The sequence below is a fragment of the Salinibacter grassmerensis genome (assembly GCF_947077765.1).
Taxonomy (GTDB): Bacteria; Bacteroidota; Rhodothermia; order Rhodothermales; family Salinibacteraceae; genus Salinibacter; species Salinibacter grassmerensis.
The window spans coordinates 230,687-288,166 of record NZ_CAMTTF010000004.1; the positions used below are offsets into that span (position 1 = coordinate 230,687).

Consider the following 57,480-nt stretch of genomic DNA (forward strand, 5'->3'; position numbering starts at 1 on the left):
GCCTCGGTTGCGTTCGGGTCCGGTCCTGTGGGGGAGCGGACGGTCTGCCCTGTTTCCGGCTCTGGGTCGTTGCCACGGTGGGTACCAACGTCGCTCAGGTCATCGTGAAGGTCGGCCATGGGCGCAGTGGAGGAGGCTTCATTTGTGGTTCACGAAAAGAAACACTATGGTTATACCGTTCCTGTCCCAAAACAAGGCCCTAAGAACCGTTAAGGGTCCCACTCGGTGGGACCATCGAGAGTCGGGACAATTCCCGAAACACAGTGAATGGTTATGGCCCGCGTCGTCTGTCTTTTTTGGCTCGTCGGGGCGATCGGGGTGGGGCCGCCGTCTGTGAGCGCGCAGGCGGAGCGCATGCCTGCACCCGGGGCGGCGGAAAGAACGGTGGTCAACCTATTCGAGACCCTCGACCCGAGTTCCCCGGTCGACGGTGCTCGCCTGGAGCTTCCGGACGGCTGGACAGTTCAGGAGGTCTACCTCCTCCGGTACGGAACGTCGTCCGTCCCGGTTCGCCTCCAGTCCGGCCGCGAGCAGGGCGTCGTGTTTCTGACACCAAGTTCGTCCATTCAGGGGCCGCACGAGTTGGTCGTGCGGGTGGACGTTGGCGACCGTACGGGCACGCACCGGTGGCACCTCACCCCATTTACCCTCCCGGTCACCTCACCGGCCCAGCCCCGAGACTCGCTGGACCGACGGATGCGCCTCTCCGACCGTCTCACCCGGACTGTCGAGATTGCCTCCTCATCCCGTCCGAGCGGGTCAAACCTCGCCCTCGCCCTGACCGACGCAACGGCATCCCCCAGTCTTCAGGTGCCGGCCGACCGCGCCCCGAGCCGGAGCCGCCCGTTCACCGTCGAGTTCTGGGTGCGGACCCACGGCCTCGACCAGGTGATCCTGTCCTCGTGGACGGGCGACGAAGAAACGCCCTACCCCCTTGAATTCGTGACCGACCAGGGCGGACGCCTCCGGTTCTACTGCGGGCGCGCCGGGCGCCACCAGGCCCTCCGGAGCACAGCCCCCGTGGCCGATGGGCAGTGGCACCATGCCGCCGTCGTCCACGACGCGACTGAGTCCCGGCTCCACCTCCTGCTCGATGGAACGGTGGTCGACTCGGTTCAGACCAAGGTCTTGCCCACGCATTCAGGGGCTCTTTCCCTGGCCCTCGGGGGACGCCGGCGGGCCGGCCCCGAGCGTGGCGCCCCCTCCTCCGCCCAGCGCTTCGTCGGGCGGCTCGACGAGCTCCGGATCTGGCCGAGCGCCCGCGAAGCGTCCACGATTCGCCAGACGCGGACCCGTCCCTTTCCTCCTCCCGCCGCCGAAGACACGGATCCATTTCGCCTCAGCTTCAACGACGATGCGCCGCGATCAGACCTCGATGCAGCAGGGGATGCCCGGCGGGTGCCTACCCACCTGTCGTTCCAGCCCCCCCTCCGACGACTGCGGGCCCGCACCGACGGGGAGTCCGTTACGCTTCGGTGGGATGCGCAGGGGGTCGCCGACAAGACGGCGGACGCCGGAGAGTTCATCATCGAGCGCTCTCTCGATGGCACATCTTTTACGCCGGTCGACCGCCTCCCCCCATCCGAGGCCGATGCCTCTCCCCCCGGCGCGGCACAGACCAGCGGGGCGCAGGAGTTCACGTATACGGACGATGGGGTCCCGGGACAGGTCGTCTTTTACCGGGTCCGATACGCTTCGTCCACCTCGGATGTTGAACGCAACACGAGCACGATCAAGATCGGACTGGGGGGCAAGCCCACCCCCGAACGTGCAGTCAACCTCGTCGGCAACTTCCCCAACCCCTTCAAAAAGTCCACCACGATTGCGTACCAGGTCGAAGCGTCTCAGCCCATCACCCTCACGATCTGGAATCTGTCCGGGAAGCGCATCACCACCCTCACAAGTGGGGTGCACGAGCCCGGCTACTACGAGCAGACGCTGACCGCGGACGGGCTGCCCAGCGGAACGTACTTTGCCCGCCTCGAAACACCCGAGGGCATCCAGTCGGCCCGGATGGTGCTCCTGAAGTAGCGGGGCACGCTGGCGCCTCTCCTTCCCGCTCTGGGAAACAGGTCGGGTGGCGTCCCCCGTTCCACCGCGCAGATTCGTTCCGTCATCCTGATCACACGAGACGATACCGACTCTCATGGACCTCACGTACTTCGGGCACTCCACCTTCCAAATCGAAACGGCGGACGTCACGCTTCTCTTCGATCCGTTTTTCGCAGAAAACCCGCACACCGAGACCGACCCGGGCACGCTCGACCCCGATGTGCTCCTGATTACGCACGCCCACTTCGACCACTTCTCCGACGTCGAGGCAGTACTGGAGGCCAGCGATCCGCTCGTCATCAGCAACTTCGAAATTACGCAGTATGTCCAGGAGGAGTACGGCCACGACGCGATTCAGCCGCTGAATGAGGGCGGCAGTGTGGAATTCGACTGGGGCCATGTCGAGTCGACCCATGCGCGGCACAGTTCGTCCTTTCCCGACGGCTCCTACGGCGGGGTGCCCAATGGATTCATCCTGGAGCTGGGCGACGATGTGATCTACAACACCGGCGACACGGCCCCCTTCGCGGAGATGAAATGGGTGGGCGACCTGTGGGACGTGGACGTGATGCTGGCCCCGGTCGGCAATGTCTTCACGATGGGCATCTACGGCGCGCTCCACGCTACGGAAATGGTGGAGCCGGAGCTGGTCGTTCCCCTGCACTACGACACCTTCCCGCCCCTCGAAACCGACCTCGACGCATTTGAGGATGCCTTCGGCGAGGCCGGGTACGACACGCGCGTCTTCGGGGCCGGCGAGACGGCTGCGCTGTAGCGACCGCTCCACCCGTTCTCCGGCCTTCGGCTGAACGGTGGACTGCGGACCGCCCCGCCATTGCGGTCCGCGGTCGGCCGTCCGGTCGACGCTCCGTCTCATTCAGTTCTGTACGACCGCGTGACCACCCTCGGCATTGTCTCGGACACCCATGGACACTTCAATCCCAATCTGGCGGGCGACCTGGCGGGCGTGGACCGAATTCTGCACGCCGGGGACGTAGGCGACCCCGCCATTCTGGACGGGCTGGAGGCGGTGGCCCCGGTCACGGCCGTCTGGGGCAACATCGACGACGCCTCCATTCGCCGCCGACTCGCCGAGCACGAACGGTTCACGGTGGCGGGGCTCGACGTGTGGATGACCCACATTGCCGGCCGGCCCGGGCGCTGGCAGGACGGAATGGGGACGAAACTGGAAGCCACCCCGCCCGACGTGCTGGTATGCGGGCACAGCCACATCCTCCGGGTGGAGCGAGTGGCGGCCCTCGACGACATGCTCTACGTCAATCCCGGCGCCGCGGGGAAACAGGGCTTCCATCAGAAGAAGACGTGCCTCCGGCTCACCGTGGAGGAGGGCCGGGCCACGGAGGCGGCCGTGGTGCACCTTGATCCCGACTCGTCGCCGGCCCAGGCCCCCGACACATGACGACGCGCGACCCGCGCCATCGAGGCCGTCGCTACGACGGGGCCGTCGGGCGCCGCGAGTTGACCCGGTGGGTCATCCGGGGCATTCGTCTGCTCGCCCTGCCCACGGCGGCGCTAAGCCTGCTGTTGGTCATCGACATCGTCCTGCCCGGGGCAGCAGAGACTGGCATTTCGTATCGACGGGCCCTCACCACTAATTGGCTTGCCCCGGACGGAATGAACATTTCGGTGGGCTGGCCCAATCGCCCCGGCTGCGTGGACGAGCGCCCCGACACGGGCCGCCGCCTTCTGTTCACCACCCGCCCCGGCTGCGCAGGATCTGTGGCGGTGAGCCTCAACTTTGGGCGCCGGGTGGCGGGCAGCGACACCCTGCGGGTCGTTCGGACTCCGGTCTTTGGCCGGGTCCGCGCAGTCCAGCGGCCGTCCGATGGCCGGCAGGACCAGCGCCCGCTTTGGGGCCTAGGGGCGTACGTGGTGGTCGGTCTCGTGCCCCTCCTGAGCTTCGGGCGCAGGTTTGGGATGCTTGGCGGCCCCGACGAGACCCCGCGCTACCATGTTGCCTACCTCCTCCCGGCCCTCGCCGCCGAGGCGCTCTACGCATGGCTTCTCGCGCAGGCGGTCGCCGGCTACGCTGTGCCGTGACGCCCTCAGCCGTGATGCTCGGCACGCTCGGCCTGCGTCCGCTCGAAGAGTTCGGTCAGGAGCGAGCGGTCGGCCGCCGTGAAGGTCGTGTCGCGGCGCCCCATCACATGCTCGGCGACCTCGCAGGCCTTGTCGAGCCGGTACGTCGTGAGGCCGGAGGCGCCGCCCCACGAGAACGGCGGCACGTAGCGCGGCGGGAAATCGCCCCCGAACAGGTTGCAGTTCGTGCCGACGACCGTTCCGGTGTTGAACATGGTGTTGATGCCGCACTTGGAATGGTCGCCCATAAAGAGCCCCGCGAACTGGCGGCCGGTGTCGACGAAGCGCTCCGCGTCCGGCGCGTAGGCGGACACCGCCCCGTAGTCGTTCTTGAGGTTCGAGGTGTTGGTATCGGCCCCCAGGTTGCACCAGCCCCCCAAGACCGAATGGCCCAGGAAGCCCGGATGGCTCTTGTTTGAGAAACCCTGCAGGAGCGCATCGTGCACCTCTCCCCCAATCTTGCACCAGGTTCCGGTGGCGGTACCCTCCAGGTCCGCCCCCGTTTTGACGCGTGTCTTTGGTCCGATGTAGCACGGCCCGCGCAGCACCGCCCGCTCGTGAATGGTCGCGCCCGGGCCGAGGACGATGGGTCCATCCTCCGCGTTGAGGAGGGCCCCGGGCTTGACCGTAGTGCCTTCTCCCAGATGAATCCGTTCGTTCTCAACGGCGACAGCACTCTCGTATACCGTGGCGTGGGGGCGCTCCACGAGCGGTCCCGATGGCGAGTCGGCGAGTGCTCTCGCATCGCGCGCAAGGGCGGGCCGCAGGGCGTCGAGCAGGTCCCAGGGCCGCCGCAGGAGCGTAGCGTCGTCGAGGGTCGTGAGCGGCAGTCCGTCGAATGCATCCGCCGTCAGGGCGGGGCGGGCGAGCACATCGTCGGGCAGGCGGGCCGCCGCGTCGGGCACCCACGCCGCCACCAGCCTGTCCTCCTGCACAAACGCACGGGGCGCATCCTGAGCCAGCGCCGCGCCCAGTTGGCTGAGCGCCGCGCCCTCTTCCGCCACGTACCGCCCGTTGACGAAGAGCACATCGCCCCCGTCCGGCAGCGTGTTGACGACGGCCTCGGGGTGGGCGTGGCGCGTCCGCTCGGCGATCAGTGGGCGGGCATGGAGCACCAGCCCAGCGGGATTGAATGCGTGCTCAGCGGTTTCCAGCACGGTGCGCCCTGCCAGTCGCAGGTCGTACGCGGCCCGCGTTTCCACAAACGGACGGAGGCCGGAGACAGGACCGTCTTCAAAGAGACAAAGGTGCATTGCAGTGAGGACCTGTGGGGAGCGTATGACGTGGGAAAGAGGCCGTATGCGCCGCACGTAACCTAGAAAACAAATGCGGCGATGTCATGACGGACCGCTCGTGTCCCATTGACGCAATCCCTAAACTCCGTCGTCGATCACTCGTTAGGAGCTCTTCCCTCGAAATTGGGGATCTGTTCCATCCTGTTACGCCCACTGATCAACGCCGCCTTCCCCATGCACTTTTTCGTCGATACGGCCGACCTGGACGAGATCCGCGAAGCGAGCGACATGGGTGTCCTCGATGGCGTGACCACAAACCCCTCGCTCGTCAAGGAACAGGGCAACGTCGACTTCCACGAGCACGTCTTCACCATCTGTGAGATTGTGGACGGGGACGTGTCCGCCGAGGTGACGGCAACCGACTTCGACGGCATGATGGAGGAGGCCCATCAGCTGCATCAGCTCCACGAGAACATCGTCGTAAAAATTCCCCTGACGAAAAACGGCATCAAAGCCCTGCGGGCCCTCGACGAGGAGAACATCGAGACGAACTGCACCCTCTGTTTCTCGCCCACCCAGGCCACCCTCGCCGCGAAAGCCGGGGCCGACTACATTAGCCCCTTCATCGGGCGCATCGACGACATCTCGTCCGACGGCATCGGCCTGATCGAGGAGATTGTTCAGATTTACGACAACTACGACTTCGACACCAAGGTGCTGGCGGCCTCCATCCGCCATCCGACTCACGTGAAGCGCGCCGCCCTGGCCGGAGCCGACGTGGCGACGATGCCATTCGAAACGCTTCTCAATCTGCTGGAACACCCCCTCACCGACCGAGGGCTGGAGCGCTTTCTGGCGGACTGGGAGGAATACAAGGACGCCCGGAAAGCCGAGGCTGGCCTGGCCTAACGGCGCAGGCCTGCGGCGGCCCCTTCGCCACCACGGTCTTCCCCCCCGCCCTCCTTCAGGGAATCCGCTTTCGCTGCCACGCCCGCGCTCCTGTCTTCACGAACGGCCTCCCCCTTCCCCGCTCACGACCTTCCACCCGTACGCCCTACATGAAATTTCTCGCTCTCGGAGACACGGACGGCATCGGTGCAAGCTGCCACTTCCTCGACCTCAACGGCAGCGGCATCGCCCTGGACGCAGGCACCGACCCGCAACGCGACGGCCCCGACTCGCTCCCTCGGTTCGACTGGGTGCAGGACCGGGCCGACAGCTACGTCGACCACACGCTCGTCACGCACGCCCACCACGACCATATGGGCAGCCTGCCGGTCCTCGTGCGCCGGTTTCCCCACGCCATGGCGCACATGACCGACGCGACCAAAAAGCTGCTCGACATTCTGCTGCCGGCCTCGGCCCGCCTCCAAGAAAAGCGACGCGACCGCGGCGAGACCACGCACGAGCCGCTTTTCACCGAGGACGAGCTGGACGCCCTGCAGCACCTCTACCTCACACACGATCTCGGGCAGGGGTTCGACCTGACGGGCCCGAAGGGAAAATCGTCCGTCACGGGGCGCTTCTTCTCGGCCGGACACATCCTCGGCTCAGCAGGGGTCGAGTTTCAGTTTGAGGAGTGGGGCCGCGATCGGCGGCTCTTCTATACCAGCGACACGAACATGCAGGCCCAGACCATCATTCCTGGGGGCGAGTACCCGGACACCACGGACGTGCTGATCCTGGAGTCCACCCAGGGGGCCGAGCCCGAGGCCGCGGCCACCAACCGCCCCGAAGAGCGCGATCGGTTCCGGGAGACCCTCTCTCAGGTGCTCGCCCGTGGCGGCACGGCGCTGATTCCCGTGTTCGTGATGGGACGGGCACAGGAGATCTTGGTGCTGCTCGGCCAGCTCAAGCGACAGGGCGCCATCCCCGCCGACGTACCCATCTATACGGCCGGCTCCATGCGGGCCATTGCGGGGGTGTACGACGACACACGCAAGACCACCCCCCGCGTTGACCCCAGTGACGAGGTGTATGACGTCGACCAGGAACGGGTGCCCTACGAGTCGGAGGCGAAGCGCGAGATTCTGGAGGGCCCCGGCATCATGGTCGTCAGCAGCGGCATGATGATCGAGCCGACCCTGTCGAACGTCCTGGCCCGGCGCATTGTCGAAAATGAGGACGACGCCGTGCTGCTGGTGGGACACCCGGCAGAGGGGACACCCGCGCGTCGCTTGCAGGACGCCGCCGCCGAAGGGGATGGAGCCCCGGTGATGCTGGCGGATGGACACGGCCCACAGCCCGTGTACTGCACGGTCGAGCGCTTTCGCTTCTCCGGCCACAGCGACCGGCGCGACCTTCTTTCCCTCGTCGACCGGATGGACCCGGAGACGGTACTCCTCATCCACGGCGACCCCGAGGCCAAGAATTGGATGGCCGAGCACATCAAGAACGGCCACCCGGAGACGGAGGTGCACCGCCCTGACTGGGGCAGCGTGATTGAGGTTTAGCCGCCCGGGGAGGGCCCCGTTGCCCCCCGTGTCCGGCACCCTGAGCCGGAGGGACACGGGCGGCGCGCCGCCGTCAGGAATGCGCTTCCCGCACGGGCACGACTCCCCTCCCCCCTGCACGGACTGGGACACACTGTACAATCACATGATCTTGAAATAACAGGTTGGAGAGCGAATCAGCCGATCGCGCCGCGTGTCAAAAAGGTGCGTCTCCGCGGTGAATGCGCAAGGAGACAAACGACGACGCCCAGAGATGGGTGATCGGGGAAGGGCCGAGACAGAAAGACCGACAGGTGAGACCCTGCTCAGGCCCTCTCCCGCCTTCAGAGACGAAAGCCCGCCCTCCCAAACCAGGTCGCACTCCCGCATGCCTGACTCTTCTGCCTTGCCCGCCCAGACGGCCACGCTCGCGGAGACCCTCCGCCCGCGCATCTCAGGCACGATCCACACCGACGAGATGACGCGAGCACTGTACGCGACGGACGCGAGCATGTACGCAATGTCGCCTGTCGCCGTCCTCGTTCCCGAGACGAGAGCGGACGTCCAGACGGCCCTGACGGTTGCTCACGAGCAGGGCGTGCCTGTTCTGCCTCGCGGGGGCGGATCCTCGCTCGCTGGACAGGGCGTCAACGAGGCCCTGGTGGTGGACTTCACGAACCACCTCAACCGCATCCTCGAGATTGACCCGGAGGCCCGGACGGCCCGGGTGGAGCCCGGCGTGACGCTCGACGCGCTCAATCGCGCCGCCGCCGAGCACGGCCTCATGGTGGGCCCGGACCCCGCAAGCGCCAACCGTGCCACCCTGGGCGGCATGCTTGCCAACAACTCGACCGGCACCCACTCCATCGCGTACGGCAACTTTATCCACCACGTCCGCGAGGCCGAGGTCCTGCTGGCCGACGGCACCGCCACGACCGTCGGCCCCACCGACCCTGCCACTTGGCAGGAGAAGATGCGGGACGGTGGGCTGGAGGGCGCCATCTACCGCGGCCTGAAGGCGCTTCTCGCCGACGGCGGACGCGAAACGATCCGAACGGACACCCCCAGCCACTGGCGCCGCAACAACGGCTACCGCCTGGAGGCGCTGCTAGACGAGGCGCCCAACCTTGCCAAGCTGCTCTGCGGCAGCGAAGGCACCCTGGCCATCACCACCGAGCTGACCTGTGACCTCGTGGAGAAGCCCGCCACCACCGGCCTCGGCGTGGTCCACTTCGAATCGCGCGACGACGCGCTGCGGGCCGTGACGACCGTCCTCGACACCGACCCGTCGGCCGTGGAGCTGTTCGACGGCGTCGCCATTGAGCGCACCCAGCAGACGCCCGGCTACGCCGAGCGCCTCACCTTTCTGGAAGGGACGCCCGGCTCCGTCCTCATCACCGAGTACTCCGGCGACACGGACGCCGAGATCGACGCGGCCCTCGACGCCCTCGAACAGACGATGGCGGAAAGGAGCCGCGGCTACGCCACCGTGCGCGTGACCGAGCCGGACGCGATCAAGAACGTCTGGTCCATCCGCAAGGAAGGACTGGGCCTCCTCATGGGCGTGGAGGGGGACTACAAGCCATGGGCCTTCATCGAGGACGCCTCCGTGCCCGTCGAAAACCTGGCCGACTACATCGACGAGCTCTCTACGTTCGTCGACGCCACCGACACGCGCGCCGCCTACTACGCCCACGCCTCCGCCGGCTGTCTCCACATACGCCCCTTCGTCAACACCAAGGACGAGACGGAGGTGGAGAAGATGACAGACATCGCGAAGGAGTCGCTCGATCTCGTCATGAAGTACGGGGGCGTCGTCTCCTCGGAGCACGGCGATGGCATCGCCCGGGGTTGGGCCAACCCCCACATCCTCGGCGAGGACCTGTACGATCTCTGCCGGGAGACCAAGGCGCTCTTCGATCCGGACGGCATTCTCAATCCCGGCAAGGTCGTCGACGCGCCGCCGATGGACGAGAATCTGCGGATGGGCCCGAAGTACGAGACCGACCCGTTCCGCACGGAGCTCGACTTCTCCGAGGACGGCGGCTTTACCGGGGCCATCGAGAAGTGCAACGGCAATGGCGCGTGTCGCAAGCTGCGGGCCGGCACCATGTGCCCCAGCTTCATGGCCACCCGGGAAGAGCCGGATTCCACCCGGGGGCGGGCCAACGCGCTCCGGAGCGCCCTGGCCGGCGACCTCTCGCAGGACGCCATGACGGGCGACGACATGCACGAGGTGATGGACCTCTGCATCCAGTGCAAGGCCTGCAAGACGGAGTGCCCGTCGAACGTCGACATGGCCAAGATCAAAACCGAGTGGCTCCACCACTACTGGGACGACAACGGGATGCCGCTCCGCACCCGTTTGTTCGCCCGCCAGCCCGACGCGGCCCAGTGGATCAGCGGCACCCCCCTGGCGTCGCTCGTCAACTGGGCGAGCGACCAGTCTGTCCTCCGCCGGGCGGGCGAGGCCCTCTTGGGCGTCAGTGCGGAGCGGCCCTTGCCGCCGTTCGCCCGCCAAACGTTCCGCCAGTGGTTCCAGAACCAACAAGGCCACGTTGGCGGGGACGGAGCGAGGAGGCCGCGCGTCGTTCTCTTTCCGGACGCGTTCAACGCCTACCACACGCCGGCCCCGCTTCAGGCAGCCACCCGCGTTATGCAGGCCACCGGGCACCGTGTCGAACTTCCCCCGCCGGCCGTTGGGAGCGGGCGCACACTTCTATCGAAGGGCCTCGTTCCGCAGGCAAAGCGCCGGGCCCGCCAGACCGTCGACGCGCTGCACTCGTACGCTGAAGCGGATGTGCCCGTCGTAGGGCTGGAGCCCAGCTCCATTCTCACTCTGCGGGACGAGTTCTTGGACCTTCTTCCCAACGATTCACGCGCCGAGGCCGTCGCGGACACCGCCTACACCTTTGAGGAGTACCTGGCCGAGCGGGCCGAGGACGGCATGTTCGACACAGAATCGTGGCAGGGTAGCGGCGACGTGCTGCTACATGGGCACTGCCATCAGAAGGCCCTGATCGGCACGGCAGCGACAGAACAAGCCCTATCTCTGGCCGGGTACGACGTGACGGCCGTCGACGCCGGGTGCTGCGGCATGGCGGGGGCCTTCGGCTACGAGGCCGAGCACGTAGACGTCTCGAAGCAGATGGCTGAACTTCGCCTCGCCCCTGCCGTGCGTCAGACCAATGCGGACACGCGAGTGGCTGCCCCCGGCTTCTCGTGCCGTTCTCAAATCAAGGACGTCACGCCCCGCACGGCCCAGCATCCCGCCGAGTTGCTCTGGGACGCCCTCGAGCACACCCGTTCTTCAGAAGCAGCCCTTCCGTCCCAGCCCGCCCGCTAGTGCGTTGCCGCGGGCGGGCAGCCGGTCGACGGCACTAGTTCTGCCGGATCCCCGGCGCGGCCGTCTTCGAGTGGTAGGCCGCCAGGTCCTGAGAGGACGGCCACAGCGACATGGCTTCTTGGAAGATCGGGTCGGCCCGGTTCAGGATGGGCCGTGCCACCCCACGTCCGTATATCAGACGCGCCAGGTAGCCCTTCACCCGGGTGGCGACAAACTCCCGCTCTTCTTGGGCCGTCTGTGCTGCGTAAACGCGCTCCGCAGTGTCGACCGAGTCCGGATTCTCCGTGATCTCGACGCCATTTTCCTCCGCGAACGACCAGAAGGAGTCGACCATCTCCTCGGACGGCTCGAAGGAGGACTGGAATTCTTCGGGGCGGTCCTGCCACGTCCCCCGAAGGTCAGTCTCGTTCTGCGTGAACCACTTGCGCGCAAAGGCATAGTCGAGCCCACTCTGCACGAGGTGGGTCAGCGCCGTGGTGTCCGGCTGTACCACGTAGTCCGGGAGAATGCCACCGCCGCCAAACACCGTCCGGCCGTGGTCAGTCTGATACGCTAGCGAGTCCGGAATGCTCTCGCGGTACTCGTTGAGATGATAGGTCGCTTGGTTGATCGTGGAGAACTTTTCCTGATAGTAGTTCTCCCGATTGCCCCGCTCGTAAGGCGACTGGATGAGACGGCCCACCGGCGTGTAGTACCGGCCCACCGTCATCTGCAGCACGCTCTTGTCGCCGAGGTCAAACTGCTTCTGGATCAGCCCCTTGCCGAACGTGCGCCGGCCCACGATAAAGGCCCGGTCGTGGTCCTGCAGGGCCCCACTCAGGATCTCACTTGCCGACGCCGACCCGCGGTTCACGAGAACGATAACGGGCTGATCCGCGATCATGCCCCCGGGCCGGGCCGAAATGGTCCGGTTCATCTGCTCACTCCGGCCCTTCGTCTCCACGATTGTCATCTCCTCCCCCAGCATCTCGTTCGCAATCTGCCAGGAGGAGCGCATGACACCGCCCGGGTTGCCCCGAAGGTCGAGGACGAGCCGCTCCATGCCCTGGTTGAGCAACGTCGACGCTGCCTTTCGGAATTCGTCGTGGGTTTTCATGGTGAACCGGGTGATGTTGATGTACCCGGTCTGGTCATCGACCATGTACGGCGACCGCACGGACTGCGTCTCGATCTCTTCCCGCGTGAGGGTGAAGTCGAGACGATCGTCCATCGTGGGCCGGTACACGGTAATCCGTACCTCCGTCCCAATCTCCCCCTTGAGACTATTCTGAATTTCGTTGGAGGAGAGCCCAACGGCAGACGAGTCTTCGATGCCGACGATGCGGTCGCCGGCCATCACACCCATTTCCTCGCTGGGCCCCCCCGCTACCGGCGAGATGACGCGCGCCGTGTCATTCGGCACCTCGAAGACGATCCCGATGCCCCCAAACGAGCCCTGATATTGGTCCTTCACGTCTTCGGCCCGGTCGGCGGGAATGTATGTGGAGTGTGGGTCCAGGCTACCGATCATTCCCTCAATGCCTTCCTCCGCCACGTCGCCCGCATCCAGCGGGTCCACGTACTCCTTGTTCATGACGACGAGGGCCTGCCGCATCTTATCGAGTTGCGTGCCCAGATCTTCGTCGGTCAGATAGGTGTCAATCTGCACGCCGAGCACCGCCCCGAAGGCAATGAGGAGAACGGCCGGAAGAATGTGGTACTTGCTGAGACGCTTCATAGAATCGTCGGAGAGATCCGTGTCAAACGACAGCGCGCGAACAGGTTGAGTAGTCTAGAGGATCCCAGTCGATCTCATCCCCCGTGAGCGACTTCTGGGGAGATCCCCGGCGGTGGCACTAACTTCTTTCTCATATTTGAGCCGGACGGCTTTGTTGCAGACTGCGTCCTTGTGTTACCAAGCGGAGAACGTTTTGCAGGAATCCGCTTATCATTGAGGCGTCAGTTTATGCGGAAAACGTATCCAACCCTTCCTCAAGGCTAAAAACGGGGTCTTATTCCCCAAAACACAGGATGTCGGACACAAAGGCGGAGCAGTACTACTATATTTTCGACAGTCGTACTCATCGTCCGCTCGTGCTGGATCGGGCGACGGGGGAACATTACGCCTCCGGATCCGACCCGCGGAGGCCACTTATTGATCACGTCGCGGCTCAGCGGGAAGCAGGGGTGTTACGCCAGTTCGCACGTTGGTGTGCACAGCAGGTTGATCCCAATGGGGTGTCGGCTCACACCGCCGCCGGACGGCTCTGGGCTGCCGCCCAGCGAGACGCCCCGGAGGCCTGGCAGCGCGTGCGGCATGAGACCGCCGATGCGGCCATGCTGGCCATGTCACTCGGCTTGCCACAGCGTGAGCCCCGGGCCGCTCGGCTTCTCACCCTCCAGGCCTGCACGCACCCGGAGGCACAGCAGGCGGCCCGCGATGCCGCCCACATGAGCGAGCGATGGGCCGAGTTCAGCGCCCCGTCCGCCTCAACAGAAGAGGCACAGGCAATGCGGGCACGTCATGTCAATTGGCTTCTCGACCAGGTGTCCACTCCGTAGATTAGGGAACCGTGTCGGTTTCTCCATCCGGCCCGTCCAGGCCGGTCGTATGCGTTTTTTTACCATTGGGATGAGGATGCGACCCTCCGCACGCGCTCGATACTCAGCATCAAGGCCCCGTCTCACCCGCTCTTCTCGTCCTCGTCGACCAGCGGCACGAAGCGGAACGAGTGAAATTCCTCTCGCTGGTAGTCATGCGGGCCCGAGCCGGTTCGGGTGATGCGCGTCATGGTCTGTCCTCCGCGCCCCCCGATCGGGATTACGAGACGCCCCCCCGAGCCGTCGTCCTCGCCGGACGGCTCGCGGAGCTGGTGTAGGAGCGGGGCGGGAATCTCGGACGCCCCCGCGGTCACCACGATTCCATCGTACGGCCCGAAGGCGGGCCACCCCTTCGTTCCGTCCCCGTGCTGCGTCCGTGCGTCGTAGCCGAGCTCGTCGAGCACGGAGCGGGCCCGCCGAAGAAGGTCTTCGTGGCGCTCGATTGAGAAGACCCGCGCACCCATCTCGCATAGCACGGCGGCCTGAAACCCACTGCCCGTGCCCACCTCCAGGATGCGGTCGTCCGGCTGCACGCCCAGCAACGCGGTCTGGTACGCCACCGTGAAGGGCTGGGAGATGGTCTGATTGAGCCCAATCGGGAGGGCTTCGTCGGCATAGGCCCGGTCCCGGAGGGCCGCGTCCACAAAGGCATGACGGGCCACTGCCCCGACTGCCGACAGGACTCGTTCGTCGTGAATGCCCCGTTCGCGCAGGGTCTCGACGAGCCGCTCACGCTGGTGGCGGTATTTCCGGTCGTCCGATGGAGTGGCGGCCATGGCGGCAACAGGGAAACCTTCGTGGGGAGACAGCGCCTCTCTCAGGCCGAGGCGGGGACCGTCGCGCTCGCCTGCGAGGTGGACTGCCCTGTGAGGGCGCTCGTGAGGTACGTCCGCAGTTCCTCGGGGGTGATGTTGGAAATGAGAGCCCCATCGCGCGAGACGCTGATGTCCCCGGTCTCCTCCGATACGACCACTACGAACGCGTCGGTCTGCTCGGTGAGGCCCACGGCGGCACGGTGGCGAAGGCCGAGTTGGGGGCTCAGCTTCATGCTCGTCGAGACGGGGAGGATGCACCGGGCGGCCTCCACGCGACGGTTGTTGACGATGACGGCCCCGTCGTGCAGGGGATTCTGGCCGTAAAAGATCGTAAGCAGCAGGTCGCGCGACACCTCTGCCTCCAGCAGCTTGCCCGTCTCCACGTAGCTCCGAAGGCCGGTACTGCGCTGGAAGGCGATGAGGGCCCCGATCTGCTGTTGGCTCATTTCCTCCACCGCCCCCACCGTTTCATCAATGATCTGAGTCTGATCGGTCGTGCTAACAAAGCGCCGCACGATCGGATTCTTGCCCAGCAGCAGGAGCAGCCGGCGGATTTCGGGCTGGAAAATGATGATGACCGCCAGCACAAAGACCTGATTGAAGTAGCTGAAGACGGTCGTCAGCACCGTCATGTCGGCCAGTTCAACCACGAACTGGATCAGGAAGAGCGCCCCGAGGCCGAGGGCAATCTGCACGGCGATCGTCCCGCGCATGAGCCGGTAGAGCTGGTACAGGATGTAGGCGACGACGACGATCTCGAAGGCGTCGCCAATCCCGAAGCCGATAATCTCGAAGACCTTCACGAATCGGTTCGGCCGGATGCGAAGAGAGACACGGAAGCGAGGGTGCCAGCGGCACGAGCGCTAGCGTTGGCGAAGGGTGGCCCCAAGAACCGTGAGCATCTCGACAGTGGGAGCGATGTCGTGGGTGCGCACAATGGTGGCCCCTCGCGCCACGGCCGCCGCCGTGGCCCCGAGCGACCCGAAGAGGCGCTCGTCCACGGGAGCGGGGTCGTCGGGCGTGCCCAGGGTGGCCCCAATCGTGCTCTTGCGGGAGACGCCCACGAGCACGGGGCAGTTGAGGGTGAGAAGCTCGTCGATCTCGTTGAGCAGGCGGAAATTCTCGGTGTCGGACTTGCCGAAGCCGAAGCCCGGGTCGATGATGATCTGCTCCACACCGGCCTGCTTCGCCGTCTCCACCGTCCGGGCCAGTTCGTCGCGCACCTGAGCCGTCACGTCGTCGTACTCCCGGGGCCGCGTGAGGTCGCCGGGCTCGCCCTCCGAATGCATCAGCATGAGGGGCGCTTTCCAGTCGGCGGCCGCCTCGGCCATTTCAGGATCGTGCCCCAGGCCGGTGACGTCGTTCACGATGTCCGCCCCGGCGGCGAGGGACGCCCGGGCCACGTCGGGCTTGTAGGTGTCGACCGACACCACCGCCTCGGGGAACCGATCTGTAAGGGCGTCGATGACGGGCACCACTCGGTCGCGCTCGTCTTCTTTCGAGACGGGATCCGCCCCGGGCCGGGTCGACTCGCCCCCCACGTCGATAATTGAGGCCCCCTCACTCAACATCTCGGCGGCCCGCGACATGGCCTTCTCGACGGTCACGTACTGGCCGCCGTCGGAAAAGGAGTCGGGGGTGACGTTCAGCACCCCCATCACATGCGCCCCCATAGCCTCCGGGCTGCCGGGCCGACAGTCGAGCGTGTAGTCGTCCCCGCGGAGCACGAACCGGTCGGCGGGAAAGTCGTCGGGATTCAGCGATGGGGTTGAGCGCGACAGGCGAGGCATAGGGGAGCGGGACAGCGCGTTTTAAGAAGTGGAGATTCGCGAACATTCGTTGAGACAAGGTATACACAGAGCGCTGTCGGAACGAGATCCATCGCCCGTTTTTGTGGAAACTTTCCGACCGCTCGGTGTGCCCTGTGGGGGGGTTTGTAAAGCGGCTTTCACGACCTTTCTTTTTCGTCGATGGACGACATCGTACGCTCGGCCCTGCAGTGGATGGGTCCCCTCCGGCGGGTAAAGGAATTCAAGTCCCGCCCCGTCGCCACGCAGCGCTCTCTGCTTCGCCGCCTGCTTCGTCGCGCCGCCGACACCGAATGGGGACGTCGGTTCGGGTTTTCTGAGATCGCCGAGGCGTCCGACGTTGTACAGGCCTATCAGAACCGCGTGCCGCTGCACACCTACGCGGACATCGCGGAGGATGCGGAGCGAATTCGGAACGGCGCCGCCGATGTGATGTGGCCCGGCACCATCACCAACTTCGCCGTCTCCAGCGGCACCGTCTCCGACGGCAAGGTGATTCCCATCAGCGACGAGACGATCGATCACAACCGGTCGTTCAGTGTAGGCACCGGCGTGAACTACCTCAAGGAGAGCCTCGACCCGAGCTTCTTCGGCGGCAGCCACCTGACCCTGCCGGGGCGCGTCGAGGAGGATCCCAACTACCCGGGCACGAAGGCGGGCGAGATCAGCGGCATCCTCGCAGAAAACGCCCCTGGGTTCTTCCGGGCGCTCTTCCAGGCCGTCCCCAACGAGGTGACCTTCCTTCCCAGTTGGGAGGAGAAGCTTCAGGCCGTTGCCGAGCGGACGGTCGACAAGGACATCCGCCTTCTCGTGATGGTGCCCACCTGGGCGCTTAACCTGTTCGATCTGCTGATCGATCTGCACAACGAGCGACATGGCGACACGGCCACGACCGTGGGCGAGGTGTGGCCCAACCTGCAGGTGTTCGTCTCGGGCGGGGTCGCCCTTCGGTCGTACCGCGACCTGATCGAGGAGAAGATCGGACACGACATCGACTTCGTCGAGACCTACGGCGCATCCGAGGGCTTTTTCTCCTTCCAGGACGAGCTCGACGACCCGTCGATGCTGCTACACCTCGACAACGGGGTCTTCTACGAGTTCGTGCCGCTCAGTGAGCGTGGTGACGAGGCCCCAGCCCGCCATACGATTGCCGATGTAGAGCCCGGCGTGCGCTACTCCCTGCACGTAACCTCCTGCAGCGGGCTCTGGGCCTACGAGGTGGGCGACGTCGTCCGGTTCACGCAGACCTTCCCACACAAGATCACCGTGGCGGGCCGCACGAGCGACATGATCGACGAGTACGGCGAGGCCATCTACGGGGATGAGGTCCGCGCCGCCCTGAAGTCGGCCTGCGAGGCCACCGGGGCGCACGTGTCCGACTATCACGTAGCCCCGCGCCCCTCGGCCAACGGCACGCAGCCGGGGCACGAGTGGCTCATTGAGTTTGAACACCCTCCGGGCACCCTGGCGGCCTTCGAACGCGCCCTCGACGAGCACTTGCAGGAGGTGAACCGGCACTACTACATCCGCCGGGAGGGCGACGCCCTCGACGGCCCGGACGTGTCGTCCCTTCCGAAAGGAACGTTTTACCGCTGGCTCCAAGCGACCAACGACGACATCAGCGGCCAGACGAAGGTCCCACGCATGAGCGACACCCGCGAGGTCGCCGATGGCGTGCTCGCGGCCGCTGAGCAGGGTCGTTGAGGGCGCCTCTACACGGATCTCCCACCATTTTTCCCGCCGCTGCCCCTGGAACAACCGGTCACGTCGCTCGTGATGGCTTTTCGGAGCGCAAATTGCATCCTCCGTGGACTCGGTACCGGTTGAGCTTCGGCGCTCTCTAATCCCGGTTGGAAGCGCACGCCTCCCCGACTGCCCCCCGATCGTTCCCGGGGACGTGCCGTTCTCACCATCACTTCTACCGTTCATCACCCACAACCCGACAGGACCATATGCAAGTTTCTCGCGAACAACGGATGCTGGACCAGTATCTCCAGGAGATCGGGAAAATCGACCTTCTCGAGCCGGAGGAGGAGGTCGAGCTGGCACGACGCATTGAGGATGATGACGAAGAGGCTCTTCACAAGCTCTGTCGCGCCAACCTGCGATTCGTCGTCTCGGTCGCGAAGAAGTATCAGGGACAGGGCCTGTCGCTGGCCGACCTCATCAACGAGGGCAACTACGGCCTCATCAAGGCCGCTAAACGGTTCGACGAGACCCGTGGCTTCAAGTTTATCTCCTACGCCGTCTGGTGGATTCGGCAGGCCATCCTGCAGGCCCTTGCGGAGCAGAGCCGCGTAGTGCGTCTGCCTCTCAACCGCATCGGCACCATCTCGAAGATCCGGAAGGCCAGTGCCCGCCTGCAGCAGGATCTCGACCGCAAGCCCAATATCGAAGAGCTGGCCGAGGAGCTTGAGATCGATGTCCAGAAGGTGCGCGAGGCAATGAAGCACACCAGTCGCCACCTGTCGATGGACGCGCCGTTCAACGAGGAGGACGACAACAGCCTCCTCGACGTACTGCCGGACGAGGACAATGACTCTCCGGACGAGGAGATGCTCTCCGAATCGGTCAAGATCGACATCGAGCGCGCCCTCAGCGCCCTGCACGACCGGGAGGCCGAGATCACGCGCCTCTACTTCGGCATCGGGCGCGAGCACCCGCTTACCCTTGAGGAGATCGGCAAGCGCTTCGACCTCACGCGGGAGCGCGTCCGCCAGATTAAGGAGAAGGCCCTTCGGAAGCTCCGCCAGCGTCACAACCGTCAAGACCTTCAGCCTCACACTGATTAGTACCGATACGGCCCCTCCTCCCGATTCATCCCTGCGATGAACGATCCGGGCGCGTCCCGACTTCTGTCGGGGTGCGCCCGTTTTCGTTGGGGGCTGCCGGACCCGATCGAGCCACCCGTGTCATCCATGTCGCTTCTGCCGTTTCGCCCTTCCTGCTCCCTTCAGGCCACGGTCCAGAACCGGGTGGTCTTCGGGTACGAGGTGTCCCCTGATCAGGTGACCCCCTTTCTGCCCGAGAAGCTCGTGCCGGTTGAGCGGAACGGGACGGCATGCGTCAGCCTCGTGGGGGGGGAGCTGACGAGAATGCGGGTGTTCGGGGTTGTGTCCCTTGGACTTCGGCGGGTGCCCACGGTCGAACTGCAGGTGCACGTGCATCCGGCGGGTGCCCCCGAGAAGGAGGGGACGTGGACGGTGCAGGCACATACGCCGCGGCGTCTCGTGGCGTGGGGGGCTCAGGCGCTCTACGGTGAGCGGGTGGAGATAACGTCCATGCAGCCCATTCGGCGAGAACCAGCCGACCATGTGGAGGTGACCTACCGCTTCGATTGGAAGGGACGCGAGCAGCGAGTCCGGGCGCGGGGGGAGCCCTCTCCTGTGACACCCTCCCCCAACGCTCATGCCCATTCCCTGCTCGGCCCCAACTGGCGATTCAGCACCGCACGGGATGGCACGCTACTGCGAACCTACATCGACCGCTCGGCAGTGCCCATCTGCCGTGTACAGGAGCATCACGTCACCATGCAGTGGTCAGCCGCCTACGGGGAAATCGGAGAACTCCTCCAAGACCAGTCCCCGTTCCATGTCCTTCTCTCTCTCAGATCGCCCGTGGCCCTGCACTGGCCCGCACGGACGTAACGCACGGCCTCTGTGGTTGCATTTTGCCCCCGCCGTTAATACACTCTTTACCCGAAGGGCAAATGTCTTCTTGATACGTGTCCATTCTTCCTGATCGTTTTTGATCACCCTTCCGTCTCCGATCCCGGCGGAAGATGCTGGAAGCCCTTTTTCGCGAAGTGTGTTCTTCGTACTGGGCGGGTGACTGCCCTTCCGTTCGCCGCTGGCCTCGTCTCCCCCTGCCTCCATTCATGCTTCTTCCTCGTCTCCGTGCCCTCTATCTGACCCTCGCCATGTTTGTGGTCGCCGGACTATGGGCCCCGTCTCTCGTGCAGGCTCAGGGGTTCGGGGTCTACGAGCAGGGCTCATGCGCAATGGCTCGGGCGGGCGCCACCGTGGCGAACGGCTGCGGCGACGGGTCGTCGATCTACTTCAACCCGGCGAACGTAGCCGGTGCCGAGGGCGTGACCGCCTCAGTAGGGGCCACCCTCATCGACGCGAACGGGGAGTTTACGTACGACTACACGGTCCGTGCTCCGTACACGGGCACGGAGGTCTCCCTTCAAAATGACCCGATCCCTGTTCCGCACGGCTACGTCACGTACGGGCTTTCCGAACGGGCTGGGGTTGGGGTCGGCCTGTACGTCCCATACGGCCTGGAGACGAACTGGCCCACACAGCTGTCGGACGGCACCTACTTCGACGGCGCCTTCGAAGGGTCCAGAAGTCGCATTCAGAATATTTACGTGCAGCCGACCACTGCCTACCAGATTACTCCGAGGCTACGCGTGGGATCCGGGCCCATCTTCGCCATTTCAGTGGTCGAGCTCAACCAGCTCCTGGATCTATCACAGCAGTCGACCCCCGACGGACCTACGTTCGGTCAACTGGGCATTCCCTTCCACACGGCCTTTGCTCGGGTGGAACTCGAAAGCAGCAACGAGCTCGGGATTGGCGCCAATTTCGGACTCTCGTACCAGGCCACAGACCGGATCTCCATCGGCGCCCGCTTCACAACGCCCATCACGGTGTCGTACGAGGGCACCGCGGAGTTTGAGCAGATCCAGACCGAGCTGACAGTTCCCGCTGATATTGTCCGAGACGGAGAAGTAGTAATCCCAGCAGGAAAGGATATTGATGACATCGTAGGACCGCAATTTCAGCCTGGTCAGCAATCTGAAAACGATCAAGACCGTCTCACAGAGCAACGCGTTGAAACAGAAATCACCTTTCCCCTCCAGCTCGTCGGGGGCCTCAGCGTCCAGGCCACCGGGAGACTGTTGCTGCTCGCCGACTACCAGTTCACCGGTTGGTCCTCCTTCGACGAGATCGCACTCGACTTCGAGAATCTGGGCGAGCGCGTCCGGGAAGAGAACTACGATGACACGCACGCCCTCCGCCTCGGCGCGGAGTACGACGTTCTCGAACAGTTGACGGCCCGCCTCGGCTACCTCTACAACACCGCCGCCGCCCCGGACGAGACGGTGACCCCGCTGCTCCCAGAGTCGAACCGCAACCAATTCACCGTAGGAATCGGCTGGCGCCCCACGGACACGATAGAGTTGAACGCGTCCTACCAGCTCCTCCAGCAGAACGACCGGCGGGGGCGGGTCCGCGGCACGCTGCCCGGTGAGTCTCTCTCGACGGACCTCAACCAGGGCCTTTATGGCTTCGGCGCCAACCTCTTCGGCACGACCCTCACACTCCACCTCTGAGACTATCATGAAGCGCCCCTCTCTCCCCCGCGTGCTCTCCGCCGGGGCCATCCTGCTTCTCGTCTTCACTGCCCCCCTGCTCACGGGGTGTGATGACGAGTCGCTGACCGCGCCGGAGATTCAGACTAACCTGTTCAACAGCTACGTGGCTCTCGGCAATAGTCTTACGGCTGGCTTCCAGTCTAGCGGCATCAACGAGAACACCCAGCGGGATTCCTATGCCTTCCTTCTCTCAGAGCAGATGGGAACGCAGTTCACCCTTCCTGTGCTTTCGAATCCTGGATGTCCTCCGCCTCTGTCTCAGGTTCTTCCTCCTCAACGCATCTCCGACGAACCCTGTGCATTCCGGGCTCAGCCGTCCTCTCCCACGATTAACAACGTGGCCGTCCCGGGCGCAGCAACAATTGACGTTCTCAGCAACCGCCGCTCGCTCGCTGATCCCAGTGCCCTCACGCAGTTCATTCTCGGAGGAAAAACCCAGATCGAAGCCGCCAAGCAGGCCAATCCGACCTTCGCTACCGTATGGATTGGCAACAACGATGTCCTAGACGGCGCAGTAATGGGCGATACTACTCTCGTGACTTCTGTAGACTCGTTTGAGACCCGTTACACGCAGTTGGTGAATCAACTTGAGTCAATCAACACCTTAGAAGGAGCCGTCTTTCTCGGAGTGGCGGACGTGACCCTCATCCCTCACTTCTCACGTGGGGCCGCTTACCGACAGGCAATCGGTGTCGGGCAGAGTGCGGGAGTGCTGCCCCCGAATCTAGAAGTTACGTCCTGCGCCCCCTCGGAGTCTGGCACCGTCCTCATTCCCTTCCAGCACGGTGCAGCCCTGGTAGAAACCGCCCTTGGCCTGCGAGAGCGACTCGGAAGTCTGGCCCCGACTATCACGATTGATTGCTCCGAAGACCGAACTGTGGAGGAAGCCATCCGACAGAACGTTCCCGATGACCTCGAAGACACAGTCGTAAGTCAGATCGACGAAGACGTCCGACCAGTCTCTTTTCTCACTCCTCCTGAAATCTCATTCCTGCAGGACCGCGTTGCAACCTTCAACGAGCAGGTAATCCGGGAGAAGGTCAACGACGACTACGGGTACGTGAACCCAAATACTCTCTTCCAGAGCAACATCGAGCAGATTCCGGTCTTCCCGGAGCTGTTCGAGAATCCCGAGACTCCTTGGGGCACCGATCAGCCGTTCGGACCGCTGTTCAGCCTCGATGGCATTCACCCGAGTACAACTACCCATCACCTAGTCGCCAACGCTCTCATCGACGAGATTAACAACACCTACGACGACGCCCAGCTCTCCCCCGTGTCCACGCCGTAGCAAAGTTTAGGGGTTTGCCGAGACGGTATCCCGATCCATCGTGGTCGTGTCGGCCTGCATCGTATCGGGATTCGTCGTCTCAACAGTATCCGCATCTACCTGTGGGGCCACGATGGTGTCGGACGACGGGACGGTGGCCGGCACCCGCGTCGACGTGGTGTCTGTCGCGCTCGTGTCGGCGGCCTCAATCACGATGGACCCGTTCTGGGTGCGCAGCTCGACGGTGGGCCCGCCCTCACCCATCTGGGCGTCGTAGCGCGCCCCAGCGTTGACCGGGGCGAACCGCTCGGCGGTGAAGGCCAGGCCCTGCGTCCGGATGGTGCCCACGTCGGTTTGGGCGTCGACCTGTGCCGCGGCGTCGGCCGGAAGGCGGAGGTGGATGTCGCCATTGGCCGTCTTCAACAACAGGCCCCCGTCCGCCGGAACGCGCTGGACGTCCACCTGCAGATCGCCGTTGCGGATTGTCGCCTCGACGGGCGCGGCCGCCTGCTGGACACTCACGTCCCCATGTCGGTGATCGATGGTCAAGCCCCCCTCCACCCCGTCGATACGAACGGACCCACTTAACCGATCGATGCGAAGAGCGGACGCGCGAGGGACCCGTCCCTGGATGTCCACGGCCGCGTAGTCGTTCTCCTCGGCCTCTAAGGTGTACGTGTACTCGGCCTCCGTGCCGCTTTCGGTAATCGAGATGCCGTCCAGCACCGACCGGCCGGCCGGCCGCGACTCTCCCCGCCCCCGCCGCACGAACGAGAGGTCCGCAGTTGACCGGTCGGCGCCCGTTACGTGCACCGAGCCCCGCAGCCCCTCGAGGACGAGGGGGCGTCCGGTGGGGGCCACGGCCCGGGCCACCGTGTCGACCACCTCTACATTTCCGAGCCGCAACACGCCGTCACTCGTCCGGGCCACGTCCGACTCTTCTGAGCGCTGGCAGGCCCCTCCTACCGCCGCCAGCCCGAGGATGCCGAAGATAACGAAGATCTGCGAGAGCCGACACATGGCGCTGAGGGGGGACGTGAGAGTTCGAGCGAAGGATGGGGTCAGTGGAGCTCGATGTTTTGGATGAACCGACGGGCGGCAAAGTAGGACCCGAGCCACCCGAGCAGAACGCCCCCCCCGACGAGGCCGCCAAAGAACAGAAGCTCCATGTAGAGCGACGGGGGCGCCCGATCAATCTGCTGAAAAAACAGCCGGTAGAGCCCCCACACAACGCCCCCGGCAATGGCTCCTCCGGCGAACCCTTGCGTAATCCCCTCGACGAGGAAGGGACGCCGCACGAAGCGGTCCGTGGCCCCTACCAGCTTCATCGTTCGGATGAGCAGCCGCCGGGCATAGATGGTGAGCCGAATCGTGTTGGCCACGAGGAAAATGGCCGCGAGCACGACAATGCCCCCCAGCGACAGCCCAATGGCGTTGATGAGTTGCCGGTTCTGCGCCACCCGCGTGAGCAGGTCCCGGTTGAGCACGACCTCTTCCGCCCCTCGCCACTCGTTGATGACGTCCGCGGCACGGGCCATGCTGTCCGGGTGGGCGTGGCTCGGAGCCATTTCGATCTTGATCGAGGCAGGAAGAAAGGTTGGGTCCTCGAAGGCGGAGGCTCCTTCCCCGAACTCCTCCCGGAAAATCCTAGCGGCCTCTTCGTGGGAGATAAACTCGGTTTGCGCCACCCCCGGCCTCGTCTGAACGCGGGCGTGGAGGGCCTCCTGGACGTCTTTCGTCGCGTCCTGCTCGATGAACACCTCCATCTGGCTGGCCTGCTCACGCAACATTTCCGACACGACCGAGGCCTCGTACCCCACAATGCCGAATACGCCCACTAGCACCAGGGCCACCGCAATGGCACTCGTAGACGCCACGGCCGAGAACGTGGCGCGTCGAAGGTTGGCAAAGCCTTCCCGGATGAAGTACGGCAGCACGGCGGGAGGGGTGGATTGCGTAGGAGAATAGCCGTAGAAGCAACCTACGAAGACCGGGCCGGAAAGAACAAGCGGGGGCTCCCCAACACGTTGGGGACCGGACTCCGGACTGTCCCACTCCGATCTCCGCATCCGGCGCCGGGAGGGGGCCTACCGCTCAGCCCCTTCAGGATACGTCGCCCCGCGGGGGTAGGAACCGAGCACCTGAAGAGCCATCGTGATTTCTCGGAGGTGGTCCAGCGCCCGTGCCACGGCCTCGTCCTCCACGTCCCCGTGCACGTCGAGGTAAAACCGGTAGCGGCCCGGCTGCCCCACCAGGGGGCGGCTTTCAATCTTAGCCAGGTCCAATTCGCGGAGCGCAAAGACAGCGAGGCTCTTGAAGAGGGCCCCCGGCACGTTGTCCTGCAGGACGAACGTGACGGATGTCTTCGGCGCGCCGGAGCCCACCGGGGACGCATCCGTGTCCTCCGGGGCGAGCACGAGAAAGCGGGTGAAGTTTTGTTCGTTGTCCTGGAGTCCCTCGGCGAGGACCTCGAGCCCATACCGCTCGGCGGCCCGTCGGGAGGCCACCGCCGCCGTCGTCGGGTCCCGAGTCTCCGCCACGACCCGGGCCGCCCCGGCCGTATCCGGCGTGGCCTCGGGCGTCGCGCCCGGAACGTGGGTACGAAGCCAGTCTCGGCACTGCCCGAGTGCCTGCTGATGGGACCGTACGACCTCCAGCCCGTCGATCGTCGCCTCCCGCGGCGCCATGAGGCAGTGGTGAATGCGCAACTGGAGCTCTCCGATGATCGTGACGGCGTGCGTGCGGAGGTGATCGTAGTTGACGCGCACGCTGCCAAACACCGCGTTTTCGATGGGGATCACCGCACGGCCCACCGCGTCTCTCTCGACCGCCTCAAAGACGTCCTCGAACGTGGCGGACGGGTGCACCTCTGCGTCGTCGAAGACGCACCGGACGGCTTCCTCGCTGAAGGCACCAGGCTCTCCCTGGAAGGCGACGTGATGGGCCATCGTCGTACGAACCGCTGCGGGTGGAGACGTGAGACCGGAGAGAAATGAATCGGCAGTCCCACGCTCGCAACGGCCCTGCGTTCCGTTCCATACGGGATAAAAGAAAACGCCTGACCGGACCCCATGTGGCCCGACCAGGCGTCACGATGCGCTTCTCGTCCAGCGGTGCGGGCGATCTTGTCACTGCCCTACGCCAGACCTCCGCCAGCGGGAGAGAACAAAGGGCGCCGGAGACGTGCGCTACTTGATCTCAATCTGACGGCGCGTGCTCTTCTCCGTCTTTGGGACATTGATTGTCAGCACCCCCTCATCGTAGGTGGCCTCCACACGCTCCGGATCCACCGCGTTGGGCAGGGTGAACGTCCGGTGGAAGTTGCCGAAGGCGCGCTCCACGCGCACATACTCTTCGCCTTCCTCCTGGCGCTCACTGGAGCGCTCGCCGCTGACAGTCAGCGTGTTGTTCTGGAGATTGATGGCAATGTCGTCCTTCGTCATCCCGGGCACGTCGAGGCGGATGCGGAACGCGTCGTCCGTCTCCGACAGGTCCGTTCGGGGAGCCCAGACGGTCGACGTATCGTCGTCGCTTCCCCGACCGAAGAACTGGTCGAAGATGCTGTCCACTTCACGCTGGAGGTCGCGAACTGCGCGGTTCGGGGTGCGGCGTGTGAGCTGTGTCATGGTTGATCACCTCTGTGCGGATTGGATTCGGTAGTCTCACGAACATGTCAACCACAGGGCGTCACGCAACGCCCCGTTGCTTACCAGTGCATCCACGCAGCGCCTCAAGACGTGTACCAGCCGGCGTCCCCGCCGTTGCCGACCGAAATTTCGACAAGCCGTCCCTGTCGTCGTGACAGTCGCCTGTAGATGTGACGGTCCCGCAACGCGTTCTGCGCTCTCTACCGCGGGGCCACGTCAATCACGACAGGGAGGTGATCGGACGCCGTTGGCGTATCACCCGCCCGAAGCCCGTGGGCCGATCGTACGTCGGCCGGCAATGCCGGGGTGTGCAGCACGAACTCGTGGACGACCTCCAGCACGCTGTCGGTGACAAACGCATAGTCGAGCCGCCCCGGCGGAAACGAACTGCCGGGTGCGATCCAGGTGGTGTGCAGGGGCGTCGCCGCCTGGCGCGGGTTGGTGTCGAGCAGAGGCGATCCGTCCCAGTCCGGCGCCGCCGCCGATCCGTAACGGCCGGTATTCATGATTTCTCCGGTGCGCAGCGTCCGCGGCTGCTGGGCGTCCCCGACGAAGTTCATGTCCCCGAGCACCACAATCGGGGTCTCCGGCGGGACGTCGAACGGCCCCTCCCCCTGCTTCACCTCTCGGAGGAACGCCACCACGCCGTCCACGACCCGTTGCCGCTGTGCGTTGCGGGAGGGCTCGCCATCGTCGGGGCCGTAGTTGCAGCAGGGCGGGTGCATGTTGACCACCAGAAGATCCGTCCCCAGAGCATCGTCCGCGTCGAGCAGGAAGGCGCCACTTACGTTGTTCTCGTACCCTGGAATGGTGTGGGTGTCAAGAATGGGGTATCGGCTGCCGAGGACGAGATCCTGGCCCTCCTTGGCCCATTCCCATCCACTTGGCAGCCCGAGCGCCTCGTTGGCGACCGTCGCCACCTGGTCGGCGGTCTGGTCGTAGACCTCTTGGAACGCAACAACCCCCGGATCGGTGGCGCCGAAGATGCGGCGGAAGCTCGGCTGGCGATCGTCCAGAAAGATCGCGCTCCGTCCACGGTCAAAGTCGTTGACCGAATTGTACGAGAGCATCCGGAGGGCCGAGGCGTTCGGCTTGTCGATGGACGGCGCGTCGAGGGGCGTGTCGGCGTCCGAAAGGACGTATCCGAGCCCGCCGTCGGCGTCCGGCAGCCGGTCCGCGTCGGTCGACAGTCCCACCCGGAGACTGTCCCCCAAGAACAGGGACCCGTCGTCAGTGGGGGTCGCCGACCGGTCGAAGGCCACCTCGAACGTCTCGGACGTTACTGTAGGCAGGGACGTGAACCCGAGGGCCGCGTGCGTCACCTCTTTCGCGTCTCCGTTCCGAACCACCCGCCTGGACCGCTCGCCGAACGTCCAGACGAGCTCCGCCCCCATCCCCAACGCCTGCTGCCCCGTACCGGGGTTGTTGTCCGTATCGAGATAGAGCGTCAGGTCGTTGCCTTCTTGAAGGTTGACAGCCTCCCCGAGCTCAAGACGGAGGAAAAGATGGTCGTCATCGTGGGCGACCGATACACGTTCGAGGTCGACGCCCTCTTCGTCGTCGGGCGCATCGGTGTAACGGACCGGAAGCTCCGCCCAATCGTCATAGTCTCCGTCCACGTAGATGCGCGCCGGGTGCGAGGCGTACCCGTCCACCGGCGCGGCTGTCGGGGTGGTGTCCTCCGGCGGCGACTCGGCGCCCCCTTCACCGGCGGTTCTGTTCAGCCCCCCACATCCCCCGACGACGAAAAGAAACAACAGAGCAAAAGAAAGCAGCAGACGCCTGGACATTGGAAATGGGGACGTTTTGGATGGACCACGCGGGAGAGGGAGGCGCTATATTGCGTGCTTCAGGAGAGGTTCAGGGGACGAAAACGCACAGAACCGCGGTCGCCCCAATCGTCGTGCTTTTTCATATCCGTCGTCACGAAACGAATGCAGACCCTCTGGCTCGCCCGCCACGCCAACCGCCAGGATTTTGCGGACCCGGACTGGGCGGCGACGGCCGACTGGCCCGATGACCCCGGCCTGTCGCCGGACGGCGTCCAGCAGGCCAAGCGACTGGGCCGCCGCGTCGATGCCCTCAACGTCGACCGGATCATCGCGTCTCCGTACCTCCGCACCGTGCAGACGGCCCATCACATCGCCGAGACGACCGGCCACGATGTTCTTCTGGAACCGGGGTTGGGAGAATGGGTCAACGACGACTGGTTCGACGGCCTTCCGGACACGCGCCCTCCTGCTGCACTTGCCGATCAGTTCGGGTCGGTGCGCCCATTCTCAGGGCCCCCTTGCCGAGAGCCCACCTATCCAGAGTCGAGGCACCGGGCCCTCGCCCGCCTTGGGGCCACCGGAACGTGCCTCGCCGACCGGCACGCCGACGAAACGCTGCTCCTCGTGGGCCACGGCATCACGGTGCAGGGCGTCCTGCACGGCCTGCTGGGCGCGGACGTGCCCGATCCGGGGTGCCCCCTCGCCAGCCTCACAAAGGCCGAGCGGCGAGACGACACCTGGAGCATTTTCCTCCGGAACGATACGACCCACCTCGAGGATGGCACCCGCGCCCCCGACCGACTTGCCTAGTTCAGCGAGAGGTGTGGCTCCGAGACCGCACACGACCTCTACGTACGAAACACCCGGCTTTTCAGGAGCCCCCGGACAGGGCGATGCGCGTCCAGAGGTCCAGAGTCGGCCGTTCGGGGGCCGGGACTGAGGGCTGCTGCCTTTGCCGTCGCTGGCGCCCGCGTCGCCGCCCCCGCGGAGAACGCCGCCGTCCCCCGCGTCCCGTCACCGACGGAATGCCCTGTGAGGACGGCGTCACGAGATCGGTCTCGTCCGGGTCTGGGGTCTGGAGCCCAACCGCGACGGTGCCGCTCGGTCGCGAGTGCAGGCCGTGTGCCCAGCGGTCGCCCGTCGTCGCCGATCGGGACGGGGACACGGGCACGGCCACTTCGTAGATAAGCGATCCGGTGTCGAGCGTGGCCTGTGCCTTCAGGGCCGACGACAGGCCCGCAGGCATTCGGTAGCGGACCGTGTCGTTTCGAATGACGGCAAGGTCCGACGGAAACAGGTCCTCAAGGGGCGATGCCTCTCGCGGCGCGTCGCTCCCGGCCGCCCCGCCCCTTGTCCCCGCTCCGGCCTGCTGGGCCCGACGCCCGAGCGGATACCGCACCCCGTAGGTGTGCTGCTCTTCGCCCGCCGGGTCGACCCACACGATGAGCCCGTTCTCGGCCACGGACCGGATGAGATCACGGTCCGGAATCACGATGGCCAGGTATAGCAGACTGTCGGTCGGCGCGGCGCTCATGGACACGGAGCGGCCGTCCACTCGGGTGAGCGTCCCGCCCCACTCCGAAAGCGCCCCATCGACGGCCGGAGCCTGGGACAACGAGTGTGACTGCAGCGTGGTCGGGCTACTGCAGGCCCCCACGGAGAGACTCGCGAGAACCATCAGGGCGAAGCCGAACCAAACTCTGTACATAGACGAGTTTCTTCGATGCGAAAGAGGCGGTTCTCATTTCTGCGCCACGCTTTTTGCCGTCCGAGTACGAAAAGTATCTACACCGACCGCGAATTGCCAACCGGCGGGGGCGATCTGAGCGAGGCGCTGCGTCTTTTTGCCCCAGGCTCCCCCAACAGACCTCATCGGCGAAAGTGCCTCGTATCCGTCCGGTCGGCCCGTCGCGTGGGCGGAAAAAGCAAGGAGAACGCGTCACATACCTCGATGCAGCGTTCCCAACATCGCGCCAGCCCCAAACAATATTCTTTGTATTACATTTAAAACAAATAATCTCAACTTGTAACAGACAAGGGGTACAGTGCCGTCGTGTCGGTGAGATGACGTGTGTACAAACCGCTCACATCCAATACAGTGTTCTCGCGTCGCCATGCTATATTCTCGGACTTTGAGTTGGACTGTACTTCTTCTCTTCTTGGTCTCGTGTGCCTCCGCCCAGCCCACGACCAATTCTTCGCCATCTTCTTCGGCTCCGCACGCGGCTTTTGATAGTGATAGTACCGATGCTGAAGCCCCGGCCCCCGAAGAGACGCCGTGGGACCGTACCGAAGCGTACGTGAACGACCACGCAGGGGACTATGTCGGCACGACTGAGGGATGGACGAGTCCGTTCGGGCAGGAGTCTGCCGTATACCGGGCGGCGCCGCCGCTCCGCTACAACCGCGTCGAGGGGCTTGTGCTGGGCCTTCGACGCAGCCCGCTCTCGCTCCGCGACCCGGACGACACGGCGCGCATTTACGGCCAACTCGGCTATGCCTTTGCGTTGGGGGACCTGCGGTATACGATCGGGGTCGAGTCGAAACTGATTCGCGACGAGGAGACGGGACTGAAGATCGGGATGTCCTACGAGGAGCAGACCCTGACGCCCGACCGCTGGAAGACATCGTACGCGGAAAATTCGCTCGGCGGCGTCGGGCTCGGGTACGACTTCTTCGACTACTACGAGGGCGAGGGGCTCTCCGTCTACGCGGTCCAGGCCCTCCCCTCTACATTCCAGTTAACCGCCGGATTTCGGGCCGAAGCGCACCGTCCGCTCTCGCAAAATACCAACTGGTCCCTCTTTGACGCGGCCACGTTCCGCCCGAACCCCGCGGCCGAAGCGGGCCGCCTGCACGCCGGCATGGTTAGCCTCGAGGGCGGGCGGATCAAAGACCGCGACGGCCTTCCCACGGGCATGGCCTTCCGGGCGACGGCGACTATCGGGACGGCCTTCGGCGGCGACTTCCGGGCCAATCGCTACGAGGTGGACGGACGTGCCTTTCTCCCACTCTCGGCCGACACGCGCCTCGGGCTTCGTCTCCGCGGGGGATACGCGACGAACGACGCCCCGCCCCAGCAGCAGTTCACGCTTGGCGGCATCGGGTCCGTCCGGAGCTACGACCAAAACGCGCTCCGTGGCACCCGCATGCTGCTGGGCAACGTCGAGTACATCATCGACGGTGCCACGCTGGACGACGATTTCCTCGACGACCTCTTCCTCGTAGGGCTGTTCGACGCCGGGTGGGTGGGGCAGCCCGGCACGCGGACCCGCACAGTCGATGTGCTGCCGTCCGCCGGGGTCGGAATCGGTCTGGACGAGCGGGAAGTGCGCCTGGACGTATCCTGGCCGCTCCGAACCGTGCCCGAGACGGGCTCTCGCCCCTCGATTTGGCTCCGGATCACCCCGAACTTTTAGGGCGGGCCGTGCGCCGGCCTGGGCCCCTGGCCTACGCGGTCCCCGTCGAGCCGAAGCCGCCGGGCCCCCGCACGGTCTCTTCGAGGGCCTCCCGGTGTACCCATTCCACACGGGCGTGGCGGGCCACCACGAGCTGCGCAATGCGCATGCCCCGCTCAATCGAAAATTGCTCGGCGCCGTGGTTGATGAGAAGCACCTTTACCTCTCCGCGGTAGTCCGCGTCGATGGTGCCCGGGCTGTTCAGGACGGTCACCCCATGGTCGTGAGCCAGTCCGCTTCGCGGTCGGACCTGGCCCTCGTGCCCGTCCGGCAGCGCGATTTGCAGGCCCGTATCCACGAGGGTCCGGGCGCCCGGATCCAGCGGCACCGGGGCGTCCGCCGGAACCGCCGCCCGCAGGTCCATGCCCGCACTCGCGGATGTTTCGTAGCTCGGGAGGTCGAGGCCCTCGGCGTGGGGCAGGCGCGTGATGGAAACGTCAATCATCGCAGCGTTCAGCGGAAAAAGGGAGGAGGATACGCAGGCAAACGGGCCCCGCCCGCTCAGTCGTTACTCGACGTCGCCCATGAGCCGCCGTACGGGCGGCGCGGCAAGCAGGGCGACCAGGCCACCACCGCCAATGATGAGGGCCACCGTCGTAAACAGTCCGGATGGGTCGAGGGTCTCAAGCCGGCCCGCAATGAGCCCGGCAAACAGGTTGCCCAGGGCCGTAGAGACGAACCAGACGCCCATCATCTGGCCCACGCGGTTCTCCGGCGCGAGCTTCGTCATCGACGACAGGCCAACTGGGGAGAGGGCCAGCTCGCCGCAGGTGTGCAGAAAGTACGTCACCACCAGCCAGTGGGCACCCACCGGATTCTCGGCGGTCGCCTGCGACGCCCCCCAGGCGATCACGAAGAAGCCCGCGGCCAAGCCAAGGAGCCCAAGCCCAAACTTGACGGGGATGGAGGGGTTGGCGTCGCGGTTGGCGAGCCACGTCCAGAACGACCCGAAGACGGGCGCGAGGAGGACAATAAACGTCGGGTTGATGTTCTGCAGCATGCTGGCCGGCATGGTCCACCCGCCCGCAATCTGGTAGGCCAGGTAGCCCAGGAAGCCGACCACGAGGGTGCCGAGCAGGGCCACGCCCGCCCGTCCCACCCACCAGAGGTTGTCGCGTCGAAACATGCGGTAGCCGACGTACGCCGCCGGCAGGCCAATCAGGACGATGGCCGCCATGAGGGCCGAGGTCTGTGAGAGCGCAAACGGGCCAAAGTCACGGGCCGTGAGGTCCCGGGCAAACAGGTTAAGCGAGGATCCCGCCTGTTCGAATCCGGACCAGAAGAGGGCCGACAGGAGAAACAGCCAGTAGATAACGAGGTACCGCCGTCGCTTCAGTGACACGTCGTATTGCGGAGCTGCGAGGCGGGCAATGCTCACCAGCACAAAGAACAGGACCGTTGCGCCCACCCCGATTTGGGAGGCCAGCGCCGCCCCGTCCACGAACTGATTCGTCACGAGGCTGGCCACGACGAAGAAGGCGGTCATTGCCCCCACACCCACCCACTCGAGCGTAAGGTAGGCAAAGAAGAGGAGCGTGACGAGAATGATGCCGATCCCCACCGCCTCGGCCACCTGGGTGAGCGTGATGCTAATCACCCCGGACGTGGCCAGAAACCCAAACGCCACGATCAGGGCCGTCACCAGCGCCGTAAGGAGGTAGAAATTGCGACTCTTCTGTTGCACGGCCTCCTCGTCGTCCGCGTCGAGCAGCCCAGCCTCCCCAAGGTTGGGCGACCCCAGCCTGTAGGAAATGAGCCCCACCAGCATGCCGAACCCCGCCAGCGAGAAGCCCCAGTGCCAGCTGTAGTTCTCCCCCAACCACCCGCAGAGCGTCGGGCCCAGGATGGCCCCGAAGTTGATCCCCATGTAGAAGACCGAGAAGCCCGCATCGCGCCGGGCCCCGCCCTCCGGGTACAGGTCCCCGACCATCGTGCTAATGTTGGGCTTCAGGAGGCCCGTGCCCACGACGATCAGAAACAGCCCAAGGTAGAAGAAGGACGCGTCCGGGAGGCCCAGCGCCGGCATCGCCAGGCTGAAGTGCCCCGCGGCGATGATGCAGCCGCCCACGAAGACCGACCGCCGCTGGCCCCAAATGTTGTCCGCCACCCAGCCGCCGGGCAGGGCCAACAGGTAGACGAAGGCCGTATACAGGCCGTAGACCGCCGTTGCCTTTTCGGTGCCGAAGCCGAGCCCCGGGTTTGTCGCCGCCGCGCCGGCCGGGGCCGTCATGAACAGGACGAGGAGCGCCCGCAGTCCGTAGTAGCTGAACCGCTCCCACAGCTCCGTGAAGAAGAGCGTGGCGAGGCCACGCGGGTGCCCGAAAAAATCCCGCCGATCGGCCACGGCCGCGGCCTCTCCTGCGGATGGCGCTCGAGCACCTCCATTCTGCATCGACTCATCGGATGAGGGACCGCTGGCTGCCATCTGTGGCCTGGAATCAATCGGAAAGACGCGTTGAGGATGAGGATACTGTTTGGTGGAGCTCTTACAGAATCCTCATGAACGCTGGGAATATAGCGGACACCCGTTGCTCTGTCTAATTCTATGTCTAAATTCACGGTGAGGACGAACCGGGGGTTGACTCTGCCGTTCGGGGTGACGGTCTTGAGTTACCTGTTCCTCCTCCACCTCTCTCACTCGAACATCCGCGCCCATCATGGAACGTTCTTCCCGCGCCGATCTCATTTCGGAGGACCCCCACCCCGCCCGCACCCACACCTGCGGCGACCTCCGCGCCGACGACAACGGCGAAGCGGTCGTCCTCAAGGGATGGGTCGACACCCGGCGCGACCACGGCGGGCTGGTGTTCGTGGACCTGCGCGACCGCTACGGCCTCACCCAGGTCGTCTTTTCGCCACAGGACAACCAGACGGCCTACGAGGTGGCCGGACAGCTGCGCCGGGAGGACGTGATCAGTGTACAGGGGACCGTCCGCCCGCGGGGCGACGAAGCCGCCAACCCCGACCTCCCGACTGGGGCCATCGAGGTTAGCGCCGATGACCTGGCGGTGCTTAATACCTCCGAGACGCCGCCCTTCGTCGTGAGTGCCCACGAGGAGCGGCAGATGAATACGAATGAGGACCTGCGGCTCGAGCACCGCTACCTGGACCTCCGACGGCCGGACCTGCAGGAAAACATCGAGCTGCGCCACCGGCTCTACCAGACGACCCACCGCTACTTCGACGACCACGACTTCCTGGAGGTGGAAACCCCGGTGCTCATGAAGTCCACCCCGGAGGGCGCACGCGACTTTCTCGTCCCCAGCCGCCTCCATCCGGGCCGCTTCTACGCGCTGCCACAGTCGCCGCAGACCTACAAGCAACTGCTCATGGTGGGCGGGCTCGACCGCTACGTCCAGATCGTGAAGTGCTTCCGCGACGAGGACCTGCGGGCCGACCGGCAGCCGGAGTTTACGCAGATCGACGTGGAGATGACGTTCGCCACCGAGGAGCAGGTCTATGAACTCACGGAAGGGCTCATGGCCGACCTCTGGGACACCCTGGAGGACACTCGACTGGAGACGCCCTTCCCCCGCATGACCTACGACGAGGCGCTGCGCACCTACGGCACCGACAAGCCGGACCTGCGCTTCGACCTGAAGCTGCACGACGTGAGCGACTGCTTCGCCGGAAGCGGCTTCCGCGTCTTCGAATCGATCGTGGACAGCGGCGGGCACATCGTGGCCCTTCGGGTGCCGGGCGAGGGCGACCGGGGGCGCGCCGCGATGGACCGGCTGGAGGAGCATGTGACCGATGAGATCGGTGCCGCCGGTCTCATCTACTTCCAGCTGCCGTCCGACGGCTCCGGGATCGAGCAGAACCTGAGCAGCGACGCCCTGCCCCACGAGTACGGACGGGCCGCCGCCGAGCAGGTGGGCGCGGAGGCGGGCGACTTAATTCTCACCCTGGCCGGCGATGCGCCCACCGTATACGAGCAGGCCGGCGACCTCCGCCTTTACATGGGCGAGGAGCTCGGCCTGCGCCCGCCCGCCGACGAGGGCGAGGACGCGTTCCTCTGGGTCACCGACTTTCCACTGATGGAGCACGACGAGGAGGCCGGACGGCCCGTCTCGATGCACCACCCCTTCACGGCGCCTCACCCCGACGACCTCGACGCTCTCGCCGACGACCCCACGCAGGTGCAGGCACGGGCCTACGACCTCGTGCTCAACGGCAACGAGATCGGCGGCGGCTCCATCCGCATCCACAACCACGAGACGCAGATGAAGGTCTTCGACGTCCTCGGGATCGACGAGGAGGAGGCCCAGGACCGATTCGGGTTCTTGCTCGACGCCCTCCGTTACGGCGCGCCGCCGCACGGGGGCATTGCACTTGGGCTCGACCGCCTCGTCATGCTGCTGGCCGGGGCCGATTCACTCCGCGACGTCATCGCCTTCCCCAAGACCCAGAGTGGCAAGGAGCCGATGGTGAAGTCGCCCGACTGGGTCGACCCCGAGCAGCTGGAAACCCTGGCCCTCCGTCTCGACCTGCCCCCCGACGTGGAGCCGCCCGCCCGGATCGCCCAACGCAAGCGTCTGGCGTCGTAGCAGGCCTGCATGCGTACACTGGAAAATTCCTGAGGCGTATCCTCACGGAGTTCCTCCCTCCCCTTTGTCGCTCCGAGCTCGATTTGGAGCCCAAAATCCGTGTGCCCGGATGGGCTCCAGACTGAGGTCTAGGCGATGCCTCCCCCCACGCACTTGTGCCGGTCCAGCAGGATTGTGCCATGCCCGAGTCGGTTTTGCCCCCCCTGAACCTCCAAGCCCTTCGTCCGGCGGTCCGTGCGTGCCTTGACTGGGGGGCATGGGCGCAGTGCATCGAGAGCAACGGGATCACGATCGAGCGGCCCCGTGCAACCGCCCACCCCGACCATCCGTCCATCGTCTATCCGATCGACTACGGCTACGTCAACGGCACGCGGGGCGGCGACGGGGACGCGCTCGACGTGTTCGTGGGCCACAGCACGACCGGCCTCGTTGGGGCCATCCTGACGACCGACTACCAGCAGCGGGACCGGGAGGCCAATCTGCTCTACGACTGTACGCCTACCGAGGTCTACACGGCCCATGGCTTCATGAACTACGACCGCACCCTGTTGGAGGGGGTGCTCGTGCTGCGTCATGAGATGCGGGCGCTCTGGGATGCGGTCGACTGACCGGCTTCAACCTCAGTGCAGCGACCGTGGACGGGGCTCATGTCCCCCTACCCCCGCCGGATCGTCACCGTGGCCCCGACGCGTGCGGCGAGCGCCCGCAACTGGGACGTCGTCACGCCAATGTAGATCGTGTCAACGCCGGTGCATTCCGGGTGCTCGTCGGAGCGCGTTCGGTTCGTCGAGCCGCCGGCGTGGTCCGTGCCGCGGTGTCCGTTGACCATCATGAGCGTCTCGACGGCGTCTTCCCCGTCCACCGCCCGGATAATCTCGGCGCGGGAGGCCTTCAGGGCCTGGGAGTAGATGTAGGCGGAGCCACAGATGATGCCCCCAAATCGCTTCAAGCGGCCCGGCGGGCCCGACGACCGGTCCGCAGGGTCATCTGCAGATTCGTAATGCATCCTGTTTTGTCTTCGCGGTACTTGTTCTAAACACATCAGCAGTGGACGGAGCCGGCACGGCGGGCGTTTTCGGCGGTCCTCCTCCGGCGAAGGCGTCCGATTCATGACGGCTCCCACGCCCTAAAATGCAAGCAGGTCTTCCACCTTCGGCCGCAGCCGCGCCTTCGCCGAGAAGATCTCATCTTCCAGCGGCTTGGCGTTGGGCACCGGGAGGTCCTCGGCCGCCACCCGCGTGATGGGAGCGTCGAGCAGCTCAAACCCGATCTCCCCCAGCTCCGCGGCCAGCTCCGCCCCGAAGCCCGCCGTGCGGCTTGCCTCGTGCAGCACGAGCAGCCGGTTCGTCTTGTCCAGGGACTGCCGCACCGTCTCACGGTCCCAGGGGACGAGCGTGCGCAGGTCCACCACCTCCAGGTCCGCCCCGTTCGCCTCGGCCTGATGCTCCGCCTCCGCCAGCGCCCAGTGCACGCCGACGCCGTAGGTAACGATTGTCGCGTCGTTTCCTGTTCGTGCAACCCGGGCCTCCCCGAACGGCAGCGTGTACTCTTCCGTCGGCACCTCGCCGCGGATGGACCGGTAGAGCTTCTTGTGCTCAAAGAAGAGGACCGGGTTGGGGTCGGCCAGGGCGGTGCGAAGGAGCCCTTTCACGTCGTGGGGGGTGGCGGGCACCACGACCTTGAGGCCCGGTGTGTGGGCGAACCAGGCCTCCCGCGACTGGGAGTGGAACGGCCCGGCCCCGATGCCGCCGCCGAAGGGCGCACGAATTGTCACGTTGACCGGCTGTCCCCACCGGTAGTGCGTCGTCGCCAGGTTGTTGACGGTCTGGTTGAAGCCGCACGAGATGAAGTCGGCGTACTGCATCTCCACGACCGCCGGGAGGTCGTCGATCGCCAGCCCCATCCCGGCCCCGAGGGCCCCGTCCTCGATGATGGGGGTGTTGCGGACGCGCTCGTCGCCAAACTCGTCGACGAAGCCGTCGGTCACCTTGAAGGCCCCGCCGTACTCGGCAATGTCCTGCCCCATCACGATTATCTCGTCGTCGTCCTGCATCGCCGCCCAGAGGCCGTCCTGAATGGCGTCGATGAGGCGCGTCTCCTCCGTCTCAACGTCGGGCGACGGCGGGTCGGGATCGGGCGACGGGGCAAAGACCGCGTTGCGCTCCGCCTCCGGGGTGCTGGTTACCTCTGGCCGGTCGAGGGCCCACTCCGCCAGCTCGTCGACCGTGGATTCGAGCTCGGCCCGGATGTCCTTGATCTCGTCGGCTCCGAGCAGCCCTTCCTCCCGAACCCGATCAGCAAAGCGGTCGATTGGGTCCTTCTCTTTCCACTCCTCGATGAGCTCGTCCGGGACGTACGCGGTGCCGGAGGCCTCCTCGTGGCCCCGCACGCGGAACGTCTTCATTTCCAGCAGCACCGGGCCCTCAGCGCGGGCGTGTGATCGCGCCTCCCGGACCGCGTCGATGACCTCGAACACGTCGTTGCCGTCCACGACCCTCCCCGGCATGTCGTAGCCGGCGGCCGCGTCGGCAATGTCGTCGGGCGCCACCGCCTCGTCGGTGGGCGTCGAGAGGCCGTAGCCGTTGTTCTCCACCAGGAAGAGAACCGGCAGGTCCCACACCGACGCGAGGTTGAGCGCCTCGTGAAAGTCGCCCTCGCGGGTGCCGCCATCGCCGCAGAACGCGCAGGCGACCCGGTCCGCATCCCGGTACCGGAAGGCCTGCCCCAGCCCGCACGCCACCGGCAGCATGGCGGCCATGTGCGAGATCATGCCCACGAGGTTCTTCTCGGGCAGCCCGAAATGGAAGGTGCGGTCTCGGCCGTTCGTAAAGCCCCCCTTCTTTCCCATCAACTGGCAAAAAAGGCGCTCCCGGTCGACATCGCGCGTGGTCCACACGCCCAAGTTGCGGTGCATGGGCAGGATGTAGTCTCGGTCGTCCAGCGCCCACGTGGTGCCCGCGGCGACGGCCTCCTGTCCGTACCCGCTGAACCACTTTGCGATGCGCCCCTGCCGGATGAGCGTCAGCATCTTCTCTTCGATGACGCGGGGCTCTAGGAGCGCTCGGTAGAGCGCCTCGGCATCAAGGTCAGGAACCGTGTCGACGGGCGAATCTGGGGAAGGCATGAGGCTCAGAGTTCAGTGGAGAGAGCGCAATCGCAGAAGCAGGACGACGGCGAGACGCATGGGTGCGGTGGCTTGCCCCCTAGGTTCGCCCCTACTCCAACCGGAAGGTGAAGGTGATCGTACCGGTCTGAGTTTCCTGGGGAGCCCCCGGCGGCAGCGCGTTAAAGCGCCACTGTTGTAGGGCGTCCATGACGGCGGCCTCCAGCTTGGGGCTGCCCTTGAGGAGGGGCACACGCCGCACGATGCGCCCCTCCGGATTGACGGTGATCTGAATCCGAATGCGGGCATTCACCTTCTCGGCGTACTGCGGAAGCGGCGCCCGCTCGGGATCGCGGTCCAGTCCCTCAATGTCGTAGGGCGCGGCGGCCTCCTCCTCCGTGCCCGCCCCCGGGTCGCCCGACTCCTCCCCGGGCTCCGCGCTCGGCTCCTGCTGGTCGGCCTGCTGGTCCGTTTCGGGCTGGGCCTCAGCCTCCGGCACGGTCGTCTCCTCCTCGGTCGGCGGCACGGACTCCTCACTCCGCTCCTCGTCCGGGAGGTTGACCGGCTCCGACTCGGGCTCCTCCGCCGTTTCGTCGGGCTCGGTCTCCGGCTCGGGCGCCTCCTCCTGTGGCTCCGGGGTGGTCGTCTCCTCCACCTGCTCGGTGGCCTCCACCGGCTGCCCGGGCGAAAACTCGCCAAACTCCACCTCCACGTAGCCCAGTTGGGCGGGGCGGGGGCGCGACGCCGTCAGGAAGGCGAAGAGAAGGGCGAGCCCTCCATGGAGGATGACGGTGCTAGCAAACCCGATCCAGTCGCTACGGGACATGGGGCATACCCGGTTGGGGAGGTAGGAGAGCGATCAGTGTTGCCCATTGTAGGGACGTTGGACGGCCTTGGCCCGACAAAAGTTCGTCGCGGCAGCCTCCCTCTTCTCCTCAAATCCCCTCAATTTACACGCTCGAAGCGCGTCACGCCGTCGCGGACGAAGCGGCCCTCGTCGGGGATGTACCGCCGTTCTTTGACGGAGAAGGCATCCGGCTCGATGGAGATGACATTGTAGAAATTGATCGGGCCCGCCGGTTCGCGCCAGCGGTTGCTCGTCGCCGTGCCCGCACTGGCAACGACGATGCGCGGCGTGCCCGGGATGATTTCGAGGGGCTGGATGGCGGAGATGTGGAGGTGTCCGCAGAGAACAAGGTCAACGCCCACCTCCCCAGCCACCGCGAGGGTGTTCTGAGCCTGCTGGGCCACGGGGTGCGGGCTGATGGGCCCGATGACCGTGGGGTGGAGCTGATGGTGCACCACAAGCACCTTGAAGCAGTCGCTCCCCTTCTCCGAGAAAAACTCACGCATCGCGGCCCGGTCGGCCGGGCCGATGCGCCCGCCTTTGATCGACGGCCCGTAGGCGGACGTAAGACCGATCGCGGCCACGCCGTCGGCCTCGAAGGTGGGGGCAAGGTCGTCCGTGATGAACTGTTTGTACCGCTCCAGGGGGGCTCGGAGGCGCTTCACAGGACGCCACCACGGATAGACGTCGTGGTTGCCCGCCACGACGAGGGTGGGCGGATCAAGGGCCTCGAGCAGGGTTCGCGCCGCCGCGTACTCCGCCGGACGGGCCCGCTGTGTAAGGTCGCCGCTCACCGCGACGAGGTCAACATCCGCCGCGTTGATTTCGTCTAGCAGCGCCTCCACCACCCCGGAATCCGCAATGCGTCCGAAGTGGAGGTCGGAGATGTGCGCGATGGTCATAGCGCCGAACGCGAGCCTCGTAACCGTTCAACGCTACAGCAACAGGTTCATCGGTTCCTCCAGGTAGGACTTCACCGTGTCGAGGAAGTGGGCCCCCTTCGCCCCGTCCACGACGCGGTGGTCACAGGAGAGGGTCACCTTCATGCGCTTGCCGGGCACCACTTCGCCGTCCTCCACGACAGGCGTGTCGCGGATCTCGCCAATGGCCAGGATGGCCGAATTGGGCGGGTTGATGATGGCCGTAAACTCTTCGATACCGAACATGCCGAGGTTGCTCGTGGTGAAGGTGGCTCCCTCGAACTCCTCCGGCTCCAGGTCCCGATCGCGGGCCCGCTCGGCCAGCTTCCGCGTCTCGCGGGCGAGCTCCGAGAGCCCCTTCCGGTCCGCGTCGTGCAGGACCGGCGTGATAAGCCCTTCGTCGATGGCAACGGCGATGCCGATGTGCACGCGGTTGTGCTTGTGGATTTCGCCCTCGTCGGGGCGGTAGGCGGCGTTGACGTACGGGTGGTCGTGCAACGAGAGGGCACATGCCTTCGTGATGAAGTCGTTGAAGGAGATCTTCGCGCGCCCCTGCTCCTCCGCCAGCTCGTTGAGGTCTTCGCGGACCTCGATCGCCCGCTCTACGTCGATGTCGACCGTGAGGTAGTAGTGCGGGGCCGAGTACTTGCTCTCCGCAAGGCGCCGGGCGATGGTCTTCCGCATCTGCGTGATGTCCTCGGACTCGTACGCGGCCTCCTCGTCCGGCATCGCGTAGGACGGCGCCTCCGGAACGGACGGCTCGGGCTGGGGCGCTGACTCCGGGGTTGGCTCCGGGTCGGGCGTCGGCTCGGGGTCGGGCGTCGGCTCGGGGTCGGGCGTCGGCTCCGATTCAGGAGTTGGCTCCGGCGCAGCCTCCTGCTCTTCAATGTGGGTCTCCACGTCCCGACGCACGATGCGTCCCTCGGGCCCCGATCCGTCGACCTGCGCCAGCTCCACGTCGTGGTCCTGCGCGATGCGGCGCGCCAGGGGAGACGCCTTGACGCGGCGTCCCTCCGCGTCGGTCTCGGCGGGCACCGGCTCCGGCGTCCGCTCGGACAGCTGCCCGTCGCCGCTCGGCTCTGGGGCCGGGTCGGGCTCCACCTCCGGCTCCGGAGCGGGCGCGGCCGACGCCTCTTCGGCGTCATCGTCCTCAGTGTCGGCCTCGGGCTCGGCGGTTGCGGCCCCGTCGCCCCCGGCATCGCCCACGAGATCGGAAATGTCCTCCCCGGCCTCTCCAATCACGGCAATTAGCTCCCCGATGGGCACGGCGTCCCCCGCCTCAATCACTTGTTTGAGCAACACCCCCTCGTCGAAGGCCTCCAGGTCCATCGTGGCCTTGTCGGTTTCGACCTGTGCCAGCACGTCGCCCGCCGACACCTCCTCGCCCTCGTCCACGAGCCAGGCGGAAAGCACCCCCTCCTCCATGGTGTCGCTCAGCTTGGGCATTTCGATTGGAATCGCCATGGGTCAGTATCGAGTTTCGGAGTGTAGTACAAATGTCGAATGTGGACCGGCACGGGCCCCGGGTGCCCGGGCCGAGCGCCGGGGCTCGCGGGACGTTACTCGGCGTAGAGGACCCGGAGGCACTTGTCAACCGTCTCGTCGACGCCCGGCATGTACTCGTCCATGAGGTTCGGCGCGTACGGGGCCGGGGTGTCGGGGGCCGTCACGCGCAGGATGGGCGCGTCGAGGTAGTCGAAGGCGCGGTCCTGCACCTGATGCGTAATTTCCGAGGCCACGCTGGTAAAGGGGGTGCTCTCGTCGATCACGACCAGTCGGTTTGTCTTGACGACCGACTCCACGATCGTCTCAATGTCGAGCGGCTTAATGGTGCGCGGGTCGATTACTTCGGCCTCGTAGCCCTGCTCTTCGAGCGCCTCCGCGGCATCCATCGCGATGTGATAGCTCTTGCTGTGCGCCACGATCGTTACGTCGTCGCCCTCCCGCCCCACGCGGGCCGAGCCGATCGGGATCGTGTAGTCGCTTTCCTCACTCACCTCCCGCTGCATGCCGTACATCAGCTCGCTCTCGAGAAAGACCACCGGGTCGTCATCCCGGATGGCCGTCTTGAGCAGTCCCTTGCCGTCGTCGGGCACGGACGGCGACACAACCTTGAGGCCGGGGATGTTCGAGTATAGCGCCTCCGTGGAGTTGGAGTGGGTGGCCCCGAGCTGGCCGGCCGCCCCGTTGGGGCCCCGGAAGACAATCGGGATGTCGAACTGGCCGCCCGACATGTAGCGCATGTTGGGAGCGTTGTTGATGACCTGGTCGAAGGCCACGAACGAGAAGTTGAACGTCATGAACTCGACGATGGGCCGGAGCCCGTTCATCGCCGCCCCGATGCCGAGCCCCGCGAACCCGAGCTCGCTGATGGGCGAGTCGATGACCCGGTCGGACCCAAAGTGATCGAGCATGCCCTTGCTCACCTTGTAGGCGCCGTCGTACTCGGCCACCTCTTCCCCGATGAGGAAGATATCGTCGTCGCGCTCCATCTCTTCGGTCATTGCGTCCCGGAGCGCCGTGCGGAATTCCAGCGTAGCCATATTCAAGTGCGAGTTTCGAAGTGCAAATGGCGAATGGGCGAAGCGGAGAGTGCCGGGCAGTCGACCCGAGCCCCGACACTCAAAAACCAACAGGGCCTAAGCGATGAAGGGGTAGTCCTCCTGCGTATAGATGTCGTCGTAGATGGCCTCCTCGTCCGGGAAGGGCGCCTCGTTCGCCGCGTCGATGGCGTCCTTGACCCGCTGCTTCACCTCCTCGTCGATCGTCTCCATGTCGGCCTCGGTGGCCAGGCCCCGTTCGAGGATGTAGTCCTGGAGGCGATTGATGGCGTCCTGGCTCTGGCGCTGGTCGAGCTCGCCCTCCCCCCGGTATTCGGCCGGGTCGGTGATGGAGTGGCCCTGATAGCGGTACGTGCGCACCTCAAGGAGCGACGGCTGATCGTTGCGGGCGTAGTTCTCCACGTGGTCCTGCACGGCCTTGTTGACGCTGAACACGTCCATGCCGCTGGCCAGGGACGCGGGGAAGTCGAAGTTGTAGCCGTGCTTGAAGAGGTCGGGCTTGCTGAAGGCGCGGTCCACCGCCGTGCCCATCGCGTACTGGTTGTTTTCGCAGACAAAGACGATGGGCAGTTCGTAGATGCCGGCCAGGTTGCACGCCTCGCGGAACGCCCCCTGGTGCATCGCCCCGTCGCCGAAGAAGCACAGGCAAACGTTGTCCTCGTCCCGATACTTGTGCGCGAAGGCGAGGCCCGCACCAAGCGGCAGGTGGGCCCCCACGATGGCGTGCCCCCCCATCATCTTCTTCTCGGCGTCAAAGAAGTGCATCGATCCGCCCTTGCCCTTGGAGGAGCCCGTCTCTTTCCCAAACAATTCCGCCATCGCCTCCTCCGGCGTGATGCCCATTGCCAGTCCCATGCCGTGGTCACGGTACGCCGTGATGACCGAGTCGTCCCCGAGCTCGATGGCGTTGACGCTGCCGGTCGAGACTGCTTCCTGCCCAATGTAGAGGTGCAGGAAGCCGGAGATCTTCTGCCGCTGGTACATCTGGCGGCACCGGTTCTCGAAGCGTCGCTGCAGCAGCATGTCGCGGAGCAGGTCGACCACCTCGTCGTCGGCAATGCCGAGCTCATCGTGCCCGTACGTGTCGGCGGGATAGGTCTCGTAGGTGATCGTTTCCTCGATCGGCCCCTCGGGAATGTCAATGGTCTGCTGCGTGGCCGCCCCGTCCCCGGACATCTCGGATTCGTCTTCCGAGAGGGGGCTCGGGCGCTTCTCGGTGGTCGCGGCCTCGGTCGAGGTGCCGTTGGCATTTTCTCCGTTCGAGGCGCCCGTGCCGGATCCCTCCAGGGCGCTCTGGATATCTTGTGCGTAGGCCGGGCCGATGCCGGACAGATCTTCCAGCGATTCCACGTTTTGCAGGTCGGCCAGGCTCGTGACGCCGGCCTCCTTCAATCGAGACGCGTGGGGGAACCCCTCTGGGAAATCGGCGCCGCCGTTGAGGCTTCCATTCGAACCGGAATTGGAATCAGGGGCCGAGGTGTGGTCAGCCATGACATGCGACGAGGTTGGGTGAGTAGAACCATGCGTCGGCGAGCACCGGCTTCGTCAGTCAGGGTCAACACCGGATGGGCGCCGCGTGGAGCTGGACAGGATCAACAGTGCCAGCTAAAAGAGTAATTTTACCAAGCCCTTGTATCTCAGTATTCCCCCTCGGTTTCGACACATCCACGGCCGCCGAAACCCGTTTTCCATTAAAACCTGCCGGCGGACTCGGAAATGCCTCGGTGCATCATTTATGTAGGGGCCCACGTTGATGAACGGTCTATCAACGACCGTCCCGTCCCAGCGGCCGATTCCGTACCTTCATCGTTTCTCACTCTCCCTCCTCCTCGTCGGTGTCCGATCCGTCTCCGTCCACCTCCGATGCAGCTCCCTCCGACGCCCTGGTCATCGTTCCTACCTACAACGAGGCCGACAACATCAGCCCGGTGATTGAGCAGGTGCTGGAGCAGTCGCCTCCCCTTTCCGTCCTCGTCGTGGACGACAACTCGACGGACGGGACCGCCGACCTCGTGCGGTCGAAGAAGACGGACGCGCCCGACCGGGTTCACCTGATCGAGCGAAGCGGCAAGCTCGGCCTGGGCACCGCCTACCTCCGCGGCTTCCGGTACGCCCTGGCGCAGGACTACACCTATATCTGCGAGATGGACGCCGACCTCTCCCACGATCCCAATGACCTGCCGCGCCTCATCGCGCCGGTACGAGAGGGAGAGGTAGACCTCGCCATCGGGTCGCGGTACGTGGAAGGGGTCCGCGTGATCAACTGGCCGCTCTCCCGGCTCGTCCTCTCCTACGGGGCCGGCGTCTACACCCGTGCCATTACCCGCCTGCCCCTCTTGGACGTGACCGCCGGGTTCAAGTGCTTCCACCGGCGCGTGCTGGAGACCCTGCCGCTCGACCACGTCAACTCCGACGGGTACGCCTTTCAGGTCGAGATGCACTACCGTACCTGGCGGGCAGGCTTCCAGTTTAAGGAAGTGCCGGTCGTCTTCACGGAGCGGACCGAGGGCCAGTCGAAGATGCGACGCGAAATCGTGGCGGAGGCGGCCCTGAAGGTGTGGGAGCTGCGGCTCCAGGATCTCCTCGGACGACTGTAGCACGCGGTCGACGGGGCCTACGCGCTTCCTCGTTTTTTCGGTTTCCTGGTGGCGGGAGTCGCCACTGCGTTTTACTTTAGAACATTGAGCCACGTCTGCCGCTTCCGTTTGTTCATCTTCTCTCGTTCAACAACTTGACCCAACCATGAGCACCTCCGGCGAACGCATCACACGAGAGGGCGACGCCCTTCACGTCCCCGACGTCCCCGTTATCCCTTACATCGAAGGCGACGGCGTGGGGGCCGACATCTGGGCCGCGACCCGTCCGGTGTTCGACGCCGCCGTGGAGACGGCCTACGACGGCGAGCGCGCCGTCGAGTGGACCGAAGTCTTGGCCGGCGAGAAGGCCAAGGAGCACACCGGTGAGCTTCTCCCCGAAAACACAGTGGAGACCATCCGCGAGCACCGCGTCGCCATCAAGGGCCCCCTCACGACCCCCGTGGGCGCCGGCTTCCGGTCGCTGAACGTCGCCCTGCGCCAGAAGCTGGACCTCTACGCCAACGTCCGCCCTACCTACTACATCGACGGCGTGCCCTCGCCGATGAAAAATCCGGAGCAGATGGACATGGTCACGTTCCGGGAAAACACCGAGGACGTGTACGCCGGCATCGAGTGGGAGGCCGAGACCGAGGGCGCAGAGCAGGTTCGAGCATTCGTCGAGGAGCAGATGGGCTTCGACGACACCATCCACGATGGCCCGGTCGGGATCGGGATCAAGCCGATCACGGAGTTCGGAACCAAGCGACTCGTCCGCGAGGCTATCGACTACGCCCTGGAGTCCGACGGGCACCAGTTTGTCACCCTCGTCCACAAGGGCAACATCATGAAGTTTACCGAGGGCGCCTTCCGCGACTGGGGCTACGAGGTGGCCGAGTCGGAGTACGGCGACGAGGTGATCACCGAAGACACGCTCTGGGAGGAGCGCGACGGCGACCCGCCCGAGGATGCGGTCGTGGTCAACGACCGGATCGCCGACAACATGCTGCAGCAGGTGCAGACGCGGACCGACCAGTACGACGTGCTGGCGATGCCGAACCTCAACGGCGACTACCTGTCGGACGCCTGCGGGGCCCAGATTGGCGGCCTCGGCGTGGCGCCGGGCGCCAACTTCGGCGACGCCGCCTGCCTGGCCGAGCCCGTTCACGGCTCCGCCAACAAATACGCCGGCCAGGACAAGGTCAACCCGTCCGCACTCATTCTTTCGGGCCGCCTCATGTTCGAGTACATGGGCTGGGAGGAGGCCTCCGAGGTCATTCTCGAGGGCCTGGCGAAAACGATCCAGCAGAAGCGCGTGACGTACGACTTCGAGCGCAACCTGGAGGATGCCGAGCTGCTCAAGTGCAGCGAGTTCGGGCAGGCCGTGGTGGACAACATGGGATAATCGTTCCGGACGCCCGGCTCCCCCACAGCGAAAGAGCGGCATCGTGGCCCCCACGGTGCCGTTTCTCTGTTCGCCCCTCACCGTCCAGTGCACCGCATCGGCTCATGGCCTTCTCGCTCTCCAGTCTTGCGCCCCGCCTTGCCGAACGCCTGGGCGGCCCGCTGCCGGGCCATGAGGCCCACCTCCGCATGGCGCCCCGGTATCCGGCCCGGCAGGCCGACCTCTCGGTGGACACGCGAGACTGTCGGGAGGCCGGGGTGCTGGTGCTCTTGCGTCCAGACGACGCGGCCCCCTGTGTGGTGCTGACGGTCCGGCGCGACCATCTTCCCGACCATGCCGGTCAAATTTCGTTTCCGGGGGGCCGGCGGGAACCCGACGAGTCGCTCTCGGGCACGGCCCTGCGGGAGGCGGAGGAAGAGATTGATCTGTCCCCGGCCTCCGTAGACGTGCTCGGCGCCCTGACGCCGCTCTTCATCCCGCCCTCCAACTTTTGCGTGCACCCGTTCGTGGGCCACGCTCCGTCCACCGCGTCCCTTCGCCCCACCGACGCGGAGGTTGGGCGGATTCTTCGGGTCCCCCTCGCTCATCTTCTGGACCCGGCCACCCGCACGACCGAGACGCGCCCCCTCAACGGGGCGGACGTGGACGTGCCGTACTACGACGTGGCCGGCCACACCGTGTGGGGGGCCACCGCCATGATGCTGGCCGAGTTCCTGGCCGTGGTGCGTGACGCGACGGGGGCGGCCGAGTAGCCCCCCTCCCTATTCGTTGCCGTCGGGATCCGATGCCGCCTCGGCCGCCACCAGCGAGCGCCAGCCCGCTGCCCCCCACTGCTCCGGCGCGTAGCGCTGAATCCACCGCCGGTCGACCCAGTGCTTGAGCCGAAGGAACCACGAGCGGGCCATCCACAGGGGGCCCGCCGTCCAGATGGCACGGCGCGCTCCGGTTGAGAGCACCAGCGGCGCGACTGGGTACGGGCGAAAGGCGGTCAGGGCCGACGCGACCGGGGCCGAGCCGTCCTCGGCGAGCCGACGCAGGGTGGTGTCGAGATTCGTCCGGAGATCCGGCCCCTGCTTCACGGCGTGCACGCCCACCTTGTCCAGATTCAACTCCGGAATGGTCCCGCAATCGCCGGCGGCGAAGATGCGGGGATGGGTGGGGGTGCGCAGGCGACGGGTTGTGTGCAGAAAGCCTCGCTCGTCCGTCGACAGCCCGCTTTCACGGAGCAGGGGCGGTGCGACGGCCCCGGTGCTCCAGAGCACCGCGTCGGGGTGGACCGTGTCGTGTTCGCCCGTGCCCGTCCGCATGTCTACCTGCGTGCGGTCTCCATCAGCTCCGCGGACCTGGCCGACCGTCGTCGCCGTCCGGATGGTCGCGCCTCGTTCTCGGAGCAGCCGGGCTGCGTAGGCGCGCATGCCTTCGGGAAATCCCGGCAGAATCCTCCCCGACTGCTCAACAACCGTCAGCGAGAGATCCGCCGTCCGGCCGGCCCCGGCGAACCGTCCCGTGATGTTGAGGGCCACCTCTACTCCGGCCGCACCGCCCCCCACGATCGTCAGGCCCAGGGTCTCCGTCGGGGCGTCGAGCACCTGTTTCAAGTGAGGACTGAGGGCGCGGATGCGATAGATCGGCTTCGTGCCCACCGCAGCGTCGGGCAGGGCCGGGTTCACCCCTCCGACATCGATCGCCAGCACGTCGTAGGGGATGGTCTCCCCCTCATCCGTCGTGACCACGCGGGCCTCCGGGTCGAGGGCGGTGGCCCGCGCCGTCACGTGCGTGGCACCTGCCCTATGGGCCAGCCTTCGCAGATCAACGCGAATATCGTCGACCGCGTACACCCCGCCCAGGTGCTCCGGCACCATGCCCGAGTAGTAGAGCCAGCGTTGGGGATCGATGAGGGTCACTTTGATCCCTGCATCGGTCCAGTCCTGGGCGTGGGCGAGACTGGGCAGCATGGCGTGCCCTCCCCCGACAAGAACGATATGCAACGGCTCGGTCATCGGACTGCGATCCATCAAACATGAGAGTGGAGAGTGCTCGCGGCCAGGCGCACCGTCGGCAGGCAACCCCTCCATCAGCTGCGCTGCTCACGCCGCGTCGAGAGGCCGAGGGGGAAGTACAAGGGACACGTTCCGACGAAACTCGTCAGGAGAAACGCCACGGCCCCAGCGCCGAGAACGAGTGCCGTGGTGCCACCGAGGACGCCGGTGGCGTACAGCATCCCTACCGAAAGGGCGGCGAGGGCTCGGAAGAGTCGGTCGAGGGATCCCATGTTGTGCGTCATGACGGGAGCGTGGATCGGAGAGGGACCGGGGAGAGCCGCATGATTGGGCAAGCGCGGCGTTGTGAGTGATTGATCACTCATTTCTGGCACCAGTGCCCAACCGGGAAGTTCCAGTGGAGACGTGCTGGTTGTTCGACACGCCGCTTGGCACGAGTACGTCCTGCTGTATTTGAACTCCCCGCGAACCGCCGAACTTGCAGGGGTGGCTGTCATAGACCTATTGTGAGTGATTACTCACTCATGACCCCTGGCTTGAGAGTGATGGCCGACTGCAGTGCCCAGCGCACGATCAAGATTCCTCTAGCATTCACCAGCCTCCCACAGACGGGGCGTTTTTCCGTTCGCCTCCACCCATGACCAAGCGAGACGACATTTGCGAGGCCGCCCTCACCCTCTTTGCCGAGAACGGCATCGAGGCCACTACGACTCGTGAAATTGCGGAGCACGCCGGGGCGGCCGAAGGCACGCTCTACCGCCATTTTGACGGAAAGGCCGACCTTGCTCAGTGGCTCTACCGGCGCTGCCTGAGTCAGCTTCGCGACACCCTCACGGACGCCGACGAGGAAACGTCCACCCCGACCGAGCGGCTGGAGGCCCTCGTGCGCGGGGTGTTCGATTTTTATTCCTCCCGGCCCGCTTCGTGCACCTACTTGCTCTCGGCCCGGAAGTCGGGCGTCGTGGGCACGAACGGGAATGACGCTCCACCCTCCCCGATCCGGCTGTTTGCCAGTGTGCTCGACGAGGGTACGCAACAGGGCGTCTTTCGGGAGACGTCTTCCCTTCTCGTCGCCGGGTGGATTCTCGCGATGGTTCAGCGTACTGTCCTCTTCTTAAAGACCGATACCCTTCCTTTGCGCACACAGGACGCGATCGACCAGACAGTCGATGCGGCCCGCCGACTGGCGATGGGCCGACCAGGCTGACCCAACAGGTGTACCACACCAATTTCTCCACCACAAACCCGCCTAGTTATATATGTATCTCTCAGTTGTGAGCGAACGATCACTCACATCCGGGTGTCGAGCCGGGGGTGTGCCGTGGATGTTGATGCTCGGCATGGTTGTGCTTCTCCCTGTTCGTGGGATAGCGCAGCCGGCGCCAGCCGCCGACGAGGACACATCCGCCGTTTTGTCTCTGTCGCTGGACGAGACGCTGGCCCGGGCGCAGGAGGAGAGCTTCCCGGGCCGTTCGGCAGACGCGACCCGCCGCGCCGCAACGGCCCGCAAGCGGCAGTCGCTCGGCGTCTTTCTTCCCCGGATCACTGCACGCGAGCAGGGGCTCTTCACGACCGACCCCGTCAATGCCTTCGGCAGCAAGCTGCGACAAGAGCGCTTTACACAGCAGGACTTTCAGGTAGGTGCCCTCAACACACCGGACCGTGTGGACCAGTTCGGCACGAAGTTGGAGGTCGAGCAGCCGATTCTGAACCTCGACGGCATCTTTGAGCGGCGCGCAGCGTCCGACGCGGCCCGCGCCGCCGGCCACCAGGCCGAGCGCACGGAGGCCGTCGTCGCGTTCCGGGTGAAGAAGGGCTACTACGGGCTGCTGCTGGCCGAACGGCGGGTGGGCGTGATCGACTCGGCCCTCGCCGCCGCCCGTGCCAACCGTGATCAGGCACAGGCCCTCTTCGACGAGGGCGTCATCAACCAGGCCGACCGGCTGGCGGCCGCGGTGCGCGTTTCAGAATTGGAAAGCCAGCGCAGCGAGGCGGTCGCCCGACGCGACAACGCTGCCGATCGATTGCGGCTTCTCATTGGGCTGGAAGACGCCGTGCGCATCGCGCCCACCGACTCGCTAACGCGCGAATCCGCCCTGGTGGGCGACGTGTCGCTCGAGGCCGTCAACCAGCGACGCTCCGACATGCAAGCCCTGCGCGCACAGGCCGAGGCGGCCCGTGAGAAGACCCGGTCCCGGTGGCTTGCCTTCGTGCCCACCCTGAACGCTCGCGGCACTACGGGCTGGTACGACGACACGCCCCTCGGCACCAATGGACAGAGCTGGACGGCCGGCGTCTCGCTGTCGTGGAGCCTGTTCGAGGGGTTCCAGCAAATTGGGCAGGCCCAGGAGGCCGAGGCGCAGCGGCAACGTGCAGAGATTGCCCTGGAGCAGCAGGCCCTTGAGAACGACGTCGAGATTACGTCTGCTCGGCGCGACCTGCGGGCCGCCCAGGAGCGCATCGACCAGGCCCAGACGGCCGTGGCCCAGGCGGAAGAAAGCCTGCGCATCCGGGCCGACCGCTACGCTCAGGGTATGGCCCGCACCACGGATCTGCTCCAGGCCGAGGCCACCCTCGCCGAGCGACGCCTCGCCTACCTTCGGGCCCTCTACCAGCACAACATCACGGTCTACCGCCTCGAGCTGCTCACGGAGCAGTCAATGACCCGATAACTCCATATTGCTTCTCGTTCCCATGGCTTCCCTCAACGCTCCTTTTCCGCCAATGACAGCACGTGGCTCTCTTCTCCTTCCGGTCCTTTTCGGTCTTCTCGCCTCTGCCTGTGTCGGGGGCGCCTCCTCGCCCCCCGCGGATGAGATGGATCCGGTCCCCGTAGAGACCGCCACCGCAGCGACGACGACCGCGGCTCAGGACGGACGCTACACTGGCACCATCCAGGGCGCGCGCCGGGTCCCTCTCTCCACCAAAATGATGGGCACCATCACACGCCTCTCGGTCGAGGAGGGCGACCGTGTGCAGGAGGGCGAGACGCTCGTCCGCATCCGCAGCCAGAACGTGGAGGCCCAGCGGGAGCAGGTGCAGGCCCGCCTGCGGGAGGCCCGCGCCGCCCGCGACAACGCCGAGACCCAGTTCGAGCGGATCCGGGCCCTCCGCGAGAGCGACAGTGCTACGGAGCAGGAGTTCGACAACGCGCAGACCGCCTACGAGCGGGCACAGGCGCAGGTGGAGGCCCTCGAAAGCCGCCTGGCGGAGACCGAGGACATGCTCGCCTACGCCACGCTGGAGGCGCCCATCGACGGCTACGTGGTCGAGAAGCGATCCGAGCAGGGGGCCCTGGCCGCCCCGGGTCGTCCGCTGCTCACCGTCGAGACGCTCGACGACCTGAAGGCCGTGGTGCAGGTGCCGTCGGAGGATGTGAACCAGTTCGCAGTGGGCGACAGCGCGACCGTCACGATCGGCGCGGCCGCCAACGTGCAGAAGCAAGGCGTGGTCACGCAGGTGAACCCGTCCGGCAACGCCGTGAGCCGACAGTTCACTGTGCAGGTGCGCCTGCCACGCGCGGCCCCGGACGACCGGACAGCCGCCACCGCCCTCAAGTCCGGAATGTACGCCGAGGTTCGTCACCAGACCGGGACCCGTTCGACGCTCACGGTCCCGCAGACCGCCCTCATCGAACGCGGCCAGCTGACCGGCCTCTACGCCGTGAGTGATGACCACGCGCTGCTGCGCTGGGTACGGACCGGTTCGCAGCGTGGGGACCGCGTCGAGGTGCTTTCGGGCCTGCGGCCGGGCGAGACCTACGTCACCGACGCCACGCCCCGTATCGCGGACGGGCAGCCCGTCCAGGCCGAGTAGCTCGCCGCCCTCCGCACGCCACCGTCGCTCCACGCATCAGTCGTTTTGTTCTATGGCTACGACCTCCGGCATCGCGGGCCGCATCGCCCGCACATTTATCAACAGCAAGCTCACCCCCCTACTGATGGCGGCCTTTCTCGGCATCGGGCTCTACAGCGCCTGGGTGACACCGAAGGAGGAGGACCCCCAGATCAATGTCCCGATGATGGATATTGCCGTGCAGTACCCGGGCGCCACGCCGCAGGAGGTCAAGAGTCGCGTCGCGGAGCCGATCGAGCGGCTGGCCTCAAATATTGACGGCGTGGAGTACGTCTACTCGACGGCGATGCCGGGCCGGACGATGGTGTCGGTCCGCTACTACGTCGGCGAGGACCCGTCGACCAGCACCGTGAAGCTCTACGAGGAGCTTCTGAAAAACATGGACGAGATGCCGCCGGGGGCAAGCCAGCCCCTCATCAAGAGCCGGGAGGTGGACGACGTACCCATCCTGACGCTCACCCTCCACAGTCAGACCACCGGCGACTATGAACTGCGCCGGATTGGGGAGGAGATGGCCGCCGACCTCAAAACGACCGACGGCGTGGCGGAGGTAAACGTGCACGGCGGCCGTCCCCGGCAGGTGCGCGTGGCACTTCAGCCGAACCAGCTGGCCGCCCACGAACTGGACCCGCCGTCCATCGCCAAGCAACTCCGGGCCGCCAACCAGCAGACCAACGCCGGGGCTTTTCAGCGAATGGACGAGTCCTACCTCGTAGAGACCGGCGGCTTCCTCCCCTCGGTGGACGCGGTGAAGAACCTCGTCGTGGGCATGCACCGGGGAAGCCCAGTCTATCTGAAGCAGGTGGCCACGGTCACCGACGGGCCCGCCGAGCCCGACGACTACGCGTCCTTTTCCTACGGGGCGGGCACGCCGCGGCCCGACAGCCTGGCACAGGGCGGCACACGGCCGGCCGTCACGGTCGCCGTCGCCAAGCGCAACGGCCGCGACGCCATGACCATCGCCGAGCACTCGCTCGACAAGCTGGGGACGCTGAAGCAGACCCTCGTGCCGGAGGACGTGACCGTGAGCACGACGCGCAACTACGGCGAAACGGCCTCGGAGAAGACCAACGAGCTCATGCTCCACTTGCTCGCGGCCATCCTCGCCGTGACGTTCGTCGTGAGCCTCGCCATGGGCTGGCGCGGCGGCCTCGTGGTCTTTCTGTCCGTGCCCATCAGCTTTGCGCTCACGCTCTTCGTCTACTACTTCTTCGGCTATACACTGAACCGGATTACCCTCTTCGCGCTCATCTTCGTGACGGGGATCGTGGTGGACGACTCGATCATCGTGGCCGAAAACATCGAGCGCCACTTCAAGATGGGACAGTTGCCGAAGCTGCAGTCGGCCCTCGCCGCGGTCGACGAGGTGGGCAACCCCACCATTCTCGCCACGCTGACGGTCATCGCCGCCGTCCTGCCGATGGCGTTCGTGTCCGGCCTGATGGGGCCATACATGAGCCCGATGCCGATCGGGGCCTCGGTGGCGATGACGTTCTCGCTCGTGGTGGCCCTCGTGATTGCGCCCTATCTGGCCTTCCGCCTGATCCCTTCGCACGAGGACCTCACCGGTGAGGAAGGCGGCAGGGACACGGGCGATGCGGAGAACGACTCCGAGTACAAGCTCGAAGAGACGGCGGTCTACCGCACGTACGCCGCCACCATCGAACCTCTGCTCGACAGCGCCTGGAAGCGGTGGGCCTTTCTCGGGGGAACGGCCCTCCTGCTGCTCGGCTCGGTGTCTCTCTTCTACTTCCGGGCCGTCACGGTGAAAATGCTGCCCTTCGACGACAAGGACGAGTTCCAGGTCGTGGTGGACATGCCGGAGGGCACGCCGCTGGAGCGCACGAACGCGGTACTGCGCGAGATGGCCGCCGAGCTCACCGACCGCCCTGTCGTGACCGACGTGCAGACGTACGCCGGGGACGCCGCGCCGGTCAACCTGAACGGGCTCGTGCGCCACTACGACATGCGCTCGGCCCCGCACCAGGGCGACCTGCAGGTGAACCTGCGTGCGGCTGGGGACCGCGACCGCCAGAGCCACGCCATTGCAAAGGACCTGCGCGGCCCAGTTCAAGAAATCGGGGAGAAGCACGGGGCCACCGTCAAGATTGCGGAGGTGCCCCCAGGCCCCCCGGTGCGCGCCACGCTCGTGGCCGAAATCTACGGCCCGGACGTGAAGACGCAACGCGCCCTGGCCGACAGCGTCCGCCAGGCCTTCGAGGCCACCGAGGGCGTGGTGGACGTGGACTGGCGCGTGGAGGCCGATCAGACGAAGTATACCTTCACGGTCGACAAGGAGAAGGCCATGCGCGTCGGCGTGCCCACCGCCCGCGTCACCCAGACCATGAAGATGGCGCTTGGTGGCCGGAAGGTAACGACCCTGCACGACCCCGACGAGCGCGACCCCGTGGGCATACAGCTTCGCCTCGGCGAAGAGCGCCGGGCGGGCCTTGCGGACCTAAGGAACGTGCCGGTCCGGTCACCGGCCGGTCCCACCGTCCCGATGGCCGACCTCGTCGAGGTGGAGAAGACGACACGGGACAAGCACATCGACCGGAAAAACCACCAGCGCGTCATCTATGTGACGGCCAACGTGGCCGGCGCCATCGAGAGCCCGGTCTACGCCATGCTCGACATGCAGGAGCGCCTGGACGCCATCGAAGCGCCGCCGGGCTACTCCTTCGACCAGCTGTACACCGGCCAGCCCGAGGCCCGCAGCAACTACGCACTGAAGTGGGACGGCGAATGGCGCGTCACCTACAAGGTCTTCCGTGACCTGGGCATCGCTTTCGCCATCGTGCTGCTGCTGATCTATATCCTCATTGTGGGGTGGTTTCAGGACCTGACCGTGCCCCTAGTGATGATGATTGCCATTCCGTTGTCGCTCATCGGCATCGTACTGGGGCACTGGGTCCTAGGGGCGTTCTTCACCGCCACCTCCATGATCGGCTTCATTGCCTTAGCCGGGATCATGGTGCGCAACGGGGTCTTGCTGATCGACTTCGTAAACATCAGCCTCGACCAGGGCGCCTCACTCCGGCAGGCCGTCATTGAGGCCGGGGCCGTGCGGACACGCCCCATCCTGCTGACGGCCGGCACGGTGGTCATCGGGGCGACGGTCATTCTGTTCGATCCCATCTTCCAGGGCCTGGCCATCTCGCTGATCGGGGGTGCAATCGCCTCCACGGCGCTCACGCTCCTGATCGTGCCGCTCGTCTACTACATGATCGAGCGGCGCCTGGCCGACTCGGCACTCACCGAGGACGGGACGGCATAGCCCCACGACTCCCTCCTCACGTTCTCTCCACCGATTCTATAGGACCATGAAACTCGTGGCCATCATGAGCCTCGACACCTACCGCGGCGACATTCATGACCTGCTCCGCGAACGCGAGATCGAGGTCTTCAGCGAACTCGACATCGAGGGCCATCATCAGTCGTCCGCTGCGGGGGCGGCGCCCGCCTGGTTCGGCGGCGGCACGCCCCCTGCAGACTCGACGCTCACCTGGGCCTTCCTCGACGACGCCCCGGCCGGCCGCCTGCTCGACGCCATCGCGGACTTCAACGAGCGCCGCGACCTGGACCGTCCGGTCCGGGGATTCCAGATGAACGTTGGCCGGGCGGTTTGACCTCCCCACTCCGCCGCTCTTCTCCCTCAAAGACGAAAGCCCCATGTCCACCCCCGCCTCCCCAAACCCCTCCGATGCCCCAACGTCCAGCGTCTGCCGCGTGCCCTCGACCGAGGAGAAACTCGTCCGCCTGCTGGCCGGG

General features: G+C 65.7%; 49 protein-coding genes (2 of these 49 only partly in view). 26 read left to right on the forward strand and 23 right to left on the reverse strand.

What is annotated here, in order from left to right; genetic code table 11:
• Positions 1-119, reverse strand: partial view of a hypothetical protein gene (locus OJB03_RS11150; protein WP_263787437.1) — the beginning only. Its footprint begins 349 nt before the window's first position; 119 of the gene's 468 nt are visible here — the first part of the coding sequence; the start codon lies at positions 117-119; the stop codon falls past the left edge of the window.
• Between the two features lie 154 nt (positions 120-273).
• On the opposite strand from OJB03_RS11150, the gene OJB03_RS11155 reads away from it, so the two are divergent.
• The 4 genes from OJB03_RS11155 (at position 274) to OJB03_RS11170 (ending at position 4,113) form a co-directional block, all read left to right on the forward strand.
• Positions 274-2,031 carry a LamG-like jellyroll fold domain-containing protein gene (locus OJB03_RS11155; RefSeq protein ID WP_263787439.1) on the forward strand — a complete coding sequence of 586 codons (1,758 nt, stop codon included), beginning with the start codon at positions 274-276 and terminating at the stop codon, positions 2,029-2,031.
• 115 nt (positions 2,032-2,146) lie between these two features.
• Positions 2,147-2,827 carry a metal-dependent hydrolase gene (locus OJB03_RS11160; RefSeq protein ID WP_263787441.1) on the forward strand — a complete coding sequence of 227 codons (681 nt, stop codon included), beginning with the start codon at positions 2,147-2,149 and terminating at the stop codon, positions 2,825-2,827.
• Positions 2,828-2,947: 120 nt separating this feature from the next.
• On the forward strand, positions 2,948-3,472 hold the full coding sequence (locus tag OJB03_RS11165) for a metallophosphoesterase (RefSeq protein ID WP_263787443.1): 525 nt from the start codon (positions 2,948-2,950) through the stop codon (positions 3,470-3,472).
• On the forward strand, positions 3,469-4,113 hold the full coding sequence (locus OJB03_RS11170; RefSeq protein ID WP_263787445.1) for a hypothetical protein: 645 nt from the start codon (positions 3,469-3,471) through the stop codon (positions 4,111-4,113). The genes OJB03_RS11165 and OJB03_RS11170 overlap by 4 nt, the downstream gene beginning before the upstream one ends.
• 5 nt (positions 4,114-4,118) lie before the next feature.
• On the opposite strand, the gene OJB03_RS11175 is transcribed toward OJB03_RS11170, so the two are convergent.
• Positions 4,119-5,405 carry a GlmU family protein gene (locus tag OJB03_RS11175; protein ID WP_263787446.1) on the reverse strand — a complete coding sequence of 429 codons (1,287 nt, stop codon included), beginning with the start codon at positions 5,403-5,405 and terminating at the stop codon, positions 4,119-4,121.
• Between the two features lie 216 nt (positions 5,406-5,621).
• Between OJB03_RS11175 and fsa the strand changes: the two genes are divergently transcribed.
• The 3 genes from fsa to OJB03_RS11190 all read left to right on the forward strand — a co-directional run bounded on the left by fsa (position 5,622) and on the right by OJB03_RS11190 (position 11,165).
• Positions 5,622-6,296: a fructose-6-phosphate aldolase gene (gene fsa, locus OJB03_RS11180; RefSeq protein ID WP_263787448.1), complete on the forward strand. Its 675-nt coding sequence runs from the start codon at positions 5,622-5,624 to the stop codon at positions 6,294-6,296.
• Positions 6,297-6,445: 149 nt separating this feature from the next.
• The gene (locus tag OJB03_RS11185) at positions 6,446-7,840 is read left to right on the forward strand and encodes an MBL fold metallo-hydrolase (RefSeq protein WP_263787469.1); all 1,395 of its coding nucleotides are present in this window, start codon (positions 6,446-6,448) and stop codon (positions 7,838-7,840) included.
• A gap of 367 nt (positions 7,841-8,207) precedes the next feature.
• Positions 8,208-11,165, forward strand: a complete 2,958-nt coding sequence (locus OJB03_RS11190; protein WP_263787471.1) for an FAD-binding and (Fe-S)-binding domain-containing protein — start codon at positions 8,208-8,210, stop codon at positions 11,163-11,165.
• Positions 11,166-11,199: 34 nt separating this feature from the next.
• Here the strand turns inward: OJB03_RS11190 and OJB03_RS11195 are convergent, their stop codons facing one another.
• Complete coding sequence (locus tag OJB03_RS11195) at positions 11,200-12,882, reverse strand: S41 family peptidase (protein ID WP_263787473.1); 1,683 nt, start codon at positions 12,880-12,882, stop codon at positions 11,200-11,202.
• A gap of 293 nt (positions 12,883-13,175) precedes the next feature.
• Here OJB03_RS11195 and OJB03_RS11200 point away from each other — a divergent pair, with 293 nt between their 5' ends.
• On the forward strand, positions 13,176-13,706 hold the full coding sequence (locus OJB03_RS11200; RefSeq protein WP_263787475.1) for a hypothetical protein: 531 nt from the start codon (positions 13,176-13,178) through the stop codon (positions 13,704-13,706).
• A 122-nt stretch (positions 13,707-13,828) separates the two neighbouring features.
• Here OJB03_RS11200 and OJB03_RS11205 read toward each other — a convergent pair whose 3' ends face one another.
• Genes OJB03_RS11205 through folP form a run of 3 tightly spaced genes read right to left on the reverse strand, consistent with a single transcriptional unit; the run spans position 13,829 to position 16,350 of the window.
• On the reverse strand, positions 13,829-14,521 hold the full coding sequence (locus OJB03_RS11205; RefSeq protein WP_263787478.1) for a protein-L-isoaspartate(D-aspartate) O-methyltransferase: 693 nt from the start codon (positions 14,519-14,521) through the stop codon (positions 13,829-13,831).
• Between the two features lie 41 nt (positions 14,522-14,562).
• Positions 14,563-15,363 carry a diadenylate cyclase CdaA gene (cdaA, locus tag OJB03_RS11210; protein ID WP_263787480.1) on the reverse strand — a complete coding sequence of 267 codons (801 nt, stop codon included), beginning with the start codon at positions 15,361-15,363 and terminating at the stop codon, positions 14,563-14,565.
• A gap of 60 nt (positions 15,364-15,423) precedes the next feature.
• Entirely contained in the window at positions 15,424-16,350 is a 927-nt protein-coding gene (folP, locus tag OJB03_RS11215; protein WP_263787482.1) for a dihydropteroate synthase, read from the reverse strand.
• Between the two features lie 180 nt (positions 16,351-16,530).
• Here folP and OJB03_RS11220 point away from each other — a divergent pair, with 180 nt between their 5' ends.
• From OJB03_RS11220 to OJB03_RS11240, 5 genes are all read left to right on the forward strand, one after another.
• Positions 16,531-18,072 carry a GH3 auxin-responsive promoter family protein gene (locus tag OJB03_RS11220; protein WP_263787484.1) on the forward strand — a complete coding sequence of 514 codons (1,542 nt, stop codon included), beginning with the start codon at positions 16,531-16,533 and terminating at the stop codon, positions 18,070-18,072.
• Positions 18,073-18,320: 248 nt separating this feature from the next.
• The gene (locus OJB03_RS11225) at positions 18,321-19,160 is read left to right on the forward strand and encodes a sigma-70 family RNA polymerase sigma factor (RefSeq protein WP_263787486.1); all 840 of its coding nucleotides are present in this window, start codon (positions 18,321-18,323) and stop codon (positions 19,158-19,160) included.
• A gap of 126 nt (positions 19,161-19,286) precedes the next feature.
• The gene (locus OJB03_RS11230) at positions 19,287-20,015 is read left to right on the forward strand and encodes a DUF2071 domain-containing protein (RefSeq protein WP_263787488.1); all 729 of its coding nucleotides are present in this window, start codon (positions 19,287-19,289) and stop codon (positions 20,013-20,015) included.
• Between the two features lie 230 nt (positions 20,016-20,245).
• On the forward strand, positions 20,246-21,709 hold the full coding sequence (locus tag OJB03_RS11235) for an OmpP1/FadL family transporter (RefSeq protein ID WP_263787490.1): 1,464 nt from the start codon (positions 20,246-20,248) through the stop codon (positions 21,707-21,709).
• 7 nt (positions 21,710-21,716) lie between these two features.
• Positions 21,717-23,042 (forward strand): SGNH/GDSL hydrolase family protein, encoded by a 1,326-nt coding sequence (locus OJB03_RS11240; protein ID WP_263787492.1) that lies wholly within the window; start codon positions 21,717-21,719, stop codon positions 23,040-23,042.
• Between the two features lie 6 nt (positions 23,043-23,048).
• Here OJB03_RS11240 and OJB03_RS11245 read toward each other — a convergent pair whose 3' ends face one another.
• The 5 genes from OJB03_RS11245 to OJB03_RS11265 all read right to left on the reverse strand — a co-directional run bounded on the left by OJB03_RS11245 (position 23,049) and on the right by OJB03_RS11265 (position 28,458).
• On the reverse strand, positions 23,049-24,041 hold the full coding sequence (locus tag OJB03_RS11245; RefSeq protein WP_263787495.1) for a DUF4097 family beta strand repeat-containing protein: 993 nt from the start codon (positions 24,039-24,041) through the stop codon (positions 23,049-23,051).
• Between the two features lie 41 nt (positions 24,042-24,082).
• Complete coding sequence (locus OJB03_RS11250; RefSeq protein ID WP_263787497.1) at positions 24,083-24,958, reverse strand: cell division protein FtsX; 876 nt, start codon at positions 24,956-24,958, stop codon at positions 24,083-24,085.
• A 150-nt stretch (positions 24,959-25,108) separates the two neighbouring features.
• Complete coding sequence (pheA, locus tag OJB03_RS11255; RefSeq protein ID WP_263787499.1) at positions 25,109-25,969, reverse strand: prephenate dehydratase; 861 nt, start codon at positions 25,967-25,969, stop codon at positions 25,109-25,111.
• 240 nt (positions 25,970-26,209) lie between these two features.
• Positions 26,210-26,647: an Hsp20/alpha crystallin family protein gene (locus OJB03_RS11260; RefSeq protein ID WP_263787501.1), complete on the reverse strand. Its 438-nt coding sequence runs from the start codon at positions 26,645-26,647 to the stop codon at positions 26,210-26,212.
• A 221-nt stretch (positions 26,648-26,868) separates the two neighbouring features.
• Positions 26,869-28,458: an endonuclease/exonuclease/phosphatase family protein gene (locus OJB03_RS11265; RefSeq protein ID WP_263787502.1), complete on the reverse strand. Its 1,590-nt coding sequence runs from the start codon at positions 28,456-28,458 to the stop codon at positions 26,869-26,871.
• Between the two features lie 144 nt (positions 28,459-28,602).
• Between OJB03_RS11265 and OJB03_RS11270 the strand changes: the two genes are divergently transcribed.
• Positions 28,603-29,250, forward strand: a complete 648-nt coding sequence (locus OJB03_RS11270) for a histidine phosphatase family protein (protein WP_263787504.1) — start codon at positions 28,603-28,605, stop codon at positions 29,248-29,250.
• 61 nt (positions 29,251-29,311) lie between these two features.
• Here the strand turns inward: OJB03_RS11270 and OJB03_RS11275 are convergent, their stop codons facing one another.
• On the reverse strand, positions 29,312-30,148 hold the full coding sequence (locus OJB03_RS11275; protein ID WP_263787506.1) for a hypothetical protein: 837 nt from the start codon (positions 30,146-30,148) through the stop codon (positions 29,312-29,314).
• A gap of 592 nt (positions 30,149-30,740) precedes the next feature.
• Between OJB03_RS11275 and OJB03_RS11280 the strand changes: the two genes are divergently transcribed.
• The gene (locus tag OJB03_RS11280; RefSeq protein WP_263787508.1) at positions 30,741-31,859 is read left to right on the forward strand and encodes a BamA/TamA family outer membrane protein; all 1,119 of its coding nucleotides are present in this window, start codon (positions 30,741-30,743) and stop codon (positions 31,857-31,859) included.
• Between the two features lie 31 nt (positions 31,860-31,890).
• Here the strand turns inward: OJB03_RS11280 and dut are convergent, their stop codons facing one another.
• Both dut and OJB03_RS11290 read right to left on the reverse strand, forming a co-directional pair.
• Positions 31,891-32,343, reverse strand: a complete 453-nt coding sequence (dut, locus tag OJB03_RS11285; RefSeq protein WP_263787510.1) for a dUTP diphosphatase — start codon at positions 32,341-32,343, stop codon at positions 31,891-31,893.
• Between the two features lie 63 nt (positions 32,344-32,406).
• Complete coding sequence (locus OJB03_RS11290; RefSeq protein ID WP_263787512.1) at positions 32,407-34,323, reverse strand: peptide MFS transporter; 1,917 nt, start codon at positions 34,321-34,323, stop codon at positions 32,407-32,409.
• Positions 34,324-34,555: 232 nt separating this feature from the next.
• On the opposite strand from OJB03_RS11290, the gene aspS reads away from it, so the two are divergent.
• Positions 34,556-36,445 (forward strand): aspartate--tRNA ligase, encoded by a 1,890-nt coding sequence (aspS, locus tag OJB03_RS11295; RefSeq protein WP_263787514.1) that lies wholly within the window; start codon positions 34,556-34,558, stop codon positions 36,443-36,445.
• A gap of 179 nt (positions 36,446-36,624) precedes the next feature.
• Complete coding sequence (locus tag OJB03_RS11300) at positions 36,625-37,053, forward strand: inorganic diphosphatase (protein ID WP_263787516.1); 429 nt, start codon at positions 36,625-36,627, stop codon at positions 37,051-37,053.
• 47 nt (positions 37,054-37,100) lie between these two features.
• Here the strand turns inward: OJB03_RS11300 and OJB03_RS11305 are convergent, their stop codons facing one another.
• The 7 genes from OJB03_RS11305 to pdhA all read right to left on the reverse strand — a co-directional run bounded on the left by OJB03_RS11305 (position 37,101) and on the right by pdhA (position 45,367).
• Positions 37,101-37,451 (reverse strand): hypothetical protein, encoded by a 351-nt coding sequence (locus tag OJB03_RS11305; protein WP_263787518.1) that lies wholly within the window; start codon positions 37,449-37,451, stop codon positions 37,101-37,103.
• A gap of 120 nt (positions 37,452-37,571) precedes the next feature.
• A complete protein-coding gene (locus tag OJB03_RS11310) occupies positions 37,572-39,569 on the reverse strand; it encodes an alpha-ketoacid dehydrogenase subunit alpha/beta (protein ID WP_263787519.1) in 1,998 nt (665 codons plus the stop codon).
• Between the two features lie 91 nt (positions 39,570-39,660).
• Entirely contained in the window at positions 39,661-40,374 is a 714-nt protein-coding gene (locus OJB03_RS11315; RefSeq protein WP_263787521.1) for an energy transducer TonB family protein, read from the reverse strand.
• 119 nt (positions 40,375-40,493) lie between these two features.
• Positions 40,494-41,297, reverse strand: a complete 804-nt coding sequence (locus OJB03_RS11320; protein ID WP_263787523.1) for a metallophosphoesterase family protein — start codon at positions 41,295-41,297, stop codon at positions 40,494-40,496.
• Between the two features lie 33 nt (positions 41,298-41,330).
• The gene (locus OJB03_RS11325; RefSeq protein WP_263787525.1) at positions 41,331-42,779 is read right to left on the reverse strand and encodes a dihydrolipoamide acetyltransferase family protein; all 1,449 of its coding nucleotides are present in this window, start codon (positions 42,777-42,779) and stop codon (positions 41,331-41,333) included.
• A 95-nt stretch (positions 42,780-42,874) separates the two neighbouring features.
• Entirely contained in the window at positions 42,875-43,858 is a 984-nt protein-coding gene (locus tag OJB03_RS11330; protein ID WP_263787527.1) for a pyruvate dehydrogenase complex E1 component subunit beta, read from the reverse strand.
• 96 nt (positions 43,859-43,954) lie between these two features.
• The gene (gene pdhA, locus OJB03_RS11335) at positions 43,955-45,367 is read right to left on the reverse strand and encodes a pyruvate dehydrogenase (acetyl-transferring) E1 component subunit alpha (protein WP_263787529.1); all 1,413 of its coding nucleotides are present in this window, start codon (positions 45,365-45,367) and stop codon (positions 43,955-43,957) included.
• 344 nt (positions 45,368-45,711) lie between these two features.
• Between pdhA and OJB03_RS11340 the strand changes: the two genes are divergently transcribed.
• From OJB03_RS11340 to OJB03_RS11350, 3 genes are all read left to right on the forward strand, one after another.
• A complete protein-coding gene (locus OJB03_RS11340) occupies positions 45,712-46,473 on the forward strand; it encodes a polyprenol monophosphomannose synthase (RefSeq protein ID WP_263787532.1) in 762 nt (253 codons plus the stop codon).
• A 145-nt stretch (positions 46,474-46,618) separates the two neighbouring features.
• On the forward strand, positions 46,619-47,854 hold the full coding sequence (gene icd, locus OJB03_RS11345) for an isocitrate dehydrogenase (NADP(+)) (RefSeq protein ID WP_263787535.1): 1,236 nt from the start codon (positions 46,619-46,621) through the stop codon (positions 47,852-47,854).
• Positions 47,855-47,958: 104 nt separating this feature from the next.
• Positions 47,959-48,606, forward strand: coding sequence for an NUDIX hydrolase (locus OJB03_RS11350; RefSeq protein WP_263787537.1), 648 nt, complete (start codon positions 47,959-47,961; stop codon positions 48,604-48,606).
• 9 nt (positions 48,607-48,615) lie between these two features.
• On the opposite strand, the gene OJB03_RS11355 is transcribed toward OJB03_RS11350, so the two are convergent.
• Positions 48,616-49,869 (reverse strand): NAD(P)/FAD-dependent oxidoreductase, encoded by a 1,254-nt coding sequence (locus tag OJB03_RS11355; protein ID WP_263787538.1) that lies wholly within the window; start codon positions 49,867-49,869, stop codon positions 48,616-48,618.
• 59 nt (positions 49,870-49,928) lie between these two features.
• The gene (locus tag OJB03_RS11360; protein WP_263787539.1) at positions 49,929-50,138 is read right to left on the reverse strand and encodes a YgaP family membrane protein; all 210 of its coding nucleotides are present in this window, start codon (positions 50,136-50,138) and stop codon (positions 49,929-49,931) included.
• A 353-nt stretch (positions 50,139-50,491) separates the two neighbouring features.
• Between OJB03_RS11360 and OJB03_RS11365 the strand changes: the two genes are divergently transcribed.
• From OJB03_RS11365 to OJB03_RS11390, 6 genes are all read left to right on the forward strand, one after another.
• Positions 50,492-51,061, forward strand: coding sequence for a TetR/AcrR family transcriptional regulator (locus tag OJB03_RS11365; RefSeq protein WP_263787540.1), 570 nt, complete (start codon positions 50,492-50,494; stop codon positions 51,059-51,061).
• 133 nt (positions 51,062-51,194) lie between these two features.
• Positions 51,195-52,526, forward strand: a complete 1,332-nt coding sequence (locus tag OJB03_RS11370; RefSeq protein WP_263787541.1) for a TolC family protein — start codon at positions 51,195-51,197, stop codon at positions 52,524-52,526.
• Positions 52,527-52,578: 52 nt separating this feature from the next.
• Positions 52,579-53,670 (forward strand): efflux RND transporter periplasmic adaptor subunit, encoded by a 1,092-nt coding sequence (locus OJB03_RS11375; RefSeq protein WP_263787543.1) that lies wholly within the window; start codon positions 52,579-52,581, stop codon positions 53,668-53,670.
• Positions 53,671-53,722: 52 nt separating this feature from the next.
• Complete coding sequence (locus OJB03_RS11380) at positions 53,723-56,986, forward strand: efflux RND transporter permease subunit (protein WP_263787544.1); 3,264 nt, start codon at positions 53,723-53,725, stop codon at positions 56,984-56,986.
• Positions 56,987-57,032: 46 nt separating this feature from the next.
• Positions 57,033-57,338, forward strand: coding sequence for a hypothetical protein (locus OJB03_RS11385; RefSeq protein WP_263787545.1), 306 nt, complete (start codon positions 57,033-57,035; stop codon positions 57,336-57,338).
• A 43-nt stretch (positions 57,339-57,381) separates the two neighbouring features.
• Positions 57,382-57,480: the start of a YgaP family membrane protein gene (locus OJB03_RS11390; RefSeq protein WP_263787546.1), read on the forward strand. The gene runs 147 nt beyond the window's last position; 99 of the gene's 246 nt are visible here — the first part of the coding sequence; it begins with the start codon at positions 57,382-57,384; its stop codon lies beyond the right edge, outside the window.

Bases quoted from the DNA above. Each gene is read 5' to 3' on its own strand.
- OJB03_RS11155 (WP_263787439.1), top strand. From the start codon at position 274: ATGGCCCGCGTCGTCTGTCTTTTTTGGCTCGTCGGGGCGATCGGGGTG.
- OJB03_RS11240 (WP_263787492.1), top strand. From the start codon at position 21,717: ATGAAGCGCCCCTCTCTCCCCCGCGTGCTCTCCGCCGGGGCCATCCTG.
- OJB03_RS11300 (WP_263787516.1), top strand. From the start codon at position 36,625: ATGCCCGAGTCGGTTTTGCCCCCCCTGAACCTCCAAGCCCTTCGTCCG.
- OJB03_RS11270 (WP_263787504.1), top strand. From the start codon at position 28,603: ATGCAGACCCTCTGGCTCGCCCGCCACGCCAACCGCCAGGATTTTGCG.
- aspS (WP_263787514.1), top strand. From the start codon at position 34,556: ATGGAACGTTCTTCCCGCGCCGATCTCATTTCGGAGGACCCCCACCCC.
- OJB03_RS11370 (WP_263787541.1), top strand. From the start codon at position 51,195: ATGGTTGTGCTTCTCCCTGTTCGTGGGATAGCGCAGCCGGCGCCAGCC.
- OJB03_RS11170 (WP_263787445.1), top strand. From the start codon at position 3,469: ATGACGACGCGCGACCCGCGCCATCGAGGCCGTCGCTACGACGGGGCC.
- OJB03_RS11235 (WP_263787490.1), top strand. From the start codon at position 20,246: ATGCTTCTTCCTCGTCTCCGTGCCCTCTATCTGACCCTCGCCATGTTT.
- OJB03_RS11260 (WP_263787501.1), bottom strand. From the start codon at position 26,647: ATGACACAGCTCACACGCCGCACCCCGAACCGCGCAGTTCGCGACCTC.
- folP (WP_263787482.1), bottom strand. From the start codon at position 16,350: ATGCCTCGCCTGTCGCGCTCAACCCCATCGCTGAATCCCGACGACTTT.
- icd (WP_263787535.1), top strand. From the start codon at position 46,619: ATGAGCACCTCCGGCGAACGCATCACACGAGAGGGCGACGCCCTTCAC.
- OJB03_RS11195 (WP_263787473.1), bottom strand. From the start codon at position 12,882: ATGAAGCGTCTCAGCAAGTACCACATTCTTCCGGCCGTTCTCCTCATT.
- OJB03_RS11175 (WP_263787446.1), bottom strand. From the start codon at position 5,405: ATGCACCTTTGTCTCTTTGAAGACGGTCCTGTCTCCGGCCTCCGTCCG.
- pheA (WP_263787499.1), bottom strand. From the start codon at position 25,969: ATGGCCCATCACGTCGCCTTCCAGGGAGAGCCTGGTGCCTTCAGCGAG.
- OJB03_RS11320 (WP_263787523.1), bottom strand. From the start codon at position 41,297: ATGACCATCGCGCACATCTCCGACCTCCACTTCGGACGCATTGCGGAT.
- dut (WP_263787510.1), bottom strand. From the start codon at position 32,343: ATGATTGACGTTTCCATCACGCGCCTGCCCCACGCCGAGGGCCTCGAC.
- OJB03_RS11220 (WP_263787484.1), top strand. From the start codon at position 16,531: ATGGACGACATCGTACGCTCGGCCCTGCAGTGGATGGGTCCCCTCCGG.
- OJB03_RS11305 (WP_263787518.1), bottom strand. From the start codon at position 37,451: ATGCATTACGAATCTGCAGATGACCCTGCGGACCGGTCGTCGGGCCCG.
- OJB03_RS11190 (WP_263787471.1), top strand. From the start codon at position 8,208: ATGCCTGACTCTTCTGCCTTGCCCGCCCAGACGGCCACGCTCGCGGAG.
- pdhA (WP_263787529.1), bottom strand. From the start codon at position 45,367: ATGGCTGACCACACCTCGGCCCCTGATTCCAATTCCGGTTCGAATGGA.
- fsa (WP_263787448.1), top strand. From the start codon at position 5,622: ATGCACTTTTTCGTCGATACGGCCGACCTGGACGAGATCCGCGAAGCG.
- OJB03_RS11310 (WP_263787519.1), bottom strand. From the start codon at position 39,569: ATGCCTTCCCCAGATTCGCCCGTCGACACGGTTCCTGACCTTGATGCC.
- OJB03_RS11365 (WP_263787540.1), top strand. From the start codon at position 50,492: ATGACCAAGCGAGACGACATTTGCGAGGCCGCCCTCACCCTCTTTGCC.
- OJB03_RS11325 (WP_263787525.1), bottom strand. From the start codon at position 42,779: ATGGCGATTCCAATCGAAATGCCCAAGCTGAGCGACACCATGGAGGAG.
- OJB03_RS11275 (WP_263787506.1), bottom strand. From the start codon at position 30,148: ATGTACAGAGTTTGGTTCGGCTTCGCCCTGATGGTTCTCGCGAGTCTC.
- OJB03_RS11330 (WP_263787527.1), bottom strand. From the start codon at position 43,858: ATGGCTACGCTGGAATTCCGCACGGCGCTCCGGGACGCAATGACCGAA.
- OJB03_RS11355 (WP_263787538.1), bottom strand. From the start codon at position 49,869: ATGGATCGCAGTCCGATGACCGAGCCGTTGCATATCGTTCTTGTCGGG.
- OJB03_RS11225 (WP_263787486.1), top strand. From the start codon at position 18,321: ATGCAAGTTTCTCGCGAACAACGGATGCTGGACCAGTATCTCCAGGAG.
- OJB03_RS11375 (WP_263787543.1), top strand. From the start codon at position 52,579: ATGACAGCACGTGGCTCTCTTCTCCTTCCGGTCCTTTTCGGTCTTCTC.
- OJB03_RS11245 (WP_263787495.1), bottom strand. From the start codon at position 24,041: ATGTGTCGGCTCTCGCAGATCTTCGTTATCTTCGGCATCCTCGGGCTG.
- OJB03_RS11315 (WP_263787521.1), bottom strand. From the start codon at position 40,374: ATGTCCCGTAGCGACTGGATCGGGTTTGCTAGCACCGTCATCCTCCAT.
- OJB03_RS11350 (WP_263787537.1), top strand. From the start codon at position 47,959: ATGGCCTTCTCGCTCTCCAGTCTTGCGCCCCGCCTTGCCGAACGCCTG.
- OJB03_RS11290 (WP_263787512.1), bottom strand. From the start codon at position 34,323: ATGGCAGCCAGCGGTCCCTCATCCGATGAGTCGATGCAGAATGGAGGT.
- OJB03_RS11200 (WP_263787475.1), top strand. From the start codon at position 13,176: ATGTCGGACACAAAGGCGGAGCAGTACTACTATATTTTCGACAGTCGT.
- OJB03_RS11380 (WP_263787544.1), top strand. From the start codon at position 53,723: ATGGCTACGACCTCCGGCATCGCGGGCCGCATCGCCCGCACATTTATC.
- OJB03_RS11265 (WP_263787502.1), bottom strand. From the start codon at position 28,458: ATGTCCAGGCGTCTGCTGCTTTCTTTTGCTCTGTTGTTTCTTTTCGTC.
- OJB03_RS11185 (WP_263787469.1), top strand. From the start codon at position 6,446: ATGAAATTTCTCGCTCTCGGAGACACGGACGGCATCGGTGCAAGCTGC.
- OJB03_RS11205 (WP_263787478.1), bottom strand. From the start codon at position 14,521: ATGGCCGCCACTCCATCGGACGACCGGAAATACCGCCACCAGCGTGAG.
- OJB03_RS11230 (WP_263787488.1), top strand. From the start codon at position 19,287: ATGTCGCTTCTGCCGTTTCGCCCTTCCTGCTCCCTTCAGGCCACGGTC.
- OJB03_RS11385 (WP_263787545.1), top strand. From the start codon at position 57,033: ATGAAACTCGTGGCCATCATGAGCCTCGACACCTACCGCGGCGACATT.
- OJB03_RS11360 (WP_263787539.1), bottom strand. From the start codon at position 50,138: ATGACGCACAACATGGGATCCCTCGACCGACTCTTCCGAGCCCTCGCC.
- OJB03_RS11160 (WP_263787441.1), top strand. From the start codon at position 2,147: ATGGACCTCACGTACTTCGGGCACTCCACCTTCCAAATCGAAACGGCG.